This is a genomic window from Actinomadura sp. SCN-SB (assembly GCF_043906805.1).
Lineage (GTDB): Bacteria > Actinomycetota > Actinomycetes > Streptosporangiales > Streptosporangiaceae > Spirillospora.
In genome coordinates this window covers 1-55,694 of sequence record NZ_JBIMPP010000039.1, presented here as the reverse complement: position 1 = coordinate 55,694, position 55,694 = coordinate 1, and the positions used below count along the sequence as shown (strand labels likewise).

The 55,694-nt window shown below is 71.5% G+C and carries 52 protein-coding genes and 1 pseudogene (1 of these 53 running past the window's edge); 29 read left to right on the top strand and 24 right to left on the bottom strand.

What is annotated here, in order from left to right:
- Positions 1–346: the 5' portion of a sigma-70 family RNA polymerase sigma factor gene (locus ACGWYJ_RS23830; protein ID WP_285693506.1), read on the bottom strand. The gene continues 251 nt to the left of window position 1, outside the view; the window shows 346 of its 597 coding nt (coding positions 1–346); its start codon is at positions 344–346; its stop codon lies off the left edge, out of view.
- Between the two features lie 203 nt (positions 347–549).
- Positions 550–951, bottom strand: coding sequence for a DUF2267 domain-containing protein (locus ACGWYJ_RS23825; protein WP_395108522.1), 402 nt, complete (start codon positions 949–951; stop codon positions 550–552).
- 223 nt (positions 952–1,174) lie between these two features.
- Between ACGWYJ_RS23825 and ACGWYJ_RS23820 the strand changes: the two genes are divergently transcribed.
- The 3 genes from ACGWYJ_RS23820 (at position 1,175) to ACGWYJ_RS23810 (ending at position 4,481) form a co-directional block, all read left to right on the top strand.
- Positions 1,175–2,464: an ArsB/NhaD family transporter gene (locus ACGWYJ_RS23820; RefSeq protein WP_395108521.1), complete on the top strand. Its 1,290-nt coding sequence runs from the start codon at positions 1,175–1,177 to the stop codon at positions 2,462–2,464.
- 68 nt (positions 2,465–2,532) lie between these two features.
- On the top strand, positions 2,533–3,426 hold the full coding sequence (locus ACGWYJ_RS23815; protein WP_395108520.1) for a dioxygenase: 894 nt from the start codon (positions 2,533–2,535) through the stop codon (positions 3,424–3,426).
- The gene (locus tag ACGWYJ_RS23810; protein ID WP_395108519.1) at positions 3,423–4,481 is read left to right on the top strand and encodes a maleylacetate reductase; all 1,059 of its coding nucleotides are present in this window, start codon (positions 3,423–3,425) and stop codon (positions 4,479–4,481) included. Before ACGWYJ_RS23815 ends, ACGWYJ_RS23810 begins: the two co-directional genes overlap by 4 nt.
- An 18-nt stretch (positions 4,482–4,499) precedes the next feature.
- On the opposite strand, the gene ACGWYJ_RS23805 is transcribed toward ACGWYJ_RS23810, so the two are convergent.
- Complete coding sequence (locus ACGWYJ_RS23805; protein ID WP_395108518.1) at positions 4,500–5,156, bottom strand: GntR family transcriptional regulator; 657 nt, start codon at positions 5,154–5,156, stop codon at positions 4,500–4,502.
- Between the two features lie 219 nt (positions 5,157–5,375).
- The gene (locus ACGWYJ_RS23800) at positions 5,376–5,930 is read right to left on the bottom strand and encodes a DoxX family protein (RefSeq protein ID WP_395108517.1); all 555 of its coding nucleotides are present in this window, start codon (positions 5,928–5,930) and stop codon (positions 5,376–5,378) included.
- Between the two features lie 235 nt (positions 5,931–6,165).
- Here ACGWYJ_RS23800 and ACGWYJ_RS23795 point away from each other — a divergent pair, with 235 nt between their 5' ends.
- Entirely contained in the window at positions 6,166–7,155 is a 990-nt protein-coding gene (locus ACGWYJ_RS23795; protein WP_395108515.1) for a DUF3068 domain-containing protein, read from the top strand.
- Positions 7,156–7,206: 51 nt separating this feature from the next.
- Here ACGWYJ_RS23795 and ACGWYJ_RS23790 read toward each other — a convergent pair whose 3' ends face one another.
- Positions 7,207–8,643: an amidohydrolase family protein gene (locus ACGWYJ_RS23790; protein WP_395108514.1), complete on the bottom strand. Its 1,437-nt coding sequence runs from the start codon at positions 8,641–8,643 to the stop codon at positions 7,207–7,209.
- 254 nt (positions 8,644–8,897) lie between these two features.
- On the opposite strand from ACGWYJ_RS23790, the gene ACGWYJ_RS23785 reads away from it, so the two are divergent.
- From ACGWYJ_RS23785 to ACGWYJ_RS23765, 5 genes are read left to right on the top strand one after another with little or no spacing between them, the layout of a single operon-like run.
- On the top strand, positions 8,898–10,079 hold the full coding sequence (locus tag ACGWYJ_RS23785) for a CaiB/BaiF CoA transferase family protein (RefSeq protein WP_395108512.1): 1,182 nt from the start codon (positions 8,898–8,900) through the stop codon (positions 10,077–10,079).
- Entirely contained in the window at positions 10,072–10,887 is an 816-nt protein-coding gene (locus ACGWYJ_RS23780; protein ID WP_395108510.1) for a citryl-CoA lyase, read from the top strand. The genes ACGWYJ_RS23785 and ACGWYJ_RS23780 overlap by 8 nt, the downstream gene beginning before the upstream one ends.
- Positions 10,888–10,917: 30 nt before the next feature.
- Complete coding sequence (locus ACGWYJ_RS23775; RefSeq protein ID WP_395108508.1) at positions 10,918–11,781, top strand: extradiol ring-cleavage dioxygenase; 864 nt, start codon at positions 10,918–10,920, stop codon at positions 11,779–11,781.
- Positions 11,778–12,140 carry a hypothetical protein gene (locus ACGWYJ_RS23770; RefSeq protein ID WP_395108507.1) on the top strand — a complete coding sequence of 121 codons (363 nt, stop codon included), beginning with the start codon at positions 11,778–11,780 and terminating at the stop codon, positions 12,138–12,140. Before ACGWYJ_RS23775 ends, ACGWYJ_RS23770 begins: the two co-directional genes overlap by 4 nt.
- A gap of 3 nt (positions 12,141–12,143) precedes the next feature.
- On the top strand, positions 12,144–13,100 hold the full coding sequence (locus ACGWYJ_RS23765) for a zinc-binding alcohol dehydrogenase family protein (RefSeq protein ID WP_395108505.1): 957 nt from the start codon (positions 12,144–12,146) through the stop codon (positions 13,098–13,100).
- Between the two features lie 15 nt (positions 13,101–13,115).
- Here the strand turns inward: ACGWYJ_RS23765 and ACGWYJ_RS23760 are convergent, their stop codons facing one another.
- Positions 13,116–13,916, bottom strand: coding sequence for an IclR family transcriptional regulator C-terminal domain-containing protein (locus tag ACGWYJ_RS23760; protein WP_395108503.1), 801 nt, complete (start codon positions 13,914–13,916; stop codon positions 13,116–13,118).
- Positions 13,917–13,956: 40 nt separating this feature from the next.
- On the opposite strand from ACGWYJ_RS23760, the gene ACGWYJ_RS23755 reads away from it, so the two are divergent.
- The 3 genes from ACGWYJ_RS23755 to ACGWYJ_RS23745 all read left to right on the top strand — a co-directional run bounded on the left by ACGWYJ_RS23755 (position 13,957) and on the right by ACGWYJ_RS23745 (position 18,536).
- The gene (locus tag ACGWYJ_RS23755; RefSeq protein WP_395108502.1) at positions 13,957–14,190 is read left to right on the top strand and encodes a hypothetical protein; all 234 of its coding nucleotides are present in this window, start codon (positions 13,957–13,959) and stop codon (positions 14,188–14,190) included.
- A 158-nt stretch (positions 14,191–14,348) separates the two neighbouring features.
- Complete coding sequence (locus ACGWYJ_RS23750) at positions 14,349–15,185, top strand: peptidoglycan recognition family protein (protein WP_395108501.1); 837 nt, start codon at positions 14,349–14,351, stop codon at positions 15,183–15,185.
- A gap of 108 nt (positions 15,186–15,293) precedes the next feature.
- Positions 15,294–18,536 (top strand): ATP-binding protein, encoded by a 3,243-nt coding sequence (locus tag ACGWYJ_RS23745; protein WP_395108500.1) that lies wholly within the window; start codon positions 15,294–15,296, stop codon positions 18,534–18,536.
- A gap of 20 nt (positions 18,537–18,556) precedes the next feature.
- Here the strand turns inward: ACGWYJ_RS23745 and ACGWYJ_RS23740 are convergent, their stop codons facing one another.
- Both ACGWYJ_RS23740 and ACGWYJ_RS23735 read right to left on the bottom strand, forming a co-directional pair.
- Positions 18,557–19,402 carry an ABC transporter permease gene (locus tag ACGWYJ_RS23740; protein WP_395108499.1) on the bottom strand — a complete coding sequence of 282 codons (846 nt, stop codon included), beginning with the start codon at positions 19,400–19,402 and terminating at the stop codon, positions 18,557–18,559.
- Positions 19,399–20,427: an ATP-binding cassette domain-containing protein gene (locus tag ACGWYJ_RS23735; protein WP_395108497.1), complete on the bottom strand. Its 1,029-nt coding sequence runs from the start codon at positions 20,425–20,427 to the stop codon at positions 19,399–19,401. The genes ACGWYJ_RS23740 and ACGWYJ_RS23735 overlap by 4 nt, the downstream gene beginning before the upstream one ends.
- 544 nt (positions 20,428–20,971) lie before the next feature.
- Between ACGWYJ_RS23735 and ACGWYJ_RS23730 the strand changes: the two genes are divergently transcribed.
- Positions 20,972–23,920 (top strand): AAA domain-containing protein, encoded by a 2,949-nt coding sequence (locus tag ACGWYJ_RS23730; protein WP_395108495.1) that lies wholly within the window; start codon positions 20,972–20,974, stop codon positions 23,918–23,920.
- A 45-nt stretch (positions 23,921–23,965) separates the two neighbouring features.
- Here ACGWYJ_RS23730 and ACGWYJ_RS23725 read toward each other — a convergent pair whose 3' ends face one another.
- Positions 23,966–24,910, bottom strand: coding sequence for an NADP-dependent oxidoreductase (locus ACGWYJ_RS23725; protein ID WP_395108494.1), 945 nt, complete (start codon positions 24,908–24,910; stop codon positions 23,966–23,968).
- A gap of 22 nt (positions 24,911–24,932) precedes the next feature.
- Positions 24,933–25,766 carry a DUF1932 domain-containing protein gene (locus ACGWYJ_RS23720; protein ID WP_395108492.1) on the bottom strand — a complete coding sequence of 278 codons (834 nt, stop codon included), beginning with the start codon at positions 25,764–25,766 and terminating at the stop codon, positions 24,933–24,935.
- A 126-nt stretch (positions 25,767–25,892) separates the two neighbouring features.
- On the opposite strand from ACGWYJ_RS23720, the gene ACGWYJ_RS23715 reads away from it, so the two are divergent.
- Together ACGWYJ_RS23715 and ACGWYJ_RS23710 are read left to right on the top strand one after the other, a co-directional pair.
- Positions 25,893–26,570 (top strand): GntR family transcriptional regulator, encoded by a 678-nt coding sequence (locus tag ACGWYJ_RS23715; RefSeq protein ID WP_395108491.1) that lies wholly within the window; start codon positions 25,893–25,895, stop codon positions 26,568–26,570.
- A gap of 343 nt (positions 26,571–26,913) precedes the next feature.
- Positions 26,914–27,309 (top strand): STAS domain-containing protein, encoded by a 396-nt coding sequence (locus ACGWYJ_RS23710; RefSeq protein WP_395108490.1) that lies wholly within the window; start codon positions 26,914–26,916, stop codon positions 27,307–27,309.
- Positions 27,310–27,316: 7 nt separating this feature from the next.
- On the opposite strand, the gene ACGWYJ_RS23705 is transcribed toward ACGWYJ_RS23710, so the two are convergent.
- From ACGWYJ_RS23705 to ACGWYJ_RS23690, 4 genes are all read right to left on the bottom strand, one after another.
- Positions 27,317–28,420 (bottom strand): acetate/propionate family kinase, encoded by a 1,104-nt coding sequence (locus ACGWYJ_RS23705; protein ID WP_395108488.1) that lies wholly within the window; start codon positions 28,418–28,420, stop codon positions 27,317–27,319.
- Positions 28,420–30,807, bottom strand: a complete 2,388-nt coding sequence (locus tag ACGWYJ_RS23700; protein WP_395108551.1) for a phosphoketolase — start codon at positions 30,805–30,807, stop codon at positions 28,420–28,422. The genes ACGWYJ_RS23705 and ACGWYJ_RS23700 overlap by 1 nt, the downstream gene beginning before the upstream one ends.
- 69 nt (positions 30,808–30,876) lie before the next feature.
- On the bottom strand, positions 30,877–31,740 hold the full coding sequence (locus ACGWYJ_RS23695) for a metallophosphoesterase family protein (protein ID WP_395108487.1): 864 nt from the start codon (positions 31,738–31,740) through the stop codon (positions 30,877–30,879).
- Positions 31,741–31,806: 66 nt separating this feature from the next.
- Positions 31,807–32,154 carry a hypothetical protein gene (locus ACGWYJ_RS23690; protein ID WP_395108486.1) on the bottom strand — a complete coding sequence of 116 codons (348 nt, stop codon included), beginning with the start codon at positions 32,152–32,154 and terminating at the stop codon, positions 31,807–31,809.
- Between the two features lie 238 nt (positions 32,155–32,392).
- Here ACGWYJ_RS23690 and ACGWYJ_RS23685 point away from each other — a divergent pair, with 238 nt between their 5' ends.
- Both ACGWYJ_RS23685 and ACGWYJ_RS23680 read left to right on the top strand, forming a co-directional pair.
- The gene (locus ACGWYJ_RS23685; protein ID WP_395108485.1) at positions 32,393–33,436 is read left to right on the top strand and encodes an alpha/beta hydrolase; all 1,044 of its coding nucleotides are present in this window, start codon (positions 32,393–32,395) and stop codon (positions 33,434–33,436) included.
- Between the two features lie 112 nt (positions 33,437–33,548).
- Positions 33,549–34,829 (top strand): hypothetical protein, encoded by a 1,281-nt coding sequence (locus ACGWYJ_RS23680; protein ID WP_395108484.1) that lies wholly within the window; start codon positions 33,549–33,551, stop codon positions 34,827–34,829.
- Positions 34,830–34,841: 12 nt separating this feature from the next.
- Here ACGWYJ_RS23680 and ligA read toward each other — a convergent pair whose 3' ends face one another.
- On the bottom strand, positions 34,842–36,935 hold the full coding sequence (gene ligA, locus ACGWYJ_RS23675; RefSeq protein ID WP_395108483.1) for an NAD-dependent DNA ligase LigA: 2,094 nt from the start codon (positions 36,933–36,935) through the stop codon (positions 34,842–34,844).
- 114 nt (positions 36,936–37,049) lie between these two features.
- Here ligA and ACGWYJ_RS23670 point away from each other — a divergent pair, with 114 nt between their 5' ends.
- The gene (locus ACGWYJ_RS23670) at positions 37,050–38,642 is read left to right on the top strand and encodes a serine/threonine-protein kinase (protein WP_395108482.1); all 1,593 of its coding nucleotides are present in this window, start codon (positions 37,050–37,052) and stop codon (positions 38,640–38,642) included.
- Here ACGWYJ_RS23670 and ACGWYJ_RS23665 read toward each other — a convergent pair.
- From ACGWYJ_RS23665 to ssb, 4 genes are all read right to left on the bottom strand, one after another.
- The gene (locus ACGWYJ_RS23665; protein ID WP_395108481.1) at positions 38,639–39,586 is read right to left on the bottom strand and encodes an ATP-binding cassette domain-containing protein; all 948 of its coding nucleotides are present in this window, start codon (positions 39,584–39,586) and stop codon (positions 38,639–38,641) included. The two genes, ACGWYJ_RS23670 and ACGWYJ_RS23665, sit on opposite strands and share 4 nt — an antisense overlap.
- A gap of 70 nt (positions 39,587–39,656) precedes the next feature.
- Positions 39,657–39,836: a hypothetical protein gene (locus ACGWYJ_RS23660; protein ID WP_395108480.1), complete on the bottom strand. Its 180-nt coding sequence runs from the start codon at positions 39,834–39,836 to the stop codon at positions 39,657–39,659.
- The gene (locus ACGWYJ_RS23655; RefSeq protein ID WP_395108478.1) at positions 39,829–40,176 is read right to left on the bottom strand and encodes a hypothetical protein; all 348 of its coding nucleotides are present in this window, start codon (positions 40,174–40,176) and stop codon (positions 39,829–39,831) included. The genes ACGWYJ_RS23660 and ACGWYJ_RS23655 overlap by 8 nt, the downstream gene beginning before the upstream one ends.
- Positions 40,177–40,226: 50 nt before the next feature.
- Positions 40,227–40,709: a single-stranded DNA-binding protein gene (gene ssb, locus ACGWYJ_RS23650; protein ID WP_395108549.1), complete on the bottom strand. Its 483-nt coding sequence runs from the start codon at positions 40,707–40,709 to the stop codon at positions 40,227–40,229.
- Between the two features lie 153 nt (positions 40,710–40,862).
- Between ssb and ACGWYJ_RS23645 the strand changes: the two genes are divergently transcribed.
- The 5 genes from ACGWYJ_RS23645 (at position 40,863) to ACGWYJ_RS23625 (ending at position 45,237) form a co-directional block, all read left to right on the top strand.
- The gene (locus ACGWYJ_RS23645) at positions 40,863–41,948 is read left to right on the top strand and encodes a tyrosine-type recombinase/integrase (RefSeq protein ID WP_395108477.1); all 1,086 of its coding nucleotides are present in this window, start codon (positions 40,863–40,865) and stop codon (positions 41,946–41,948) included.
- 4 nt (positions 41,949–41,952) lie between these two features.
- Positions 41,953–42,276 carry a helix-turn-helix domain-containing protein gene (locus ACGWYJ_RS23640; protein ID WP_395108475.1) on the top strand — a complete coding sequence of 108 codons (324 nt, stop codon included), beginning with the start codon at positions 41,953–41,955 and terminating at the stop codon, positions 42,274–42,276.
- A gap of 501 nt (positions 42,277–42,777) precedes the next feature.
- Complete coding sequence (locus tag ACGWYJ_RS23635) at positions 42,778–43,488, top strand: hypothetical protein (RefSeq protein ID WP_395108474.1); 711 nt, start codon at positions 42,778–42,780, stop codon at positions 43,486–43,488.
- A gap of 184 nt (positions 43,489–43,672) precedes the next feature.
- On the top strand, positions 43,673–44,653 hold the full coding sequence (locus ACGWYJ_RS23630; RefSeq protein ID WP_395108472.1) for an IS30 family transposase: 981 nt from the start codon (positions 43,673–43,675) through the stop codon (positions 44,651–44,653).
- Positions 44,654–44,772: 119 nt separating this feature from the next.
- The gene (locus tag ACGWYJ_RS23625) at positions 44,773–45,237 is read left to right on the top strand and encodes a hypothetical protein (protein ID WP_395108470.1); all 465 of its coding nucleotides are present in this window, start codon (positions 44,773–44,775) and stop codon (positions 45,235–45,237) included.
- 20 nt (positions 45,238–45,257) lie between these two features.
- Here the strand turns inward: ACGWYJ_RS23625 and ACGWYJ_RS23620 are convergent, their stop codons facing one another.
- Positions 45,258–45,398, bottom strand: a complete 141-nt coding sequence (locus tag ACGWYJ_RS23620; RefSeq protein ID WP_395108469.1) for a hypothetical protein — start codon at positions 45,396–45,398, stop codon at positions 45,258–45,260.
- Positions 45,399–45,845: 447 nt separating this feature from the next.
- Here ACGWYJ_RS23620 and ACGWYJ_RS23615 point away from each other — a divergent pair, with 447 nt between their 5' ends.
- Positions 45,846–46,496, top strand: coding sequence for a hypothetical protein (locus ACGWYJ_RS23615; RefSeq protein ID WP_395108468.1), 651 nt, complete (start codon positions 45,846–45,848; stop codon positions 46,494–46,496).
- A 947-nt stretch (positions 46,497–47,443) separates the two neighbouring features.
- Here the strand turns inward: ACGWYJ_RS23615 and ACGWYJ_RS23610 are convergent.
- Both ACGWYJ_RS23610 and ACGWYJ_RS23605 read right to left on the bottom strand, forming a co-directional pair.
- Complete coding sequence (locus tag ACGWYJ_RS23610; protein ID WP_395108467.1) at positions 47,444–48,727, bottom strand: cytochrome P450; 1,284 nt, start codon at positions 48,725–48,727, stop codon at positions 47,444–47,446.
- 87 nt (positions 48,728–48,814) lie between these two features.
- A complete protein-coding gene (locus tag ACGWYJ_RS23605; protein ID WP_395108465.1) occupies positions 48,815–50,536 on the bottom strand; it encodes an SAM-dependent methyltransferase in 1,722 nt (573 codons plus the stop codon).
- A gap of 569 nt (positions 50,537–51,105) precedes the next feature.
- On the opposite strand from ACGWYJ_RS23605, the gene ACGWYJ_RS23600 reads away from it, so the two are divergent.
- From ACGWYJ_RS23600 to ACGWYJ_RS23585, 4 genes and pseudogenes are all read left to right on the top strand, one after another.
- The gene (locus ACGWYJ_RS23600) at positions 51,106–51,945 is read left to right on the top strand and encodes an SAM-dependent methyltransferase (RefSeq protein ID WP_395108463.1); all 840 of its coding nucleotides are present in this window, start codon (positions 51,106–51,108) and stop codon (positions 51,943–51,945) included.
- Positions 51,942–52,859, top strand: a complete 918-nt coding sequence (locus ACGWYJ_RS23595; RefSeq protein WP_395108462.1) for an SAM-dependent methyltransferase — start codon at positions 51,942–51,944, stop codon at positions 52,857–52,859. Before ACGWYJ_RS23600 ends, ACGWYJ_RS23595 begins: the two co-directional genes overlap by 4 nt.
- An 85-nt stretch (positions 52,860–52,944) precedes the next feature.
- A pseudogene (locus ACGWYJ_RS23590) lies at positions 52,945–53,091 on the top strand (ATP-binding protein); the annotation flags it as partial.
- 295 nt (positions 53,092–53,386) lie between these two features.
- A complete protein-coding gene (locus tag ACGWYJ_RS23585) occupies positions 53,387–54,181 on the top strand; it encodes an RNA ligase family protein (RefSeq protein ID WP_395108461.1) in 795 nt (264 codons plus the stop codon).
- 419 nt (positions 54,182–54,600) lie between these two features.
- Here ACGWYJ_RS23585 and ACGWYJ_RS23580 read toward each other — a convergent pair whose 3' ends face one another.
- Positions 54,601–54,747 carry a nucleotidyltransferase domain-containing protein gene (locus ACGWYJ_RS23580; protein WP_395108459.1) on the bottom strand — a complete coding sequence of 49 codons (147 nt, stop codon included), beginning with the start codon at positions 54,745–54,747 and terminating at the stop codon, positions 54,601–54,603.
- On the opposite strand from ACGWYJ_RS23580, the gene ACGWYJ_RS23575 reads away from it, so the two are divergent.
- Positions 54,710–54,847 carry a hypothetical protein gene (locus tag ACGWYJ_RS23575; protein ID WP_395108552.1) on the top strand — a complete coding sequence of 46 codons (138 nt, stop codon included), beginning with the start codon at positions 54,710–54,712 and terminating at the stop codon, positions 54,845–54,847. The genes ACGWYJ_RS23580 and ACGWYJ_RS23575 overlap by 38 nt on opposite strands.
- Positions 54,848–54,985: 138 nt before the next feature.
- On the opposite strand, the gene ACGWYJ_RS23570 is transcribed toward ACGWYJ_RS23575, so the two are convergent.
- Positions 54,986–55,624 carry an MOSC domain-containing protein gene (locus ACGWYJ_RS23570; RefSeq protein ID WP_395108458.1) on the bottom strand — a complete coding sequence of 213 codons (639 nt, stop codon included), beginning with the start codon at positions 55,622–55,624 and terminating at the stop codon, positions 54,986–54,988.
- Positions 55,625–55,694 lie beyond the last annotated feature (70 nt).

The window sequence follows — 55,694 nt, the reverse complement described above, 5'->3', positions numbered from 1 at the left end:
TCTCGGCGGACTTCAGCCCTCCGGGGGTGTGCGAGGCGGCCTCGGCGAGCTGCCAGTCCTCGACGGCGTCGGTGGCCGCCTGGGTGGGACGCCGCTGCCGCTTGCGGTACTCGTTGATGAAGGTGTTCGTCAGGATCCGGTACAGCCAGGCCCTGATGTTGGTGCCCTCCTCGAACCTGTCGAAGGAGTCGAACGCCCTGGCGTAGGTGTCCTGGACGAGATCCTCGGCGTCCGCGGGCCTGCGGGTCATCCGCAGCGCGGCGGCGTACATCTGGTCCAGGTAGGGCACGGCCTCGCGCTCGAATCGGATCCTGCGGCGCTCCGTGCCCGGATCGGTCATGGTCATCAGGGGCTCCGCTCCAGCGTCCGCGTGCGGGGGCGGCGGAGGTCGTGCGCGACCGCGTCCATGACGTCCCCCTCCGAGTCTGTTCCGGAATGGACCGTATGCCCGGCATTTCCGGCGTTTAACGATCAGCGGGTCCGGGCACGCCCGCCCTGGCCGGCGCGGCGTGTCGCCGGCCGACCGGGAGGGCGCCGTACGGCGGCCGGTCAGTCGGTGGACCCGGCCGCCACCAGCTGCCTGATGTCGGGCGACAGGCTGCTGTAGATCTTGTCCATGATCCCGCCCTCGGTCGCCTCGTCGGTGACCTCCAGGACGGCGCGGGCCAGGAAGGCGGCCTTGGGCTCGTCGGCGCCCGAGCGGGACGAGACCCGCTCGATGAAGTCGTGCCGGTCGAACCGCTCGCCGCTGCCGCGGCCCCCGTAGATCTCGGTGCGCCGCAGGTGCTCCCCGATCTCGACCGGGAGCTGCGCGGCGAGGTTGTCGGCGAGCCCCTCGGGGATGCGCTCCCCGAGCGTCTCCAGCGTGGCGCGGCACGCCCTCTCGGCGTCGCCCCGGCTGGGGAGGCGGGCGCGGTTCTGGACCTGTCCGATGAAGTCGTCGTGCTGCATGTGGGTCGTCCCCCCTTGCTCTCAATCCAGGCTCTTTCGGCCCCTGCCCGATAGGCGGCGGGCCTAACACCCGTGTCGCGCCAGGTGAGACGGGGCCTGAAGATCGCCAGGCCGAACCCCGGTGTGCCGGGAGGCCGCCGGAGACCGCTAGGGTGAGCCCCGGTGTGCCGGGAAGCCTGGTCGGCGATGTCGTGATCGTTCGAACCGACCGGGAGGCCGCCTCGTGGGTGCCGTCGCCGCCATCGTGATCTTCGTGGCCGCCTATGTCCTGATCGCCACCGAGCGGATCGACCGGACGAAGGTGGCGCTCGGCGGCGCGGCGCTGATGCTGCTCCTGCACGTCACCGACGCGGAGAAGGCGTTCTTCTCCGAGGAGACCGGGGTCGACTGGAACGTCGTCTTCCTGCTGCTGGGCATGATGGTGATCGTCTCGGTGCTGCGGCGGACCGGCGTGTTCGAGTACCTGGCGATCTGGGCGGCCAAGCGCGCCCGCGGCCGCCCGTACCGGCTCATGGTGATGCTGGTGCTGATCACGGCGGTGGCCTCGGCGCTGCTGGACAACGTCACCACGGTGCTGCTGGTCGCGCCGGTCACGTTCCTGGTCTGCGAGCGCCTGGCACTGGACGTGGTGCCGTACCTGATCGCCGAGGTGCTGGCGTCCAACATCGGCGGGGCCGCGACCCTGGTCGGCGACCCGCCCAACATCATCATCGCCAGCCGCGCCGGCCTGTCGTTCAACGACTTCCTGGTGCACATGGCCCCGCTGATCATTCTGCTGATGGCCGTGTTCTGCCTGCTGTGCCGGTGGATGTTCCGCGGCGCCTTCCGGTACGACGAGGCCAGGGTGGCGGAGGTGATGGCGCTGGAGGAGCGGGAGGCCATCACCGACCGGAGGCTGCTGATCCAGGGACTGGCCGTGCTCGCCCTCGTGGTGGCGGCGTTCGTGCTGCACCCCGTGCTGCACTACGAGCCGTCGGTCGTCGCGCTGCTGGGCGCGGGGCTGCTGATCGCGGCGACCAAGGTGACCACCGAGCAGGCCCTGGCCGAGGTGGAGTGGCCCACGCTGGTGTTCTTCGCGGGACTGTTCGTGATGGTCGGCGGGCTGGTGGCGACCGGCGTCATCGGCGAGGTCTCGCAGGCCGCCGCGCGGGCCACCGAGGGGCGTCTGGACCTGGCCGCCATGCTGCTGCTGTGGGGCTCCGCGGGTCTGTCGGCGATCGTGGACAACATCCCCTACGTCGCCACGATGAGCCCCATCGTGGCCGACCTCGTCCACTCCGCGGGCTCCTCGGGGGGCGACCCCACGGTGCTCTGGTGGGCGCTGGCGTTCGGCGCCGACCTGGGCGGCAACGCCACCGCGATCGGCGCCTCGGCCAACGTGGTCGTCCTGGGCATCGCCGCGCGCAACGGCACCCCCATCGGCTTCTGGACGTTCACCCGCTACGGCCTGGTGGTCACGGTCATCACGATCGCGCTCACCACGCCGTACCTGTGGTTGCGCTACCTCCTCTGATCGGGAGGGCCGCCCCCGCTGGCCACGCGCCGCGTCCTGGATCAGGATGAGGAGGGGCAGGAGGGCACATGGACTTCATCGAAGGGACCGCGACCGAGGCGGTGGCGCAGAGCTTCGCGGGCACCGCCGATCCGCGGCTGCGCCGCGTCCTGGGGTCGCTGGTGGAGCACCTGCACGGCTTCGTGCGGGACGTGGAGCCGACGATCGAGGAGTGGGAGGCCGCGATCGGCTTCCTCACGGCCGTGGGGCACATGAGCGACGACCAGCGGCAGGAGTTCATCCTGCTGTCGGACGTGCTGGGCGTCTCGATGCTCGTCGAGACGATCGAGGCGCGGAAGAGCGCGGCGCCCGCCCACCGCAGGGAGTGGGACGCGACGCCCTCGACCGTGCTGGGCCCCTTCCACGTGATCGCGTCACCCGAACGCGAGCACGGCGACCAGATCTTCCCGGCCGGGGGCAAGCGTCCCTGCGTGGTGAGGGGCCGCGTGCTGGGGCCGGACGGCACGCCCGTCGCCGGGGCCAAGGTGGACGTGTGGCAGTGCGACGAGAACGGCTACTACGACGTCCAGCTTCCCGAGGTGCCCAACGGCACGGGGCGCGGGCTGTTCACCGCGGACGCCGAAGGCCGGTTCTGGTTCCGCTCCGTCGTCCCGTCGCACTACCCCATCCCGACCGACGGGCCGGTGGGACGGCTGCTCAAGGCGTCCGGCCGCCATCCCTACCGTCCGGCGCACATCCACTTCATCCTGGAGGCGCCGGGGTTCGTCCCGCTGACCACGCACCTGTTCGTCGCCGACAGCGAGTACATCGACTCCGACGCGGTGTTCGCGGTGAACTCCAGCCTCATCACCGAGTTCGCGCGGGTGGACGACCCGTCCTCGGCCGCCGGCGTGGGGTTGCCGTCCCCGTACTGGAGCGCCGAGGCCGACTTCGTCCTCCGTCCCGCGCCGGAGCCCGCATGACGCGGGAGTTCGCCTACCAGGCGCTGCCGGTGAGGGTGGCGTTCGGGCCGGGGCGGTCCCGCGAGGTGGCCGCCGAACTGGACGCGCTCGGGCTGCGCCGCGTCCTGGTGCTGAGCACGCCCGGCCACAAGGACGTGGCGGGCGAGGTCTCCCGTGCGCTGGGCGGCCGTTCGGCGGGCCTGCACGCCGAGGCGGCGCAGCACGTCCCCGTGGACCTCGCGCGTGCCGCGGTGGCGGTGGCGCGCGAACGCGGCGCGGACGGGTGCGTGGCGGTCGGCGGCGGGTCCACCATCGGCCTGGCCAAGGCGATCGCGCTGGAGACGGGCCTGCCGATCGTCGCGGTGCCCACCACGTACGCGGGCTCGGAGATGACACCCGTCTGGGGGCTGACCGAGGACGGGCGCAAGCGCACCGGCCGTGACCCCCGCGTCCTGCCGCGCGCGGTCGTCTACGACCCGGACCTCACCTCCGGCCTGCCGGTGCCGCTGTCGGTGACCAGCGGCATGAACGCGATGGCGCACGCGGTGGAGGCCCTGTACGCGCCCGACACCAGCCCGATCGTCGAGCTGATGGCCACCGAGTGCGTCCGGGCGATGGCCGGGGCGCTGCCGCGCGTGGCCGCCCGGCCGTCCGATCCGGAGGCGCGCTCGGACGCCCTGTACGCCGCGTGGCTCGGCGGCTCCTGCCTCGGCGCGACGACGATGGGCCTGCACCACCGGCTGTGCCACGCGCTCGGCGGCACGTTCGGACTGCCGCACGCGGACACGCACTCGATCATGCTGCCGTACGTGCTGGCGTTCAACGCCGCCGCGGCGCCGGAGGCGGTGCGGTCCCTCGGCGCCGCGCTGGGCACCGCGGGGCCCGCGGGGGCGCTGCGGGAGATCGGGCTGCTCGCCGGAGGCCCGCGGTCGCTGGGCGACCTCGGCCTCGTCCCGGACGACCTCGACGCCGTCGCCGCGCAGGTGGCCGAGACGCCGTATGCCAACCTTCGGCCGGCCGGGCGCGCCGAGATCCGGGCGCTGCTGGACGACGCGTGGAGCGGCGCCCCGCTCTGACCGGCCCGCTCCCGGCCCTCAGGACGGCCGCTCCTCGGGGATGGGGTCGAACATGCCGCGCTCGCGGAACCGCTCCACCACCAGGTCGCCCAGCCGGCGCATCATGGTGGCGTACTCCTTCTCGGCCAGTTCGCCGTAGTCGCGCTGGATCGCGGTCACGATGGCGGCGGTGCCCTCCCGCGCCACCTCGGCGGCGCCGGGCACCATCTCGAAGAAGTTGCCGGGCACGATGTCGCTCATCTGCCGCAGCAGGGACCCCAGCCGGGGCGAGCCGGCCGCGTCGATGACCGTCTTGTGGAACTCCAGGGTGAGCCGGTGCAGCTCGGCCGGGTCCCGCTCGGTGGACAGCCGCTTCTGGATCGGCGCGAGCCGCTCCGCCACCGCCGCGCCCCGCCGCTCCACGGCACGCCGCACGCCGAAGCCGTAGAACATGCCGTACAGCTCGTACTGGTCGCGGACCGACAGCTCGTCGAGGGCGTTCACGAAGGCGCCGCGATGCGGGACGATCGTGACCCAGCCCTCCCGCTCCAGCGCGATCAGCGCCTCCCTGACCGGGATCCTGGAGACGCCCAGCGCCTCGGCCACCGCGTCCTGCGGCACCCGCTGCCCCTGCCGGAGCACGCCGTCGAAGACCAGCCTGCGGACGTAGAGGCGCACCTGCTCGCCACTGCTCATCCTGGAAAGGTTCTCACCCGGGAGCGGCACGTTCTGCGGAGCGCCGGGCAGGGAGCCGGGCCGGGCGGATCGCTCACGTTGCGAGATCGCTGTCACTTCCTCAGCTCACACGGGCACCGAGTGCTGCGGAACTCGCTAGATAAGATATCAGGATCACCCCCGGCGACCTTTCCAACCTGCGGAAAGACCGGATCCGGTAACCCGCCTGTCACCCTCCGGTCACGCCTGTTCGGTGGCCTCTCCGGTGGCCTCGCCCTCCCCGGCGCCGCCCGCCTTGACGCTCCCGGGACGCCAGCACGCGGCCAGCAGCAGCGCCGCTCCCCCGCCGCCCAGCACCACCGCGGTCAGCAGGCCCCAGGCCCCGTCGAGCTCCACCCCGGCCAGCTCGTCCAGGGAGATCCGGCCCGGCCCGAGCGCGGCCAGCGCGGCCGACACCACGATGATCATCAGAACGTACTCGTAGCCCTCGCCGGGCCGGAAGATGAAGAAGCCGTTGCGCAGGTGGTTGGCCACCAGCGCGACCGCCATGGTGCCGATCACCGCCGCCGCGGCCAGCGCGTTCAGCAGCCCGAGCAGGAGCAGCGCCCCCGCGCCCAGCTCGGTCACGGTGGCGACCGCGGCGTGCACGCGGCCCGGCCTGATCCCGATCGACTCGAACCAGCGCGCCGTCCCGGGCAGCCTCCCGCCGCCGAAGGCGTGGTTCCAGCCGTGCGCGATCATCGTCACCCCGAGCACGGCCCGGATCAGCACCGCGGCCAGGTCTGTCTCGATCATTCGGCCCTCTCCCGTCGCAGCCGCCCCGGACTCGCGCCCTCCGCCCCGGGGGCTGGCCGCCTGCGGCCACGGGTGCGACAGGGCACGCGGGTTATGGCGGAGATCACATGTTGCTTGTATAACAGATACAATCTGGCCGCCTCCGCAGGGGGCGGCCTCTCTGCCGATAGCCGGCAACCGGGCCGGGACCGCGGCATCCCCCCGCGCGGCCGCATCCGGGACCAAGGAGGCTACAGTGCGCTCTTTCATCGGTCTAGCACTCGTCGGGCTCGGCGTCTTCGCTATGGCCGTCGCCGGTTTCACGCGCTTCTACATCGCACCGCAGTTGGTGGCGGCGCCCCCGGACTACTACAAGGTCACCCGCTTGGAGGCGGCCAACGCGACCTACTTCGACCCCGGTAGCGTCACCACCCGCAGGGGCGCCACGCTCACCGCCACCAGCACGATCCGCGGCGACGCCGCCGCCTCCAAGCGGGCCCCGGACGACATCGTGGTCTGGGACGCCACCGCCGTGATCCAGGACGTGGCCAACAATGTCGACCTCAGCCTCTACCGGCAGCGGATCGCGTTCGACCGCAGGACGGGGCAGCTGAGCCGCTGCTGCGGCGTGCACGTCGACAACGACCGGAACGTCGCCATGGCGGGGCTCGGGCTGTTCTGGCCCCTGGACATCGAGCCCAAGGACTACCAGTACTTCGACACCTCGACCAAGCGCCCCTGGACGATGAAGTACAGCGGCACCGAGAACGTCGAGGGCGTGAAGACCTACAAGTTCGTGCAGACCATCCCGGCCACCAGGGTGCCCAGCCCCACGGACTCGGTGCCGGCGAGCCTGCTGGGCAGGTCCGGCACCGCCTCGGTCCCGGCGGACCGGTACCACCAGGCCACGGTCACCTACTGGATCGACGCCCGCAACGGGATCCCCGTCGACCAGCAGCAGCAGGTGCACGTGACGATGCGGCCCCGCGACGGCGGCCCCGGCGAGCTCCTGCTGCTCGACATGACGATGCGGCTCACGCCGAAGGACAAGGCGGAGCTGGTCGACTACGCCAACGGCAAGGCCACCGAGATCCTCCTGGTCGAGACGATCGCCCCGGTGGCGCTGCTGGCCGTCGGGGCGGTCCTGGTGGTCTCCGGGCTGCTGCTCGGCGGTGCCAGGCAGCCCCGGCACCGGCGCGGCGCCAGCGGAAGCGGAACCCAGCGCACCGTCCCCGCGGCCGGCTGACCCGTCCCTCGGGGGCGCCACACGGTGGCGCCCCCGAGGGGGACACCTCGCTCAGGCTCCGCCGCGCGTGGCGTCGCTGCGGTAGTCGGTGTAGGTGTACGGGTTGTCCAGGACCTTGGCCTCGGGGATGTCGGGGTTCATCCCCTTGTTCCACTCGTCCTCGCCCAGTTCGGAGCGCAGGTACTCGACCGTGCGCTCGACCTCGGCGCGGACGGCTCCGAGGTCGACGCCCAGCAGGCGGTGGTCGTGCTTGACCACGCGGCCGTTGACGATGACGGTGTGCACGTCGCCGCGCTGGGCCTGGAACACGACGTGGCCGTAGGGGTTGAGGAGCGGGAACGACACCGGCGAGGCGTCGTTCTTGATCAGGACCAGGTCGGCCTTCTTGCCGGGCTCCAGGCTGCCCAGGTCGTCCCGTCCCAGGGTGCGCGCGCCGCCGCGGGTGGCCCAGTCGACGACGTGCTCGGCGCGCAGGCTGCTGTGGGTGACGGTGTCCTTCTTGGAGTGCGCCTCCATGTGCTCGCGGGAGCGGTCGGCGCCCAGCGTGGTGCGCATCGCGGAGAACAGGTCGCCGCTCCACCACACGCTGGTGTCCATCGACAGCGACACCGGGATGTCGTGCGCGCGGATCGCCCAGGTGGGCGGGTAGCCCTGGCCGGCGCTCTGCTCGCTCTCGGTGGACACCGAGATGGACCCGCCGGTGGCGGCGATCTTGTGGTAGCTGTCGATCGACAGCGAGGCCGCGTGCACGTAGATCGTCTCGGGGGTCATGAACCCGTTGTCGAACATCAGCGCGATGCTGTCGTCGCTGGTGGCGCCCCACACGCCCGCGTGGGTGGTGACCGGGACGCCCAGGTCGCGGGCGACCTCGAAGGCGGGCTTCTCGGGGAAGGACGGGTCCCCGGTGACGTCGAAGGCCATCTGGAAGCCCAGCATGTCGCCGCCGATGAGCCGGCCGGCGAAGTCGCGGAACTCCTTGGTGCCGCTCCACTCGGCGGGCGGCTGCTGGATGTTGCCGTAGGCCAGCACGTACCGTCCGGGCACCGAGCGCAGCGCGTCCACGGCGGCCTCGGCGTGGTCGAGCGTCTGCAGGCCGTGCGACCAGTCGACGACCGTGGTGACGCCCGCGTCGAGGGCCTCGATGGCGGCGAGCACGTTGCCGGCGTGGATGTCCTCGGGACGGAACTTCTTGCCGTGCTCCAGGTAGTACCAGACGAAGTACTGGGTGAGGGTCCAGTCGGCGCCGTAGCCGCGCATGGCGGTCTGCCACATGTGCCGGTGGGTGTCGATCATGCCCGGCAGCACGATGCCGCCGGTGGCGTCGATCTCCACGGTGCCGTCCGGGACCTCCAGGTTCGGGCCGACGGCCGCGACGGTCTCGCCGTCCACCAGGACATCGGCCCCGGACAGGACCTCGCGCCCCTCGGTCATGGGCAGCACGGTCCCGCCGCGCAGGACCACCGGCCGGCCGGCCTCGAACTCGCTCATCGTGGACCCTCCTCGTCAGATCCTCGAGATGTGACCGCCGGGAGCAGGGGCGGACCACTGTCCGCTACACGGTCGAACAGGTTAAACGTCACTCTCGCGACCGGTAGCTGAACTGTCAACCGTCCGGCGCGGACCGAATTGGACGCGAACACCGCCACGGCGCACGTCATGATCGGGTTGACGTCGCGGGCCGCTGACGTGCCACAATCTGATTACGGACGATTGTCCGTGCAACGGACGAACGAAGGAGCCGGATGACGGACAACGGGCCCCGCGGCGGGGGGCCGCTGTCAGGCGTGCTGGTGGCGGACTTCTCCAGGATCCTGGCCGGGCCGTACGCCACGATGCTGCTGGCCGACATGGGCGCGGACGTGGTGAAGGTGGAGGGCCCCAAGGGCGACGACACCCGCACCTGGATGCCGCCGGTACGCGGCGAGGTGTCCACGTACTACCTGGGCATCAACCGCGGCAAGCGGTCGATCGCGCTGGACCTGCGCCGGGAGGAGGACGCCGCGGCGGCGCGCGAGCTGGCCCGCCGCGCCGACGTGCTGATCGAGAACTTCAAGCCGGGCGGGCTGGCCAAGTACGGTCTCGACTACGAGACCGTGCGCTCCGCCAACCCGGGCATCGTCTACAGCTCGATCACCGGGTTCGGCTCGGGGCCCGGGCGCGACGTGCCCGGCTACGACCTGATGGTGCAGGCCATCTCCGGGCTGATGAGCCTGACCGGCGACCCGGACGGGCCGCCGTACCGGGCCGGGATCTCGGTGTTCGACGTGATGGCGGGCAACCACGCGGTGATCGGGATCCTGGCGGCGCTGCGCCACCGCGACGCCACCGGCGAGGGCCAGCTGGTCGAGGTGAACCTCCTGTCCTCCGCGCTGACCGGGCTGGTCAACCACAGCTCCGCCTATGTCGCGGGCGGCACCGTCCCGTACCGGATGGGCAACGCGCACCCCAGCGTGTTCCCGTACGAGCCGCTGCCCACCGCCGACAACGACCTGATCGTCACCGCCGCCAACGACGGCCAGTTCCGGCGGCTCTGCGAGGTGCTCGGCATCCCGGACGTCCCCGACGACCCGCGGTTCGCGCGCAACGCCGACCGGACGGCCAACCGGGACGAGCTGTACCCGATCCTGGTCGAGCGGCTGCGCACGCGCGGCGCGGTGGAGTGGTTCGACCTGCTGGTCGAGGCGGGCGTGCCGTGCGGCCCGATCAACACCATCGACGGCGGGTTCGCGATGGCCGAGCGGTTCGGCCTCGACCCGATCGTCGAGGTCGGCGAGGGCGAGCGCGCGGTGCCCACCACCCGCCATCCGATCCGTTTCTCGGCGACGCCCGCGCGTTACTCCCTGCCTCCGCCGGAACTGGACGAGCATGGGGCGGAACTGCGTGAATGGCTGTCGAAGCCGGCGGAGGAAGGCGACCGTGACTGAGTACCCCACCGCGCTGGGCGCGTCCACCCGGGAGAAGATCACGCTGCTGGGCCACGACCTGGCCGAGGACGTCATGGGCGAGGTCGGGTTCGGCGAGCTGGCGTTCTGGCTGGCCGCGCAGCGCAGGCCGAGCCGGGGCGAGACGCGGGTGTTCGAGGCGGTGCTGGCGGCGCTCGCCGACCACGGCTTCACCCCGACCGCGATCGTCACCCGGCTGACCTACCTGTCGGCGCCCGACTCGGTGCAGGGGGCACTGGCCGCGGGGCTGCTCGGCGGCGGGTCGAGGTTCCTGGGCGTCACCGAGGACACCGGCCGCTTCCTGCACGACGTGCTGGAGTCCCTGGACGGCCTGACGCCCGAGGACGACGCCGGCTGGGACGCGGTCGCGCTGCGGATCGTCCGGCGGTACCGCGCGGAGGGCCGGTTCGTCCCCGGACTCGGCCACCACGTCCACAAGGACGGCGACCCGCGCACGCCCAGGCTGATGCGGATCGCCACCGAGGAAGGGCTGTTCGGGCCGCACCTGTCGCTGTTCGCCGCGATCGGCCGCGTCCACCCCCAGGTGCTCGGCAGGACGCTGCCGCTGAACGGCGCGGGGGTCTGCGGCGCCGCGCTGGCCGACCTGGGCCTGCCGCTGGAGCTGCTGCGCGGGTTCGCGCTGCTGGCCCGCACCGCCGGGCTGATCGGGCAGCTGGCCGAGGAGCTGCGCCGCCCGGTCGGCAACGACATCTTCCTGTCCGTCGACCTCAACAACCGGTCCGTGCCGCCCGAGCCGTACCCGGCGAACGGCACGGACGCCCCCCACTGAGCCCGCCCACCCCGAAAGGCAGGGAGCCCGATGGCCCGAGTCGTCGCGGTGATCGCTTCAACGCACCATCCGTTCTACTACCGCGCCAGCACCTCGACCGGGGAGGACCGGCCGCCGTTCGCCGACGAGTGGGTCCGCAAGGTCGAGGCGTTCCGGGAGACCCTGACCAGGGCGAACCCGGACGTGCTGGTGATGGTCGGCTCCGACCACTTCCACCAGCTGTGGCTGGACAACATGCCGCAGTTCCTGGTCGGCAAGGCGCCGATGTACGACGCCAACTGGTACAACGAGGAACGCGAGTTCGGGCTGCCGCGCCTGGTCTGCAAGGGCCAGGAGGACCTGTCGGCGTACATCCTGCGCGAGGGCCTGGACGCCGGGTTCGACCTCGCCTTCTCCAACGAGCTGCGGATCGACCACTCGATCACGTGCCCGATCATCACGCTGCGCCCGCAGAACGACCTGCCGATCGTGCCGGTCTACACCAACATCTTCGCCCCGCCGCTGCCGCAGCCCAAGCGGTTCGTGGAGCTCGGCCGGACGATCCGGCAGTTGGTGGAGTCCTGGCCGTCGGACAAGCGGGTCGCGATCATCGGGACCGGGCATCTGTCGCTGGAGCTGGGCGGCCCCCGGCAGTTCGGCCCGCACGGCCCCGACCCCGAGTTCGACCGCCGCGCCGTGGAATGGATCTCCACGGGCGACATCGAGGGCTGCCTGTCGGAGGTGACGCTCGACAGCCTCCACGCGCCGGGCAACGCCACCCACGGCTTCATGGACTTCATGCTGATGATGGGCGTGGCGGGCGACGGCCGGAAGGCCGACTACGTCGACACCTACGATTTGTTCCACACCATGGAGGCATACTTCACCTGGTACCCCAACGGAGGTGGACGGTGAGCAAGTACCTGCTGAACAAGTTCCTGTACACCGTCGACCGCGACCCCGACCTGGTCGAGCGGTACCGGGAGGACCCGCGCGGCACCGTCGAGTGGTGGGAGTCGGAGTACGCCAACCGCATCCTCAACTGCCATGGCGGCGAGCGCAGCACGTGGCTGGCCTTCGAGGAGAACGAACGGGCCGCGCTCGCCTCGCACGACTACCCCGCGCTGTTCGACCTGGGCGCGCACCCGTTCCTGACGCTCACGCTGTTCATCGCCATGTTCGAGCGGGACTACGACGAGCCGCTGGGGTTCCAGCTCGAGTACGCCCGGCGGCTGTCCGACCGGAAGCTGCCCTACCCCGACATCGCCACCTGAGCCATGCGAGCCGCCGAGATCCACGCATGCGGGCTGCCGCCACGGGTGGCCGCCGACCGCGAAGCGCCCGCGCCGGGCACGGGCGCGGCGCTGGTCGAGGTGCTCGCCGCGCCCATCACACCGCTCGACCTGCTGTGCGCGACCGGGCGGTCGTACTTCGGTCGCCCGGAGACCCCGTACGTGCCGGGCGTCCAGGGCGTCGGGACGCGCGGCGGGCGGCTCGTCTGGTTCCCGACGAGCGCGGGGATGGCGCCGGGTGACGGCAGCATGGCCGAGGCGGTCGCGGTGCCCGAAGAGGACCTGGTCGAGCTGCCCGAAGAGGCCGACCCCGTCGCGGTCGCCGCGCTCGGGCTGTCGGCGGTCGCCGCGTACATGGCGCTGACCTGGCGCGGCGAGTTCGCCGCCGGGGAACGGGTGGTGGTGCTCGGCGCTGGCGGCGGCGTCGGGCAGGCCGCCGTCCAGCTCGCCCGGACGCTGGGGGCGGGGCGCGTGGTCGCGGCGGCGCGCTCGGCGACGGCGCGGGAACGCGCGGAACGGGCGGGGGCCGACGCCGTCGTGCCGCTCGACACCGACGACGTCGCCGAGCTGGCGGCCCGGTTCACCGACGCGGCGGACGGCCCGGTCGACCTGGTCCTGGACCCGCTGTTCGGCGTCCCCGCCGCGGCGGCGGCCAGGGCGCTGCGCCCGTACGGGAGGCTGGTGAACCTCGGCGGCTCGGCGGGCGAGACCTCCCCGATCGACTCGGGGACGCTGCGGAGCAAGTCGCTGCGGATCCTCGGCTACACCAACAACGAGCTGTCCCGCGAGCAGCGCGCCATGGCCATCACCCAGATCGCCGAGCGCGCCGCGGCGGGAACGCTGTCGGTGGCGCACGAGACCGTCCCGCTGGAGGAGGCCCCGGAGGCGTGGGAGCGCCAGCGCAAGGGCGACACCGAGGGCCGGATCGTCCTGCGCCCCTGAACCCCTGGGGGCCGGTCAGGACGCCGTGACCTGCGGGACGGTCTCCAGGCGCGCGAAGTCGGCGCTGATCTCGCCGGCGGTGTGCAGCAGCAGCGGCAGGTACTCCTCCACCAGCTTCTCCGTGGGGGTCTCCGCCGCGTGGGTGTTGACGTTGATGCCCGCGATGACCCGGCCGGACCCGTCCCGCAGCGGCGCGGCGACCGAGCGGATGCCGCGCGCCAGCTGCTGGTCGGTGAGCGCCCAGCCGCGCGCCCGCACCTCCCGCAGCTCGGCGTCGCGTTCCTCCTTGGTCGGCGTGACGTGCGGCTCCAGGCCGGAGCGGCTCGGCTCGGCCAGGATCCGGTCCACCTCGTCCGGCGGCAGCGCGGCGAGCTGCACCTTGCCCAGCGAGGTCTGGAGCGCCGGGAAGCGGGTCCCGATCTGCACCCGCAGCGCCACAATCTTGGGCACGGCGACCCGGGCCACGTACACGATGTCGGACCCGTCGAGCTGGGCGATGGAGCAGGACTCGTTGGTCTTGGCGACCAGCCGTTCCATGTGCGGGCGGGCGACGTCCCACAGGCCCTTCGAGGACACGTAGGCCACGCCGAGCTCCAGCACGCGGGGGGTCAGCTCGAACCCGCCGGAGGAGGAGCGCACGTAGCCGAGCTCCTCCAGCGTGAGCAGGATCCGCCGCGCGGTCGGCCTGGCCAGGCCGGTCTCGGTGGCGACCTGGGTCAGCGTCATCGACGGCCGGTGCGGCTGGAAGGCGGTGATGACCTTCAGCCCACGGGCCAGCGCCTCGATGAAGTCGGGTCCGGCGCCTTCCCGCGGCATGGGTTCCACTCCTCACGTGGGGTTCCCCTGCACCTTACTCGTGATTGTCCGCTCAGCGGACAACCGACCGGAGATAACGGGACCGGAGCGACCGGGCGCGCTGCCGCGCCGGGGGTACACGCTGAAGGTCTTCGAGCCCGAGGCGTACCCGGACACCTACTGCGACTTCCCGGTGGCCCGCCGCTCGCTCACCGGGCGCCGCCGACCCGGGTCACCGGGCGACGGGACGCGGGTCGGCGGGGGCGCGGCGGCGCCGGGGCGCCGCGCTGCGTGACCGGGGTGCGTTCCGGGCGCATACGCCCTCACCTGGGCCGCTTGGCGATCGGGCGCCGCGTCTTTTACCGTCCTGATAGCCGGCCGCCTCCTGATGGCCCGCGACGAGGAGACGCATGCACGCTCACGACCTGGCCCATCCCGCCTCCGGGTGGGCACTTGGCTGAGTCGTCCGGGGCGCGGACCCCGGCGCTCCACGATGACGGCGACTTCTTCCCCAGCGACCTGGAGGGAAGGGATCGCGGCGGGAACGGGCAGGGGCGCGGCGGCAGGCATCGCGGTTCCGGTCCGGGCGATGCCGAGCTGTCCCGGCGCTCGGTCCTGACGGGCGGGGCCGTCCTGGTGGCGGGCACGGGGTTCGTCGTGGCCGGCGCCCTGGACCTCCTGCCGGCCGGCGGGCCGGAGAAGAGCGCCGACGGGGCCACCAGGACCGCGAACTCGTGGATCCTGGGGACCGCGGAATGGGGCGCGCGGGCGCCGCAGCGCAAGGTGAGGGTGCGGTCCGGCCCTCCCCGGTACATCGTCGTCCACCACACCTCCACCAGGAACGTGGAGGACTACTCGCTCGCCCGTGCGCAACGGCTCGCGCAGGGGATCCAGAAGTTCCACATGGACCGGCGGGGCTGGGGCGACACCGGCCAGCACTTCACCATCAGCCGTGGCGGCCACATCCTCGAAGGGCGGCACGGCAGCTACGCGGCCGCCCGCGCCGGGGACATGGTCGTGGGCACGCACGTCCGGGGCGCCAACGACTACACGGTCGGCATCGAATGCGAGGGGACCTATAACGCGTTCCTGCCGCCCCGCCCGCTGTTGCAGTCCCTGGTGCGGATGTGCGCGTGGCTGTGCGTCCAGTACGACCTCAACCCGCGCAAGGCGATCGTCCCGCACCGGAGGTTCAACGACACCGACTGCTGCGGGGACCGGTTCGCCCCGACGCTTCCGCGGCTGCGCGAGGAGGTCGCCAAGGTCGTCCCCCAGAGGCTGCTCGGCTGAGCGAACCGGCGAAGTACGGCATGTCGGTGGCACGCGCTAGCGTCGTACGCGTCGGCGTACGCCCTGGGGACCGGGCGCGGGCCGCGGACGCGGAGGAGACGGCAGGCGATGTCAGCGGCGCTGATCGGGCGGGAGCATCCCGCCGCGGTGCTGGACGCCGAGATCGACCGGACGGCCACCAGCCACGGCGGTCTCGTGCTGGTCGCCGGCGAGGCCGGGATCGGCAAGACGGCCCTGGTGACCAGTGCCGCGCGGCGCGCCCGTGAGCACGGCGTCATGGTGCTGGGCGGCTCCTGCTGGGACTCGGCCGCCGCCCCGGGCCTGTGGCCGTGGACGCAGGTGATGCGGGCGCTGCGCCGTGCGGCCGGCCCGGCGGAATGGGCGGAGCTGCTGGAGGTGGCGGGCTCGGAGGTCGCGGCGCTGCTGGGCGAGGAGCGCGGCGAGGGCGCCGACGGCTTCCGGCTGTACGACGCGGTGACCACGGCGCTGGTGGCCGCGTCCCAGCGGCGCCCGGTGGTCGTGGTGCTGGACGACCTGCACTGGGCGGACGCGGCCTCGGTCCGGCTGCTGGAGTTCGCCGCGCGGCACACCTGGTTCGAGCGGCTGCTGCTGGTCGGGACGTACCGCGACGTCGAGGTCGAGGGCGGCTGGGCGGAGGGCGGCGGGCTTGAGGACGGCCGGCCGGAGGGCGGCTGCCTGGAAGACGGCGAGGTGGCAGGCGGCCACCCGCTGCGCCCGGCGCTGACGGCGCTGGCCGCCAAGGCGACGACGGTGACGCTGACCGGCCTGGAGCGCGACGAGGTCGGCCGGCTGATACACCGCACCGTGGGACGCGAGCCCGATCCCGATCTGGTCGCGGAGGTGCACCGGCGCACCGGCGGCAACCCGTTCTTCGTGGAGCAGACGGCCCGGCTCTGGCACGGCGGCGGCAGCGTCACCGCGATCGCGCCGGGCGTGCGCGACGCGGTCCGGCACCGGCTGTCCCTGCTGGCTCCCCCGGTGGTGCGGCTGCTGACCGCCGCGGCCGTGCTGGGACGCGAGTTCCACCGCGGGGTGCTGGCGGCGACCGCGGACATGCCCGTCCCGCATGCCGACCGGCTGCTCGACCAGGCGGTGGCCGCCCGGCTGGTCGTCGCGCTGGGCGAGGAACGGTTCGGCTTCGCCCACGACCTGGTCAGGGAGACGCTGTACGGCTCGCTCGGCGAGAAGGAGGCGCGCGAGGCGCACGCCGAGGTGGTCCGGGCGCTCGACCGCTCCCCCTCCCTGGCCGACCACGTCCTGCCCGCCGAGGCGGCCCGGCACGCCCGCCTCGCCGGCGACGGCATCGACCCGCTGCACGCGGTGCGACTGCTGCGGGCCGCCGCCGCGCACGCCTCGTCCCGGCTGTCGCTGGACGAGGCGGCCTCCCATCTCCGCCACGCCCTGGAGCGCGTCCCGCCCGACCGGCCGCGCGAGCGCGCCCTGCTGGCCGTCGCGCTCGGGCAGGCGCTGCACCACGACCCCGACCCGCAGCCCGCCTGGGACGCCTTCGACCTCGCCGCCGACCTGGCGCTCTCCCTGGACGACGACGAGCTGCTGGCCCGGGTGGCGCTGTCCTTCCACCGCCATGAGCACGCGAAGGCGCGCGCCGGGCGGCGCGCCGGGCTGCTGGAGGAGGCGCACCGCCGCCTGATCGGCGACCGCCCGGCCGTGGCCGGGCCGTCCGTGCTCCTGACGATGGCGCAGGAACTGGCCGCCGCGCTGGCCGGGCTGGCGCGCGAGGGCGGTGACGAGGACGCGCTGGCCTTCGGGCTGTGGGCGCGGCACGACACCCTGCTCGGTCTGGGCACCGCGCCCGAACGCGAGGAGCTGACCAGGGAACTGGCCGATCTCGCGCTGCGCACGGGCGACCGCGGGTCCGCCGCGTACGCGACCTCGTTCGGCTGGGTCGCGCTGCTGGAGCAGGGCGACCCGCGCTACCTCGACCGCTACCGCGAGTTCATGGACCTGACCCGCGACGACGACACGACGGTGTGGGGCGTGGCCTCCCAGGTCGACACGGCCATCATCTGCACGACGCAGGGGCGCTTCGCGGAGGCCGAGTCCCTCATCGCGACCGTGACGCGGGACGGGGAGTGCGTGCCCGGCCAGGGATTCGGGTTCATGGCCCTGCACCTGAGCTGGGCGCTGGCCCTGCTGCGCGGCCGGTTCGAGGAGGTCGACGCGCTGCGGTCGCCGCTGCGCGAGACCGGGCACCCGTACGCGGACCTGCTGGAGGGCGTCGCCGCCGTGCAGCGCGGCGACATCGCGGCGGCCCGGCGGTACCTGGCCGAGGTCGACGACACGGGCGTCTCGTTCCCGCGCGAGGTCGAGGCGCTGTGGCTGCGGTTCCTGGCCCAGACCGCCGCCGCGTCCGGCGACCCGGGGCTGTGCGAACGCGCCCGCGCCGCCCTCCTCCCCCACCGGGACCTGTGGGGGGTGTGCCTGTGGGGCTGCGAGGTCAGCGGGCCCATGAGCCTGTGGCTCGGCCTGCTCGACCAGGCCGAGGGGCGCTGGGACGACGCGGCGGCCAGGTTCACCGAGGCGTACCGGTCGGCCGACCGGCTGCTGGCGCGTCCCTGGTCGGCCGAGGCGCGCCTGCGCCTCGCCGAGACGCTGGCGGCCCGTGGCGGCGCCGGTGACGCCGACGCCGCCACGGCACTGCTGGCCGAGGTCGCCGGCGAGGCGTCCCGCCTGGGGATGCCCCACCTGCTCGACCGCGCCCGCCGGGCGCCGGCCGCGCTGGACGGCCCGGCGCCGCGGCCCATGTCCGTGGACGCCCGGCCCGGCGGCGTCTTCCGCCGCGACGGCACGGTGTGGACGCTGACGTTCGGCGGGCGGACCGTCCACATGCCCGACGCCAAGGGGCTGCGCGACCTGCACCGGCTGCTGGGCAGTCCCGGGACGCCGATCGCCGCCGTGGCGCTGCTGTCCCCCGAGGGCGGCGAGGCGGTGACGGCGGCGAGGCGGATGGGCGGCGACGCCGTGCTCGACGACGAGGCCAAGGCCCGCTACGAGCGGCGGCTCCGCCTGCTCGACGAGGAGATCGGCGGCGCGGTCGCGCTGGGCGACGACGACCGCGCCGCCGCGTACGACCGCGAACGCGCCGCCCTGCTGGAGGAGCTGCGCGCCGCCGCCGGGCTGGCCGGGCGCACCCGCCGCCTGGGCGACGAGGCCGAGCGCGCCCGCAAGACCGTCACCGCCCGGATCCGCGACACCCTCCGCAAGCTCGACCAGGCCCACCCCGCCCTGGCCGGGCACCTGCGGTCCGCCGTCTCCACGGGCACGACCTGCGTCTACTCGCCCGAGACCCCCACGTCCTGGACCCTGTGAACCCGGCCTTGGGCGCGGGGTCACTTGCGGTTGTAGAGCCACATCGTGAGGGAGCCGAACACCGCGATGAGGGCGGCGGCCCACAGGGTCACCCAGACCAGCTCGTCGCCCACGTCCCCCTGCATCAGACCGCGGACGACGGCGACCAGGTGGGTGATCGGGTTGACGTCCACGAACGCCTGGAGCCAGCCGGGCATGGTCTCGGGGCGGACCAGGATGTTGCTGAGGAAGGTCAGCGGGAACAGCACCATCATGCTGGCGCCCATGACCGCCTTCTCCGTGCGCATCAGCAGGCCGAACATCGTCCAGACCCAGGAGAAGGCGAACGAGAAGGCCACCAGCACCGCGATCCCCGCGATCACCCCGGCCGGGCCGCCGCCGGGACGGAAGCCGAGGATCAGGCCCAGCGTGAGGATCACCAGCGACGCGGCGGTGTAGCGGAACATGTCGCCCAGCAGGTAGCCGATCATCGGCGCGGGACGCCACATCGGGATGCTGCGGAACCGGTCGAACACACCCTTCTCGATGTCGACGTTGACCGACACCCCGGTGTACATCGTGGTCATGACCACGCTCATCACCATGATGCCCGGCAGCAGGAACTGCAGGTACTCGGTGACCGAGCCGGCCAGCGCCCCGCCGAACAGATAGGTGAACATCAGCGTCATGATGATCGGGAAGGCGGTGACGTCGAACAGCTGCTCGGGCACGTGCTTGATCTTCAGCATGGCGCGCCAGCCGAACGTCATCGACGCCGACCACGCGCTCGGCCGCCGCGGCCGCGCCCCCGGCGCCAGCACCGCGCCGATGACCTCCGGGGACGGGACGTAGACGCCGGGCGCCTCCTGAGTCGTCGCGGTGCTCACGCCGCAACCTCCTTCGTCTGCTTCCGCTCTCCGCCGTTCGCGGAACCGTTCTCGGCCGGGTGGCCGGTGAGGGTGAGGAACACCTCGTCCAGGCTGGGCTGGCCGAGGGAGAAGTCGTCCACGGTGATGCCCGCCGCGGCGAGCTCGGCCAGCGCACGCGACGCCTGCTCCGCGGCGCCGCGCTCGGTGCTCTCGCGTTCGAGGCGCGCGGTCAGCGCGACCGGGTCGGCCTCCGCCTCGACCGGGGTGTCGAGCGTGCGGGCCAGCAGCAGCCGCGCCTCCTCGCGCTGCCCGGCGTCGCGCAGCCGCAGATGCACCGAGCCCGCGCCCACCGACGACTTCAGCTCGCCGGGGGTGCCCTCCGCGATGACCTTGCCGTGGTCGATGACCGCGATCCGCCCGGCGAGCCGGTCGGCCTCCTCCAGGTACTGGGTGGTCAGCAGCACCGTGGTGCCCTGCGCGACCACCACCCGGACGATGTCCCAGACCTGGTTGCGGCTGCGCGGGTCGAGCCCGGTGGTGGGCTCGTCCAGGAACAGCAGGTCCGGGGTGTTGAGAATGCTGGCGGCGATGTCGATGCGCCTGCGCATGCCGCCCGAGTAGTTCTTCACCTGTCGTCCGGCGGCGTCGGTCAGCCCGAACGCCTCCAGCAGCAGGGCCGAGCGCTCGCGCGCCTCCTTCTTCCGGTAGCCGATCAGCCGGCCCAGCAGCACCAGGTTCTCGGTGCCGGTCAGGTCCTCGTCCACCGAGGCGTACTGGCCGGTCAGGCTGACCCGGGAACGCACGGCGTCGGCCTCGCGCCGCACGTCGTGCCCGAACACCCGGGCCTCTCCCCCGTCGGGGCGCAGCAGGGTGGACAGCACCCGGACGGCCGTGGTCTTGCCCGCCCCGTTCGGCCCCAGCAACCCGTACACCGAGCCCCGGGGAACGGCGAGGTCGATGCCGTCCAGCGCCCGCGTCTCGCCGAACGTCTTGACCAGGCCCGAGGTCTCGATCGCCAGTTCGCTTTCCTGCGTATCGCTCATCTCGTCCTTCTTTCTCCCTTGCGTCAACAGACTCGCGGCGGCCCGAAGACTCATCGGTCCAAGGCGAAGAAACCACCCGGCCCCAGGCCCCAGACCCACCAGCCGAGCCATGCGGCCGATCGCCTGCTCCAACGACGCCGAGGAGCAGCGGTCGCACACGGGGTGACGACGGCGACCGCCGTCTCCGAACGACCGCACGACGACATCCCCCTCCGTCGCCTCCGCCCCTCACCCCAGAGGCGCGAGATCACACAACGCCCCCGCTAGATCAGATCTAGCGGCTCGGCGAGGCGCCCACCGATGCTTCACAGGGACAGAGCGCCTGTAATGCCCTACTCCGGTCACACCGGTTAAATGCACTCCAAGGCCGGTCCATACGCGCTATGTGCCGATCACCTGACATGCGGTTGCGTGGTCGGTAAATTACGGTTGACCCGGTCGGTCGAGGGGAGCACGGGTGGTCGAAGGGCGGGGCAGGCCGGGTGCGGTCGCCGATCTTCTTCGCGCTGTTCGCGCCGAAATACGGGCCGGGCTCCACGATGATATGCGCAGCTCCGAAAAGGTCACACTGTCGGAGGGACGGCAGATCGGCTCCACCGGAGAAAACCGCGAATACCTCTTCTCATGTCAACGATGGAACGAATCGTTCGGCGCCAAAGACCTGTTGATCCGGCGCTTCCGGGCCACCGGCCCTTGGGCGCCCGCCGACGTCCAGCGGATGCCCGACGGCAAGGTGCGGGTGCTCACCAGCGCGGACCTGGGTCCTGCGCCCGCGAGTGCGCAGCTGGTCGAGGACGAGACCGGCGGCCTCGAAGCCCTGGCCGAAAGGCTGGAGCAGGCCGGCGGCGAGGACTCGCCCATCAACCCCACGACCGCCGGCTGGGTCCTCGGTCTGGGACGGCCCCGCACCGGCAGGGCCGGGGACGTCGAACGGCTCGTCGGCGGATACCGTGATCACGAGCTCAACCCACGGCAGCGTCAGGCCGTCGAGCAGGCGCTGGGCAGCGACGTCACCTTCATCTGGGGCCCGCCGGGAACCGGCAAGACGAAGGTCGTGTCCTGCGTCGTCGAGGGTTGCTACCGGCAGGGGCTGCGAGTGCTCTTCGTCGCGCCCACGCACGTCGCGGTCGACCAGGCCGTGGAGCGGATGTGCGATTCACTGGCCGGCGAGGAGGGGTTCGACGCGGGACTCCTCCAGCGGGCCGGGAAGATCGCCCTTCCCTCGCTGGCGGCCAAGTACGGGCAGCAGGTGAGTCCCGAGCTCATCGAGCGACGACTGGCCACAGCGATCGACGCGCAGATCACCCGGCTCACCGGTGAGCTGGACCCACTCCGCACGGGCATCGCCCGGCACGAGCAGGCCCTGGCCGCCACCGCCGAGATGAACCGGTTGCACCAACTGCTCCTCAACATCGACCGTGCCGCAGGCATGGAGGACAACGCGGCACAGGTCACCGGCAAGCAAGTCCAGTACGTGCGCCGCGAGATCGACCGGATCGGCACTCCGTCCGGGATCTTCGCCCAACGTAAGCAGGCCAAGCTCCAAGCCCTCTACACCCAACTCGCACACCACGAACACGTTTTCCAAACGCACCGGCAGAACCACGCGGCGGCGCTACGCGACCGTGAACGCTTCACCGCCGAGTACGCGGAGGCGCGGGCCACCGTGTCCCGTCTCATGGAGGAGGTACGGCCTCTTCCTCCTCTGGAGCGGCTGCGGGCCGAGGCCGACGACCTCCAGCGAGAGCTGAACCGCCTCACCGAGGAGAGGCAGAAACTCTCCGACGCGGTTCGCAGCCGGTGCCGGATCATGGCGACGACCGTCTCCAAGGCCGTTCAGTCCCGGAGGCTGATGGACGCCATCGACGTCGTGGTCATCGATGAGGCCGGGATGGTGAACCTGCCCTCCGCGTGGTGCGCGGCGGGCCTGGCCGGCAGGCGCGTCGTCATCGCGGGCGACTTCCGGCAGTTGCCGGCCGTGACCCGCGGCTCGAAGGACCGCAAAGCCTCGGCACAGGAGCGGGAGCATTCGCGTACCTGGATGGACCGCGACGCCTTTCACGCCGCCGGGCTGGTGAGCCCCACCGGCGAAGCCGTGCGGAACGACTCGAGAATGGTCGCGCTCAACGAGCAGTACCGGATGCGCCAGGCCATCTGCACGCTGGTCAACGAGGTCGCCTACCGCGACGCCCCGCTGCTCACCCGCCGGAGGGACACCAGCAGCCTGCCCCCTTCACCTCTGATCGAGAGCCCGCTCGTGCTGGTGGACACCTCCAGCCGGGTCGTGCCCGGCACGGGTTCGGAGGCGCACCTGTCCAACGCGGTGCACGAAGCGGTGATCCATGAGCTGATCAGGGGACTCCAGTACGACACGGTCCTGCCCGCCCGTAAATGGACCGACCTGCCCGAGGGGGAACGCCCCACGGACCGCCTCGCGGTCATCTCCCCGTACAAGAGACAGAAGAACGCGCTCAACGCGAGCCTCGCCTACCGCTTCGGCGCGCAGTACGAAGGTCTGGTCGATACCGTCCATCGGTTCCAGGGCAGCGAGCGGCCGCTCATCATCATCGACACGGTCACCGGTGCGGGGCCCAGGCCCGGATGGTTCTACGACGGCGTCGGGCCGTCGTCGGACACCTGCCGACTGCTCAACGTCGCGCTGAGCCGGGCCAGGGATCACCTGGTCGTGGTCGCCAACGTCCAGTACATGCAGCGTGCCCTGCGCCCCGACAGCGAAGCGGTCAGGATGCTGCACCATCTCTGGCGGCACGCGCAACGCATCCCGGTCGATGAGCTCGTGCCGGTTCGCAGCGCGGCCGACCTCGGGGTTCTGGACGAGGAGGAACTGGCACGACCGGCGTTCTTCCCCGCCGACGAAGTGCAGCGCGCGGTCGAATGGGACATCGCACGCGCACGCAAGAGCATCGACATCTACTGCGCGTTTCTCAACGGTCAGGCCGTGCGGTACTGGCTCCGCCGGCTGAAGCCCCGCATCGCCGACGGTGTCCGCGTGACCGTGCACACCCGCGACCACGCGGGGACGCCACAGGCGGACCTCGTCCGCGAACTCCAGGCGGCCGGTTGCCAGGTCGCGGCCCGCGAACGCATGCACGAGAAGGTGCTGATCCTGGACGACACCGTGTTGTGGCACGGCTCCCTCAACCTTCTCGCGCATAGCGGCTCCACCGACCTGATGATGCGCATCACCGACCCGTCGTCATGCGAACGGGTCCGTCACATCGTGGAGCGGGCGCGTATGGACCGTCCCGCCCGCACACCGGTGCGGCGGTCCCCTGGAACACCTGCCTCCTCCGGCGAGGTCCGCCCTGGGACGGTGGTCGGAGAACGGCTCTATCTGGCCGTTCCCTTCGAGGAGAAGGACGAGGCCAAGCGGTCGGTGCGGGCTCGCTGGGACCCTGACCGGAAACTCTGGCACGTTGACGCCGGCACGCCGAGGGAGCGCGTGCGGCGTTGGCTCCCCGGTGACGACTGATGGTGATCGTCGCGCACGGGCGGCCGGGCCTGGCCGGACGTGCCGCTAGAACTCGATGACGAGGCGGCCTCGGACGCCGCCTTGTTCGAAGCGGCGGTGGGCTTCGGGGGCCTGCTCGGGTTTGTAGGTGGCGGCCACGCGGAGGGTGAGGACGCCGGATTCGGCCTGGTGGCGGAGCCGGTCGAGCTTGGCGTGGTCGCGGAGGTAGTCGGTCACCATGACGGGGTGGTAGGTGATGCCGCGTTCGGCGTCGGCGTGGAAACCGCGGACCGTGGACACCCGGCCGCCGTCGCGGACGGCCGGGACGACCAGATCGTTCTGGACGGCGCAGTCCGCCACCGCGTCCACGCCGTCCGGCACGGCCTCGCGGATGCGGGCGGCGACGTCGTCGCCGCGGTCGACCACCTCGTCGGCGCCCAGGTCGCGGACGAGGTCGCGGTCCTTGGGGGCGGCGTCACCGATCACTCGCAGGCCGTCGGCCTTCGCGAGCTGCATCACGAAGCCGCCGAGCTGGCCGGCGGCGCCGGTGACGGCGAGGGTGGCGCCGGGTTCGAGGTCGAGCAGGTCCAGCATCCGGCGGGCGGTCAGCCCGTTCATCGGCAGGGTGCAGGCCGCGGCGTGGTCGGCGCCGACGGGCGCGCGGACGACCTGCTCGGCGGGCACGACCAGGCTCTCGGCGTACCCGCCGGGGTGCGGGCCGTAGGGGAACACGATGGCCACCACGCGGTCGCCCAGGCTCAGGTCGGTCTCGACGCCTTCGCCGATCTCGTCCAGCGTGCCGGCCGCGTCCCAGCCGAGGACGTAGGGAGGCTCGCCGCCCAGCGCCCGGGGGACCGCCCCTTGCCGCGTCGCCACGTCGGAGGGGTTGATGTCGGCCGCGTGAACGCGGATCCGCATCTGGCCGGGGCCGGCGTGCCTCTCGGGGAGATCGACGACCTGGAGCACCTCGGGGCCGCCCGCCTGGTGGAATCCGACCGCACGTACCGCCATGACGTCTCCTCGCTTCGCGGTTTCAGTGATCGACTCTAGAAGGATCCGTCGTCCCGGAGCCAGCCGGATTCCGGCTTGCGGCAAGGCGGCGGAGGAGATCGCGGGACGCGGCGGCGATCAGGGGCGGGACGTCCAGCTCGGCGAGCATGTCGGTGGCGGCGGCCATCTCGTCGGCGCGGCGGACGGCGTGCCGGTGCGTGCCGGACACCAGCCGGTCGACGGTGGGCTCCCCCGCCGCGGTGAGCTCGGCGACGATGTTCTCGCGCAGCCACGGCTCGCAGCCCGCCGCCTTCGCGGCCTCCAGCGCCTCCACGACGGCGGCGGCCAGGCCCTTGAAGAACACGCTGCGCAGCAGCTTGCGGGCCGCGGCGGCGCCGGGCTCGCCGGGCAGCACCTCGACGGAGGCGCCCAGGGGGTTGAGCAGCCGCGCCACATCGTCCGCGGCCTCGCCGCAGGCCAGCATCGGGGTACGCAGGCCACGGCCCGGAACCGGCGCCATGATGGCCACGTCGGCGAAGCGGATGCCGCGTTCGCGGGCGGCGGCGTGCAGCTTCTGTTTCAGGCCGGGCGAGCCGGTGTTCAGGTCGGCCCAGACGGCGCCGTCGCCGACGCCCGCGGCGCCCGCGTCCAGGGCGGCGGCCGCGTCGTGCGCGCTGTTGACGCTCAGCACGAGCGCGGCGCCGTCGGCCGCCTCGGCCTCGCCGCCGGTGCCGGTGATACCGTCCGGGGCGGGCACCACGGGGTCGTAGCCCCGGACCACGGCCCCGGCCGCGGCCAGGTCCCGGGCGATCGCGCCGCCCGCCTCGCCCAGGCCCAGCACGGCGATCGTGAGCGTCCGCCCGTTCGCTGCCGGCATCCGGTCCCTCCTGTCCCTTCACGGGCCGATGACAGGCCATGATGGACGGGAACGGGGTCCCGCCGGACGTTACACTATGACAGCTACAAAATTGGCGACAATATCGATGCCGATCAGGGAGAGGCTGTGGCGGCAGGCGTGCGTGACGGCCGCGAGCAGGGCGGCTCGGTGGTGGCCGGGATCCGGGAGGCCATTCTCAGCGGCGAGTTCGTGCCGAACCAGCGCCTGGTCGAGGCCGACCTGTCGGAGCAGTTCGCCGCCAGCAGGGCCAGCGTCCGCGCGGCGTTGCTGGAGCTGGCCAACGAGGGCCTGATCGAGCGGGTGCAGAACCGTGGCGCCCGGGTTCGCGCGGTCTCGCTCGAAGAGGCCATCGAGATCTCCGAGGTCCGGATGGTGATCGAGGGCCTGTGCGCCGCCAAGGCCGCCGAGCGGGTCACCGCGGAGGAGGAGGCCGAGCTGCGCGAGATCGGGGAGAGCATGCGCACGGCCGTGAGGTCCGGCGACGTGCTGGGCTACTCGCGGCTGAACGAGCGGCTGCACGCGAGGATCCGCGCGCTCAGCGGGCAGCGGACCGCGGCCGACTTCCTGGAGCGGCTGCGCGCGCAGAACGTCCGGCACCAGTTCAAGCTGGCGATGCACCCGGGCAGGCCGCAGGTGTCGCTCCCGCAGCACCTGGCGATCATCGACGCGATCTGCGCGCACGACCCCAAGGCCGCCGAGCGGGCGGCGCGCGACCATCTGCGCAGCGTGATCGAGGCGCTGCCCGAGGTGGACAGGACGAGGCCGCACGGCCGGGTCCACTGACCGGGCCGGTCGCCGTTGAAGGCCGGTTGTGGACGCCGGCCGGACGGGCCGGAAGTGGCCGCCCGTGCCGTCGACGTGCGATTCCTCGGCGAACGGCCCCCACCGGCCGCCGTTTCCTCACACGGAGGAAACGTCCGAGGGTCCACCATGGCAGGGTGACGTCTCCGGCGGGCCACCACGCGGTGGTACCTATGAAGGCGTGACAGCTCCTGTCAGGGAGGGGCCCATTCGGGAGGCCATCTCCTACCGGGACCGGAGGCCCGCGGGAGCCTATGTTGAGGACGGCGGTCAGAACCGGCGGCCGGAGCGGCTCGCACTGGGGCAGGAAAGGGGAGGTCGGCGGATGGAGAAGCGGCTCGGGCTGTCGAGTCAGCGGCTTCCCGGAACGACTCTGATCTCGATCGAGGGCGACCTCGACGTCGGCGCCGCCGGCCAGTTCGACGCCTACGTGCGGCAGGCGCGCGGGGAGCCGGGCGACCATCTCGTCATCGACCTGACCGAGGTGCGGTTCCTCGACAGCGCGGGGCTCCGGGTGCTGCTGCACACCAACACCTACGCCACCCGGCACGGCGGCTCCGTGCGGCTGGCGGGGCCGCGCCGGACGGTCGAGAGGGTGGTGCGGCTCGCCAAGATCGACCAGCACATCCCGGTGCACGCCACGACCGCGGACGCCCTGCGCGCCGCGCTCACCGGCGAGCCGCCCGAGCAGCCCCCGACCCAGGACAGCGCCACCGCCTGACGTACGGTCAGGACGCGCCGAGCGCCGCGCGCACCCCGGCGGCGATCTCCAGGTCCTCCCGCGCCTGGACGACCACGGTGCGGACGGCGGCTCCCCGCGCGGTGATCTCGGCGTCGCCCGAGCTCGCGGCGTTGGCCTCCGGATCGACGGCGGCGCCGAGGAAGGCCAGGTCGCCGGCCAGACGGCGGCGTACCTCCGGGTCGTGCTCGCCGACCCCGCCGGTGAACACCAGCACGTCCAGGCCGCCGAGCGCGGCGGCCATCCCGGCGGCGCAGGCCCGCAGCCGGTGGTGGAAGACGTCCAGTGCGGCCAGGGCCGTGCCATCGCCCCGCTCGGCACGCTCCCTGATCCGCCGCATGTCGCCCGTCCCCGCCAGCCCGCGCAGGCCCGAGCGGTGCTCCAGCGCGTCGTTGACCTCCACGGCGGACAGGCCGTGCCGCTGGAGCCACAAGGGGATGCCCGGGTCGATGCTGCCGGGACGGGTCGCCATCACCAGCCCTTCGAGCGGGGTGAAGCCCATGGTGGTGTCGACCGACCGCCCACCGGCGACGGCGGCCAGTGACGCGCCCGCGCCCAGGTGGCACATCACGATGCGCGCACCGGCGGGGTCGATGCCGAGCAGTTCCCCGGTGCGGCGCAGGGCGTAGGCGTACGACAGGCCGTGAAAGCCGTAGCGGCGCAGCGCGAACCGTTCCCGCCACTCCTCCGGGAGCGCGTAGGTGGACGCGGCGTCGGGCAGGGTCGCGTGGAAGGCCGTGTCGAAGCAGGCGACCACGGGCGTGTCCGGGAGAGCGCGGCGGATCTCGCCGAGGGCGTACAGCGACAGCGGCTGGTGCAGCGGCGCCAGCCCGATCAGCTCGTGCAGCCGCCCGGTGACCGCGTCGTCGATGAGCGTGGGCTCGACGAAGTCACGGCCGCCGTGCACGAACCGCAGCCCGACCGCGTCGGGCTCGGGCATCCGCGCCACCGCGGCGGCGACCTGCTCGGCCTCGCGCTCGCCCGGCTCGCTGGCGACCTCGCTGTGCGCGGCCACGGTCCCGTCGGCTTCCAGGACGCTCAGCTTCAGGCTGCTGGACCCCGGGTTGACCGTCAGCACGCGTCGCACGGCCATCACGACGCCCCCTGGTACGGCCACACCCAGTCGCGGACCTCGGGTGCGTCCTCGCCGTGCTCGCGGGTGTAGGCGCGGCACTCCAGCCGCCGGTCGGCCATGCGCTGCCGGATGTGCGCCACCCGCCCGCCCAGCGACGGGACGCGGTCGATCACGTCCATCACGAGGTGGTAGCGGTCCAGGTCGTTCAGCATCACCATGTCGAACGGCGTGGTGGTGGTGCCCTCCTCCTTGTAGCCGCGCACATGCAGGTTGGGGTGCCCGGCACGGCGGTAGGTCAGCCGGTGGATCAGGTACGGGTAGCCGTGGAAGGCGAAGATGACCGGCTTGTCGACGGTGAACAGCGCGTCGAACTCGGCGTCGCTGAGCCCGTGCGGATGCTCCGACTCCGGTTGCAGCCGCATCAGATCGACCACGTTCACCACCCGTACGCGCAGGTCGGGGAAGTTCTGGCGGAGCAGGTCCGCGGCGGCCAGCGTCTCCAGGGTCGGCACGTCCCCGGCGCAGGCCAGCACCACGTCCGGGTCGCCGCCGCCCTCGACGCTGGCCCACTCCCAGATCCCGATGCCGCGGACGTTGTGCGCGATCGCCTCGTCCATCGGCAGCCAGTTGGGCGAGGGCTGCTTGCCCGCGACGACGACGTTGACGTAGTCGCGCGAGCGCAGGCAGTGGTCGACCACCGACACCAGCGTGTTGGCGTCCGGCGGCAGGTACACCCGGATGATCTCGGGTTTCTTGTTCATCACCACGTCCAGGAACCCCGGGTCCTGGTGGGTGAAGCCGTTGTGGTCCTGCCGCCACACGTGCGAGGACAGCAGGTAGTTCAGCGAGGCGATGGGACGCCGCCACGGCAGCCGCCGGGTCACCTTCAGCCACTTGGCGTGCTGGTTGAACATCGCGTCGACGATGTGGATGAACGCCTCGTAGCTGTTGAACAGCCCGTGCCGCCCGGTCAGCAGGTAGCCCTCCAGCCAGCCCTGGCACAGATGCTCGCTGAGCACCTCCATCACCCGGCCCCGCGGCCCCTGGTGCTCGTCGGTGTCGTAGCGTTCCCCCGTGAACACCCGGTCGGTGACCTCGAACACCGCGCCGAGCCGGTTGGAGGCGGTCTCGTCCGGGCCCATGATCCGGAAGTTGCCCGGGTTCGCCGTCACCACGTCACGCAGGTAGCGGCCCAGCACCCGGGTCGGCTCGGCCACCTCGGCGCCCGGCCGGTCCGCCGGGACGGCGTAGGAGCGGAAATCCGGCAGGATCAGCGGGCTCAGCAGCTCACCGCCGTTGGCGTGCGGGTTGGCGCTCATCCGCCGCCGCCCGGACGGCGCGCAGGCGCGCAGGTCCGGCACGGGACGGCCATCGCCGTCGAACAGCTCCTCCGGCCGGTAGGACCGCATCCACGACTCCAGCTCCGCCAGATGGGAGGGGTTGTCGCGTACGGCGGCCAGCGGCACCTGGTGCGACCGCCACGTGCCCTCCACCGGAAGCCCGTCGACCTCCTTCGGGCCCGTCCACCCCTTGGGCGTACGCAACACGATCATCGGCCAGCGGCGCCGGGTGGCGTCGCCTCCCTGCCGGGCCGCGGCCTGGATTCCGGCGATCTCGTCCAGCGCCTGATCGAGCGCGGTGGCCATCTTGCGGTGCATCGCCGCGGGCAGGTCGCCGTCCGGTCCGGGGACCTCGTCGGCCCCGCCCACCAGGATGGGACGGAAGCCGTAGCCCTCCAGGAGCATCGACAGCTCCTCCTCGCCGATACGGGCCGGCACCGACGGGTTGGCGATCTTGTAACCGTTCAGGTGCAGGATCGGCAGCACCGCGCCGTCCCGCACCGGGTCCAGGAACTTGCCCGAATGCCAGCTCGCCGCCAGCGGCCCGGTCTCGGCCTCGCCGTCGCCCACGATGCACGCCACCACCAGATCCGGGTTGTCGAACGCGGCGCCGTACGCGTGCGCGAGCGAGTACCCCAGCTCACCGCCCTCGTGGATCGAGCCGGGCGTCTCCGGCGCCACATGCGAGGGGACGCCGCCCGGGAAGGAGAACTGCCGGAACAGGCGGCGCATCCCGTCCGCGTCCTGCGACACGTTCGGGTACACCTCGCTGTAGGTGCCCTCCAGCCAGGCGTTGGCCACCGCCGCCGGCCCGCCGTGACCCGGCCCCATGATGTAGATCATGTCCAGGTCGCGCGCCTTGATCACCCGGTTCAGATGGGCGTAGCAGAAGTTCAGGCCGGGCGTGGTCCCCCAATGCCCCAGCAGCCGCGGCTTGATGTGCTCGGGCCGCAGCTCCTCCCGCAACAGCGGATTGTCCAGCAGGTAGATCTGACCCACCGACAGGTAGTTCGCCGCCCGCCAGTAGGCGTCGATGCTCGCCGCCTCCTGCTCGCTCAGCAGCACGCCTTCGTCCACGGCCCCTCCTGCCCCGCGTCGATTCCATCGAGCCTTTCCCGCGGCCGGGGGCGCCAATCATGAACGCGGTATGCGCAGGATGCGCTCCTCCTGGGGAGGCAGGATGCGGTGCGGCCCCGATGGACGCTCCCCGCGCCTTCGCCACTCGCGCGGGTAGCCCACGGACACCTCCTCGAAGCGCACCCCGTCGCTCCACAGCGTCCTGGGGATGTGCAGGTGCCCGTACACGACGGTCACCGCGCCGAACCGCACATGCCAGTCCGCGGTGCGCTCGGTGCCGCACCATTGCGCGAACTCCGGGTGCCACAGGATGCGCGTCGGTTCCCGTACGAGCGGCCAGTGGTTGATCAGGACGGTACGGGTGCCGGGTGCCAGCTCCGCCATGCGGCGTTCGGTGTAGGCGATCCGCGCGTCGCACCAGGCGTCACGGGACGGGTACGGGTCGGGATGCAGCAGCACCTCGTCCGTGCACACCACGCCCGCGTCGTAGGCGACCTTCAGCGCCTCCTCCTTGGTGGAGGCTCCCTCGGGACGGAACGTGTAGTCGTACAGGACGAAGAGCGGCGCGATGGTCACCGGGCCGTCCGCCCCGTGCCCGTCCCATACGGCGTAGGGGTCTTCGGGGGTGAGCACGCCGAGGCCCCTGCACATCTCCACCAGCCGCCGGTACCGCGCCTCCCCGCGTTCTTGAACGGGGTCGTCCTTGGGCGTCCACAGCTCGTGGTTGCCCGGTGCCCAGATCACCTTGGCGTACCGACGGGCCAGGGTGCTCAGCGCCCATTCGATGTCGGCGAAGTGCTCGGCCACGTCACCGGCGACGATGAGCCAGTCCCCGTCCGACTCCGGGCGCAGGCTCTCGATGAACGCCCGGTTGTCGGGGAAGCCGACGTGGATGTCGCTGATGGCGTGGAGGGCGCTCATTCACCCGATCCTACGGTCGCGGCCCTCGATCGGGGATGCCGCGAGACCACCGGAGGGCGGCCCGGGTCAGTGCCGGCCGCCCGTCCTGGTGATGATCCACTCCGTCGTGCTCTCCACCCTCGCGATGCGGCGTTCCAGCTTGGTCCGGTTGCTCCGGGTGCCCGCGCGCGCCGCCGCCCGCGCGCCGACCGCCCGCCGTGGCCGCGACACCCGCGTGGCGGGCGTCCCCGGCCAGGGCGTCCTGCCCTCGGCCGCGGCGTTCGCGAGCTCGGCCAGCCGCATGCCGGCCCCGGCCAGTTCCCGCAGCGCGCGCCCCTCGGCCTGGGCGTCCGGCGTCTCCAGAACGCGGGCGTACAGCGCCTCCACCTCGGCCATCTGCGCGCCCAGCCGCAGCAATGCCCGATCCCCGGTCATGAGACACCCCTCGCCGGCCTAACGACCATGACCGCCTTTCTCTTTCGATTCCCCCGAAAGCCCGGTCATGCGCCTTTCGCCCACATCTCCATGGTGAGCGACGAAGTGCCCAATGCGCACCGTGTTTTCGGGAAGGCCGGCTCGGGTTCTGGGCCTGTCGTCCGCGCCCTCCTGGGGCGATCATAAGTCGAGGATCCCCGGCCGGCGCCGCCGGGACGGCGCCGAGACAGGAGCGGCCATGAGCATCCCGACCTCGCCCTCTCCCGACACCGCCACCGGCCCCGGCGGGCCCTTGCGGCCGCCGCCGTTCGACCCCGAGTGCGCCGCCTTCCTGGAGGAGTTCGCGGACGTGCTCTCGCCGTCCCTCACCCCGGACGGGATTCCGGAACTGCGCGAGAACAGCGTCGTGGCGCCGCCCACCGACGACGATCTGCGCCGGGACGGGGCGTTCGAGATCGAGGAGCGGACCGTGCCGGGCCCGGAGGGCGCGCCGGACGTGGGGCTGCTGATCTGCCGTCCGGCCGGGGCGCGGGAGCCGCTGGCGACCGTCTACTACACCCACGGCGGCGGCATGATCATCGGAGACAACCGCACCGGCGTGAGCGAGCCGCTGGACTGGTCGCAGGAGCTGGGCGGGCTCGCGGTGGTGTCGGTGGAGTACCGGCTCGCCCCCGAGCACCCGCATCCGGCGCCGATCGAGGACTGTTACGCGGGCCTGGTGTGGACGGCCGAGCACGCCGCCGAGCTGGGCCTGGACCCCGGCCGGATCATCCTGGCCGGTCAGAGCGCGGGGGGCGGACTGGCCGCCGCGCTCGCGCTGCTCGCGCGCGACCGGGGCGGTCCGGCACTGGCCGGGCAGGTGCTGCTGTGCCCGATGCTGGACGACCGCAACGACAGCCCCTCCAGCCACCAGATGGCCGGGCTGGGCGTCTGGGACCGCACGTCCAACCGCACCGGCTGGTCGGCGCTGCTGGGCGACGCGGCGGGCGGGCCGGGGGTGTCCCCGTACGCCGCCCCGGCGCGCGCCGAGGACCTGTCGGGGCTGCCGCCGGCGTTCATCGACGTGGGCTCGGCGGAGACGTTCCGGGACGAGGACGTCGCCTACGCGTGCGGGATCTGGCAGGCGGGCGGCCAGGCCGAGCTGCATGTATGGCCGGGCGGCTTCCACGGGTTCGACATGTTCGCCCCGCACACCGCGATCTCGCGGGACGCGCGCGAGGCCCGCCTCCGGTGGCTGCGCCGGCTGCTGCGAACGGGCACCGGGCCCGACACCGAAGCCTGACTATTTACTCGAACCGCTTTTACCAGCAGATGCGTACCACTTGGTGTTTTGTGGTGGTACTTCCAGAGTTCCACGCATTGCCATGGGTATGGCACAGCCGGGGGTGAGTGCAGTGGAACCAGGACACAGGCTCATCGGCCGCTACCGGCTGGACCGCCGGCTGGACGGCGGTGAGCCCGGTGAGGTCTGGCGCGCGTGGGACGAGTCCCTGCACCGCCCGGTCGCCGTGCGCCTGCCGTGCCCCGAGCGGGCGGACGGCGCCGGCCCGGACGCCCATGCGGGCGCCGGGTCGCGGGGCCTGCCGCGCGAGCGGCTGGTGCGGGCCGTGCGGGTCACCCATCCCGCGTTCGTGACGATCTACGACTGCGACCCGGCCGGGGAGTTGGACGGCGGCCCGGTCGCCTTCGTGGTGACCGCGCTGCCGAACGGGGAGAGCCTGGCCGCGCGGCTGGAGCGCGGCCCGCTGCCGGTGGCCGAGGCGCTGGACTGCTGTGCCCAGGTCGCCGCGGCCCTGGAGGCGGCGCACGGGGCCGGGATGGCGCACGGCGCGCTGCGCACCGACAAGATCTTCCTCACCCTGGACGGCGTGCGGATCGTCGATCTGGGCGTCGGTCCCGAGGGGGACGACGAGGCGAAGGCCGCGGACATGGCCGCCTTCGGGTCGATCCTCCTGGCCGCCCTGGGCGCGGAGTCGCCCGGCGATCTGCCCGGGATGCCGGAGGAGATCAGGGACCTCTGCGCGCGGTGCCTCGAAGCCGGCTCCGCCGACCGTCCGACCGCGTCCCAGGCCGCCGAGACCCTGGCCGGGGCGGCGGCAGCGGCCGGTGACGAGCCGGACGCTCCCGGCGACACCCTCGTCCACGAGGCCCCCGGGCCGCCGCCCCTGTCGCCGGTGGCGGAGGACGAGCGGACGCCGGTCCGGGCGCCGGCGGGATCACGGGAGGCCGGTCCCGTCCTCCGGGTGGCGGTGTCGGTGACGGTGCTGGCGGCGGCGCTGGCGGTGATCCTGATGCTGGCCGACCGCGGGACGATGAGCGGCGCCTTCGAGGGCGGGAAGCCCGCGCGCACGCCCTCACCGGCCTCGTCCCCCGCCACGCCCGCGCCCGGCGCGAGGTCCCCGGTGCCCGAGCCCGCGGTGTACGACACGCTGGGCCGGCTGCAGCCGATCGTCGACGGCGGCCGGGCGTCCGGCGCGATCCGCCCGGACGTGGCGGTCGACCTCAACAACGCGATCGTCAACCTGCGCAACGACCTGGCCGCGGGCAGGACCGCCGAGGCGTCGGCCCAGCTCCGGCGGCTGCGCGAGAAGATCGACACCCGGCTGCGCGAGCGCGCCCTGGACGCGCGGGTCGCCGCCCGCATGGACGAGGTGCTGGCGGCCGTCGCGCCCTGACCGGCGTCCCGGCTAGAGGTGGTCGGCGACCCGCTCGGCGAACTCCTCCGGGGTGACGATCTCGATGCCCAGCCCCTCGGCCTTGGCGCGCTTCGACCCCGCCTTCTCCCCCGCCACCACCAGGGACGTCTTCGACGACACCGAGGAGGAGGCGCGTCCCCCGGCCCGTTCGATCAGCTCGTTGACCTGGTTACGGGTCAGCTCGGCCAGCGGCCCCGACATCGAGCCGGTCACCACCACCGACATCCCGGCCAGCGGGCCGCCCTCCGCCCGGCCGCCGTCCTCCTGGCCGTCGTCTTCGGGCGGGGCCGCCGCCGCGGGCCCGGTGGCGCCGGGCTCGGTCATGTTCACCCCGGCCGCGACCAGCTTGTCGATCAGCGGTCCCAGCTCGGCGATCTCGGCCACCAGCACCGGGGCCTTCTCCGGGCCGATCCCCTCCACCTGCTGGAACGCCTCGGCGTCGGCGGCGCGGATGGCGTCCATGGTGGCGAAGTGCCGGGCGATCCGCCGCGACATCGAGCGTCCCGTGCCCCGCACGCCCAGCGCGCAGAACACCCTGCTGAGCGGCCTGGTCTTGGCGATGGCGATGGCGTAGAGCAGGTTGTCGGTGCTGACCTCGCCCATCCGCTCCAGTTCCAGCAGCCGGTCGCGGTCCAGCGTGAACAGGTCGGCGAAGTCGGTGATCATGCCCGCGGCCACGAGCTGGTCGATCCGGTTCTCGCCCAGGCCCTCGATGTCGAGCTGGTCGCGTCCCACCGCGTACCGGACGGAGGCGATGGCGTGGCAGGCGCGGCCCTTGGCGCACCGCCAGCGCTTCTGCGAGTCGTCGATCCCGCCGCCGCAGCGCGGGCAGGCGTCCGGGACGGGGATCTCGGTCTCCTCGCCGGTGCGCAGGTGCGCCACCGGGGCCTCGACCCTGGGGATCACGTCGCCCGCCTTGTAGACGGTGACATGGTCACCGATCTTCAGGTCGCGGCGGGCGATGTCACCGGCGTTGTGCAGGGTGGCGTAGGTGATCGTGGAGCCGTCCACCACCACGGGCTCCAGCACCGCGCGCGGCGCGATGATCCCGGTGCGGCCCACGTTCCACTCCACCCCGACCAGCCGGGTGATCTTCTCCACGGCGGGCAGCTTGTAGGCGACGGCCCAGCGCGGCGCCCGCGAGGAGGTGCCCGCGTCGGCCTGGTCGGCGGCCAGATCCGCCTTGATGACGATCCCGTCGATGCCGAACTCCAGCGTGGCGCGCGCCCCGGCGATCCGCTCGACCTGCTGGTGGACCTCCGCCAGCTCGGTGCACGTCACCCCGGGCACGGGGGTGTCCGCGGTGGTGTGCGCGCCCCACTCCGCGATCAGGCCCATGATCTGGCTGTGCGGCAGCTCGCCCAGCCGCGCGGCCAGTCCGGGGTCGGTGCCCTCCAGCGGCAGCGCCCCGTACGCGAAGAAGGTCATCTCCACCTCGTAGTCGCGGTAGAGGGTGCGCAGGGATCCCGCGGCGGCGCTGCGCGGATTGGCGAACGCGGGGTGGCCCGCGCCGGTGCGGGCGGCGTTGGCGTTCTCGAACTGGGCGCGGGTCATCAGCACCTCGCCCCGCAGCTCCACCGTGACCGGCTCGGCGAGCCGCGCCGGCAGCCCGGTGATCAGGCTGATCCCGTGCGAGACGTCCTCGCCGGCGGCGCCGTCGCCCCGGGTGACCAGCCGGACCAGGCGGCCGTCGCGGTAGCGGGCGGAGATCGCCAGCCCGTCCAGCTTGGGCTCCACGCACCACACCGCGACCGGCCGGCCGATCCGGCGCTCCAGGCCGGCCGCCCAGTTCTCCAGGCCCTCGGCGGAGAAGACGTTGTCCAGGCTCAGCATCGGGACCGCGTGCGGCACGTCCCCGATCACCGCTCCCCCGGCGACCTTGCCGGTCGGGGAGTCGGGCAGGACGTGCCCGGGGTTCGCGGCCTCGTAGGCGGCGATGCCCCTGACCAGGCGGTCGTAGGCGTCGTCGTCCAGCGGGGAGTCGCCCTCGCCGTAGTAGGCGGCCGCCGCCTCCACGGCGGTCCGCACGGCCTCGGCGTAGGCCGCCTGATCGGCGATCTGGGTACGGGCTGGCGTCTCGGTCATGCACTAATGATCCCCTGTGCCACCGACAAAACGGACAGACCGGCGTCCGGGACCCGGGGCCGGAAAGTCATCAACCGGTCACCTCGCGTGCCCGGAGTGCCGTAGATTGCCCTCATGATCACTCCGCGGCCGCTGCGGGCGAACGACCCGGGCGAGGTGGGCGGCTTCCGGATCGAGGGCCGGATCGGCGAGGGCGGCCAGGGCGTGGTGTACCGGGGCGCCGGGCCGTCCGGCGAGCCGGTGGCGGTGAAGATCCTGCACCGCCCGGCGGACGAGGATCCCAAGGGCCTGCGGCTGTTCCGGCGCGAGCTGCGGGCGGTGCGGCGGGTGGCGCCGTTCTGCACCGCGCGGATCCTCGCGGCCGACCCGGCGGCCGACCCGCCGTACGTGGTGAGCGAGTACATCGACGGGCCGTCGCTGCGGGACGCGGTGCGCCGCGGCGGCCCGCTGGACGGCCCGGAGCTGGAGCGGCTGGCGATCGGGACGGCGACGGCGCTGGCGGCGATCCACGAGGCCGGGGTCGTGCACCGTGACCTCAAGCCCGGGAACGTGCTGCTGGCGCCGGACGGCCCGCGCGTCATCGACTTCGGGATCGCGCGCCCGCCGGACGCCACGGTCGCCACGGCCACCGGCGCCCTGGGCACGCCCGGGTACATGGCCCCCGAGCAGCTCGGCGGCGCCCCCGCAGGGCCCTGGATGGACCTGTTCGCGTGGGGCTGCACGATCGCGTACGCGGCCAACGGCAGGCCGCCGTTCGGCAAGGGCCCGCTGCCCGCCGTGGTCAAGCGCACGCTGCACGACGAGCCCGACCTCGGCGCGCTCACCGGCACGCTGCGCGAGCTGGTCGCGTCGTGCCTGGACAAGGACCACACCGCTCGCCCGACGGCCCGACGGCTCCTGCGGTCGCTGCTCGGCGAGGACGACCGGACGCCCGCGCCCGACCTCCTGCGGGCGGGGTCGCTGGCCGCCGGGGACGCCGCGTGGGACGGCGTGGTCCGGGCCGGGGCCGCCGGGCCGTCCAGGACGCGCCTGGTCGTCGGCGCGTCAGCGGCGGCGGCGGTGCTGACCGTGGCGGCGGTGGCCGTGGTCTGGTGGCCGCCGGGCGGGTCCCGGGAGGCCGAGCGCCCCCGCGCGTCCGCGTCGGCCGCCGCCGGACGGAGCGCCGTACCGTCCTCCACGCCGTCCACCACACCTCCGACGTCCCCGGACGCGACCGGGCGGGCGATGCGGTCCTCCCCCGCGCTCGGCCTCGAGATCTGGCAGGACGGCAAGCGCGGGTCCTTCCGCTACGCCGACGCCAAGAAGTCGCGGATCGAGTCGGCGCTGCGGCGGGGCCCGTTCGAGGTGCGCGTCGCGGGCACGCCCGGCATCACCCGGATCTGCTTCGGCCTGGACGACTCCATCTTCACGTTCGAGAACGGCGCCAAGGCCCGCCGCTGCCGCGACGGCGGGCCCGGCATCGATCCGGGCTCGGGTCCCGGTAGCGGCGGCTTCGGCCTGGCGCGTCCCCAGGGCAGCGTCTCGGTCGGGTACCGGATCCTGCCCGCGGCGGGGGGCCGTGAACGGGTGGAGCTGAACGCGACGCTGAGCCCCGGCTCGGGTGAGGACGGGGGCGGCTTCACCATGACCGTGTTCACCGACAAGGACGGTGACGGCCGCTACGACAAGGGCGAGTACGAGTACGTCTCCCTCCTCGCGCCGTCCTAGCCCGTGGCCATGTCCCGCTCCTCCTCTTCCTGAGCCTTCGCGGGGAGCTCGTCCTTGTAGTGGCGCAGGAACAGCTCCTCCAGCGTCGGGGGCCGGCTGGTCAGGCTGCGCACTCCCGTCTCGCTGAGCCGCCGCAGCACCGCGTCCAGCTTGCTGGTGTCGACCTCGCAGCGCACCCGGTTGCCGTCCACCACGAGGTCGTGCACGCCGGGCAGGGACGACAGCCCGTTGGGCGGGGCGGCCAGCTCGGCGTCGATGGACGTGCGGGTCAGGTGGCGCAGCTCGTCCAGCGTCCCGGACTCGACCGCGACCCCGTTGCGGATGATGGTCACCCGGTCGCACAGCGCCTCGACCTCGGAGAGGATGTGGCTGGACAGCAGGACGGTGCGCCCGCTCTGCCGCTCCTCCCTGATGCACTCCTGGAAGACCTCCTCCATGAGCGGGTCGAGCCCGGAGGTGGGCTCGTCGAGGATCAGCAGCTCGGCGTCGGACGCCAGCGCGGCGACCAGGCCGACCTTCTGCCGGTTGCCCTTGGAGTAGGCGCGGCCCTTCTTCTTCGGGTCGAGCTCGAAGCGTTCGAGCAGGTCGGCGCGGCGGCGCGGGTTCAGCCCGCCGCGCATGCGGCCGAGCAGGTCGATGACCTCTCCGCCGGAGAGGTTCGGCCACAGCGTGACGTCGCCGGGGACGTAGGCGAGCCGCCGGTGCAGCTCGGTGGCGTCCCGCCAGGGGTCGCCGCCGAGCAGCGTGGCGGTGCCCGCGTCGGCGCGCAGCAGGCCCAGCAGGACGCGGATCGTGGTGGACTTGCCCGCGCCGTTCGGGCCGAGGAAGCCGTGCACCTCGCCGGTGCGGACGGTCAGGTCGAGGCCGTCGAGCGCGCGGGTCCGGCCGAAGGTCTTGACCAGCCCGGTGGCGGAGATGGGGATGTCAGCGGTCGTTGAGGCCATGGTGACGACACCTTGGATCGGGGGGTTGTGTGGTCCGGCGGCACGCGACCGCCACCGCCGGCCCCCCGGATCAGTGCTCGGGAGCCCGGCGGCCCTGCCGCGTGCCATGAAGCGTGCTGAGGCGAGCGGTGAGGCGGGTCGTCCGGGTCATCGCGGGCGGGTCGGAGTCCGCCTTGCGCGCCGCCGCGTAGGAGGTCGAGATGCGGCCCGCGATGCGGGTGCGCCCTCCGCGCCCGGCCGCGCTAGGCATGGCCGCCACCGTCCCGGGCGGGACGCCCTTCGAGTTCGTCGAACGCCTCCATCGCGTGCTCGACCAGTTCGGGGCTGAGGATGTCGTCGACGAACACCTCGACGAGGGCCCTGGCCAGCCGCGGGTAGCCCTCCGGGGAGAGGACGTCGACGCCCAGCACCCGGGACAGGTGCTCGTGCAGGGCGATGACGCCGAAGCTCATCGAGGCCATCGCGACCGCGTACGCGTGCAGGTCCGTGGTGGCGGGCTTGAGGATCCCGGGAGGCGGCGACTCCATCATCTCCCTGGTCATCGCCACCGCGTCGTCGAACAGCCGGGCCGCGCCGGGCGACCCCTCCACCAGGGCGCGCGGCTCACGGCGCGGTGTTGCGACCAGGGGCGGCGGGTGGGTCAGAACGGCGGATCCGGCGAGAACCCGTTCCCGGCGTCCTGGCCGGTCGGGGCGCCGCCGTGCTGCCAGGGGTCACCGTCCGGCCCGCGGCCATGGCCGAACCCGCCGCTGTTGTCGTTGGGGGTGTCGGCGCGGTGCGGGGCGTGCTGGCGGGTGGCCTTGACGACCTTGGCGGTGGCGTAGCGCAGGGACGGACCGACCTCGTCCACGTCGATCTCGTACGAGGTGCGCTTGTTGCCCTCGCGGTTCTCGTAGTCGCGCTGGCGCAGGCGGCCGGTGACGATGACGCGGGTGCCGCGGGTCAGGGTCTCGGTGACGTGCTCGGCCAGGTTCCGCCATGCCGAGCAGCGCAGGAACAGCGTGTCGCCGTCCTTCCACTCGCCGGACTGCCGGTCGAACATCCTCGGGGTGGAGGCCACGGTGAACGCGGTGACGGCCACGCCGGTTGTCTCAACTGCCGCGGGTTGCTGTTGGAGGAACAGCCGCTGTCCAGGTAGGCGAGCAGGCCAGCTTGGGTTCGTGAGGCGTCTGGCTGATTTCGACGTTCCATCGAGATTCCCGACAGGTCGCTGGTATCTATGAGTGGCTGTCGGGATCGGTGAGCCGGTGGAGGCTCTTGATGGAACGAGGCGTTCGTGGCGCTGGCGGTGGTGCGGTCGTTGGGGACCGCGCAGCAGCTTCGGTCTGCTCAGGAACTGGAGGACTTCGAGCAGGAGTTGGTCGATCAGTTCGCGTTGGCTTCGGCAGGAGCGGGAATCACCGACCGGCACATCACCGAAGAACGGTCGGTGATCTTCCAGTTCTTGCGGTTCTCCGGCCGTCCGGTCTGGGAGGCGACGCCGGAGGTTGCGGACCGGTTCCTGACCCAACAGCGCAGAGAACTGGGATTGGCCCGCTCGACGGTGGTGCGCAAAGCGCAGACCCTCGCCCAGTTCTACGACTTTCTGATCTTCCGCTATCAAGGTGATGTTCACGCGCTCACCGGTCATGTGCTGGTGCAGCCGATCGATGAGTACAACCGGCCGGTTGACCCCAGCGCTCAGATCATCCGGGTGCCGCCGCGCGAGGATGAGATCGATCGGCTGTTCACGGCTTGGCGCGAAGCGCTGCCCCAGGCCCGTAAGTTCCTGCCAGCGGCGCGGGACTACATGGCCGCTTCGCTGTGGCGCCGGGTCGGGCTGCGGATCGGCGAGACGGTGCGTTTGGACATCCGGGACTGGCGGCCGGACCTGGGCGAGTATGGCAAGCTGCATGTCCGATTCGGCAAGGGCAGCCGCGGCAAGGGTCCCAAGACCCGGCTGGCCCCGGCGATCGAGTCTGTCGACGCGCTCATGCAGTGGTGGCTGGCCGACATCCGGCACCAGTTCGGCGACGACTGGGACGATCCGGATGCGCCGATGCTCCCCAGCGAGCGACGGGACCGGATGACCGGTCGCTGCCTGCGGGCCGGCGACGACGCGCTGCGCTCGGGTCTCAAGGTGGTCGTCGGTCAGTACCTCCCGGCCTGGCGGGGACGGCTCACGCCGCATGTGCTGAGACATTTCTGTGCCTCCTCTCTTTATTCACGGGGAATGGATTTGAAAGCGATCCAGGAGTTGCTCGGCCATTCATGGCTGTCGACCACAACCCGTTACATCCATGTTCACGACAACCACATCGAGAACGCATGGGCGCAGGCCAACGACCGGGTGGCGGCCCGGTTGGCCACAGACGGAAGGTGAACCGATGCGCTGGAACCTGCGGATGAAAGCAGCCGAGCAAGGCATCTGGAAATCGACCGAGATGCGGCGGCGGCTGGCTGATGCCGGACTGGAGATCAGCGCCGGGAAAATGTCGGCGCTGTGGACCGGGACCCCGACCACGATCCGGTTGGACGACCTGGACGTGATCTGCTTCGTGCTGGAGTGCGCGCCCACCGACCTGCTCATCTGCGAACCGGACCAGGTCAAGACCCGCAAGCCGCGCAAGAGCGAGGAGTCTGCCACCGGCACGGGTGGTGCATCGATCACACCGCGGCTGGGGCGCAACCGGACGCTGCCGCCAGCGTGACCACTTCTGCGTGCAGTGCCGCACCAGGCCGGTCGCCACCCCTCGGCATGACCACTGCTACGACTGCCTGCCCGGTGATCCCCGTATCCCTCCTCCATGCCGCAAGTACGGCTCGGAGCGCGACTTCTACTCCGCCGGTTTGTGTCGACGCTGTCACCGGTTCGCCCCGCAGGTCGTGGACTCTTGCCTGGACTGTCTGGGCTGGGGAGCAACTCGACACACCAGCTTCAGGTGCGAGGCCTGCCGAAGCTGGCGCCGGCGCGTCTCCAAGGGAGAGGACCAGTGCGTCATCTGCCGGGATCGGCGCGAGCTCAACGGCGAGGGCCTGTGCCGGCTGTGTCGTCGTCAGACGGTCATGCTCCGCACGACCCGCCGCGGTGTCACCGCGGCCGAGGCCAACCAGCACGGCCAGCAGCTGTTCATCGTCGGCACCTTCCGCCAAAGGCGACCCCGGCCGGCGCCGCGCATGGCCCGCATCAGCTGGGCTTCGCGCTGCCGGCATTGGAGGCGTGGGCGGCGGCCGGTCACACTTCGCTGCGGGAGATCTCCCGAGCCGACGTCCTGGCCGTCCTGCCCGGCGAGGGCACCCCGCGCGCGACCATCGGGCAGGGGCTGCGCTCGATCTTCACCGTCCTCAAGGGCCGCAAGGTCATCTTCACCAACCCGATATCCCACGTCCGCACTGGCAGGGCCGAGGAGCGGCAACCGCTGCCCTTGGACGAGGCCACGGAGCTTCTTCGGCTGCGTCAGGCCCTGGACTCCACCGAGCCAGCGCGGGCGGCGATGGCCGCATTGGTCGCCTTCCACGGCCTGCGCAACCAGCAGCTGCGCGAACTCCTGCTTGCCGACGCCGATGGCGTCAGGCTCCGCATCGGTGACCGGACCGTCCTGCTGGCCGACCCGGTGCGGCAGCGGCTGACCCGCTGGCTGGACCACCGGGCCGCCCGTTGGCCGGCGACCCTGAACGCGCACCTGTTCGTCAACGCCTACACCGCCGTGCGCATCGGCAAGGTCAGCCACTTCTACGTCATCGAGACGGTCGGGATGCCACCTCACCGCATACGCGAAGACCGCATCCTCGATGAAGCCCACGCCACCGGCGGCGACGTCCGACGGCTCTGCGATCTGTTCGGCCTGTCCATCAAAGGCGCCGAACGCTACACCTCCACCCTTGAGACCCCTGACCTCGTCCAACTCAAAACGACACCGTGAGCCACTGGACGCTACGGTTGGTCGGTGATCAATGCACAGGGCCTTCAACTGGGGGTGGAAGCCGCACGCCTCCTGGCCCAGCTCGGTCCTGCCCTCAACCGGTCGTAGCAATTGATCTTGCGGTGGTGTAGTCCTGCTCGGCGGGTTGATCGCCGGGGGAGTTGCCGTGGGGGCGGTGCGTCAAATGCTGACATTGCAGGACCGGGAGGAGATTTCCCGGGGAATCGCCGAGGGACTGGAGGGTAAGGCCATCGCGGAACGGATCGGACGCTGCCCAAGCATCGTGTCTCGCGAGATCGCCCGGCACGGCGGGCGGGACCGATACCGGGCCGCGCGGGCCGACCGGACGGCGCAGCGGGCGCGGCAGCGGGCCAAGACACGCAAGATCGACGGCGACGCCTACCTGCGGCTGGTGGTGGTCGAACTGCTCAAGCAGGGCTGGTCGCCGCAGCAGGTGGCCGGGCGGTTGCCGCTGGACCACCCCGGCGACCAGCATGTACGCGTGTCCCACGAGGCGATCTACGGCTGGATCTACGCACTGCCCAAGGGTGAACTGGCCCGCCAGTGCCTGACGTTGCGCTCAGGCCGCATCCGCCGCAAGCCGGCGTACGGTCGCGCCCCCAGGGCGCCGCGGATCCGCGGGATCCGGTGGATCGAGGAGCGGCCCGCCGACGCCATCGACCGGCAGGTTCCCGGGCACTGGGAGGGGGACCTGGTTGTTGGCAAGGACGGCAAGACCGCGGTGGCCACGCTGGTGGAGCGGGTGTCGCGGTTCGTGGTGCTGGTGCCGCTGGCCGGGCGGGACGCCACCACCGTGTCCGAGGCCGTCATCGACCAGGTCCGCGGGCTGCCGGACGTGGTGCGCCGGTCGCTGACCTGGGACTGCGGGCCGGAGATGGCCGAACATGCCGCGATCACCCTCAAGGCCCGCCTGCCGGTGTACTTCGCCCATCCGCACTCGCCGTGGGAGCGCGGCACCAACGAGAACACCAACCGCTGGCTGCGGGAGTATTTCCCCAAAGGCACCACGATCACAGGCGACCCGGACTATCTGCAGGCCGTCGCCGACGAGCTCAACAACCGGCCCCGCGCTATCTTCGGGTTCAAGAAGCCCAAAGAAGTGTTCGCCGAGCTACTGACCAGCGGAGTTGCTTCCACCGATTGAGGGCAGGGGTTGCTGTGAGATCGAGCCCGGGTTAAAAGGACGAGTTCGCGCGCATCGAGCACGAGCACGGCTTCGAGTTCGCCGACGATCACCGCGGCTTCCTGGCAACCGGACTGCCGGTGAGACAGCCGTGGGAAGAGGGTCAGACATGGGAACATCCCTGGCCGGACTGGCGCCATGGCGACCCGGAAAGACTGCGGGAACACCTCAACTGGCCGGTCGACTGCCTGCTGGCGGACGTCCAGCGCGGGCACTGGCGGCGCGAATGGGGTGAGCGGCCAACAGATCCCGAGGAGGCCGTGGAGTCCGCTCGGCAGAAGCTGGCCCAAGCGCCCACAATGGTCCCGGTCTATGCGCACCGCTTCCTGCCTGCAGGACACGGAGCATTCGGCCATCCCGTGCTGTCGATGCGCGGCTGGGACACCATCTACTACGGCACCGACCTGCTCGACTACATCCGCCAGGAGTTCGAGTTCGAGACACCACGGCTGGAACAGGCCGTCGACTGGACCCCACAAGCCACGGTTCCGTTTTGGCGCGACTACCTTGCCGACACAGGGCCCTCTCCCGCCTCCGGTTCGTGAACCCACGCGGGTGGAGACCCTCATGAGCAGCACCCCACCCGCGGGTTCAAACGGACACAGGCTTCAGCAATCGCGAACTCACGGGGGACTCCGGTGAAGCGCAGGTCGGGGTCGGCGGTCAGGTTGCCGACCACGGTGATCGGGGTGTCTCCCACGGACATGACTGATCTCCTTCGGACCAAAACGGGGATGGGCAGGGTCAGGCGGCGGCCACGTCGGGGCCGGCGCTCAGGGATCGGGTGATGGCCTGCTCCAGGCAGGTCTTGTGCACTGGGCGGCCGGACGGGTCGCGCAGGTGCGTGGTCCGGCCGCATTCGGTGCAGGGGTCGGGGCGGCGGCCGTTCCGGGACGGGCCGCACTGCGGGCACCGGTCGGGGTGCCGGGGCCGCTGACCGGGAGGGCGACGGGCAGCACAGCGCGCAACCCTTGCGTTGGAAGGTGACGGGCCGGGTCTAGCTAGTTCAACAGGACCCGGCCTCGATCTCGTTGCGGCAGGAAGAGTGAACGCCTGCTGGCCGCAGCGGTGTCGGATAGGTTCGGCAGCGGTACCGCGCGGATTTTGAGCGACGCGCGCAGGGTGTCCCGGGGGGAGTAGTAGGAGGTTTCTCGTGATCCCACGCATCGATTTCCAGGTCGATCCGTCGTTCCCCGACGGTGTGCCTATGGGACTGCCGCCGGAGGATGAGATCAGCGAGGAGGGCTACGGGTTCTTTCGTGGCGTGTGGGACATCAGCGGCGCCAGCCACGATGACGCCCTCGCCGTGATCGCGGAGGAGCGGCACTTGGCCAACCTGGTGGACCAGGTGACCGCGACGGCGGAAGAGTTCGAAGCCGTCGCCACCGCGATTGAGGACGGGGCGCCCGGTGCTCTGCCGTCCGGTTTCGCGGCCAGGTACGGTGACGGCGAGATCCTGGAAATCGTCGGGGACGGTGACAGGGACGAGGGCGTCCTGGACGGTTTGGAGATCGGAGTGGCGGGGCTGTCCTACGCGCTCTCGTCTGTCGGCTGCTTTCCTGCGGCGAGCTGCCGAAGCCATTCATCGGACGACACGTGGTCAGAGCGACCGGTCGTCTTCTTTGCGGCAGAACGCCCAACCGTCCACTGGCTTACGCCGATGGTCCGTGACAGCGGCTGCGGTTTCGGCGACGGAAGCGGTCACGGCGAACTGTTGCTCGTGGAAGCGCCGTCCATCAGCAATTTCATGGACCTGGCGAACCGGATCGTCACGACCGCCGAACGCCAGTCCTTTAACCGCTGACCAGCGCTGCCAGCACCGCGGCGGCACAGGGCGCGGGATTTTAGGTCGCGTCGGTCCGCTCGATCGGACTGTGATTAATCATGCGACAGACCTCCGGTTTGCGGTGCGGGGCATGGTCGGTGTGTTTTCGGTGGGTGCCGTGGCTGCTTCGGCGCACGTCTTGTGGCAGGGGCGCCCGTCGTCGTCGCGGAGGAAGGCGCCCCGGCCGCAGTGCGCGCACGGCAGGCGGGTGCCGCCGCCCCAGTGCCGTCTGTCGCGCCAGTTCAGCGAGCCGGGGGCAGTCACGCGGCGCCTCTTCCGCCGACCGGTTGGGCGGTGAGGCGGTCCAACAGCAGGGCAAGCGCAGCCGTTCCCTGTTGGGGGACGGCACCGTTGCCCAAGGCACGGAGTTGGGCGTTGCGTGCGGTGGCCGGGGTGAACCTGGCGCCTCGTTTTCGGGCGGTCTCGGCGTAAGCGCTCCAGATGGCCGGGTCGGTGACATGGCCTGGTGGCAAGCTGGGTGTTCCACTGATCGATCAGCGCATTGAGTTCCTCCAGCGACGCGACTTTCGGGACGGGGACCAGGTGGTTGCGGCGGAACCGGCCGACCTCGCCTCTCATGCCCGCCGGCCAGGCACTCTGAAGGCGTGCACGTGCCCTTCAATGCCTTCTGCCCGCAGGAGCGGAAGATGCGGTGCACCGCCTTGCCCGAATACGACATCCGGAGCACGAGCAGGTGGCACTTGGTCGCCTTCCCGGCCAACTCCACGAACACATCACCGAAGTCCACCTCGGCCTCGGCGCCCGGCCGATGCGTCTAGGGGATCGGCACTTCCGCCAGCTCCCGTCCAGCGGCGAATCTCTGGACGGCGGGTCCGCGACATAGTTGCAGCTTGAACGGATTCAGCCGGGACTTCCGTGAACGATCGGGCATTGCGGTGTTACGTCGCCTCGACCCGTGATTAGGTTCATCGGGTCACGGGCGGCGTCCACGCGACCGGGTACCGGGCTGGGCGGCGGATCACCGACAAGTCGAACCGCCAGTCGAGCTCGCCGACCGGGACGGCAAGCCTGAGCCCCGGCAGGCGGCTGGTAAGAACCTCGAAGGCGACCTGCAGCTCCACGCGTCCCAAATGCGCGCCGATGCACATGTGCGGGCCGGACCCGAACGCCAGATGCGGGTTCGGGTTGCGGGCCAGATCGACTCGCTCAGGGTCATCGAAAGCCTTGGGGTCGCGTCCAGCCGAGTCCGGGGAGGGAATGACGATCTCGTGTTCGCGGACCAGGACGCCGCCGAGTTCGACGTCACGTGTGGCTCGGCGCGGCTGAGTCGCTCCCAACACGCTGTTGGGTACGGACCGCAGCACTTCTTCGACCGCTGTGGGGATCAGCTCGGGTTCGGCGCACAACCGCGAGTACAGGGTGTGGCCGTCCTCGTCGGTCGTGGTGAGGAGGCGGTGGACGCCGGACACCAGAGCACCCGCCGTGGTCTCCCACCCGCCGACGACCAGGCTCACCGCCAAGAGTCCGGCCTCCGCCAGGTCGACACCACTGGCGACGGCGTTGGTCGCGATGAGCGACAGGAGGTCTTCGCCCGGATTTTCGGCTCGCGCGGGCAGCAGCCCGGCCGCATACCCGACCATCGCCTCCATCGCGGCCGGGGCCTGGGCCTGGTGCTCGGGGTCGACGGACACGACCGCCTCCGACCAGGCCCGGAACTGTGGGTAGTCGGCGGGAGGGAGGTCGAACTGCCGGGCGATCACGGCCAGCGTGTAACGGGTGGCCCATCCTTCGGCCAGGTCACCGGGTTCCCCGGCGCCGATCATCTCGTCCAGCAGCTCTACGGCCAGGTCCTTGATGGCGGCGCGGGAGCGCGCGACCATCCTGGGTGTGAAGCCGGCGGAGACGAGCCCGCGGACACGGCGGTGGTGTTCGCCGTCCAACGCGATGATGATCGGTGCCGCCTTCAGGAACGGCCGAACACCATCGGCGGCGGCGCGGGAGAAGGTGTCGTCGTCACGGTAGACGCGCAGGGCCTCGGCATGGCCGGTAACCAGCCACGCCTCTGTGTCGGGTTGCCCCGGTGGAAGCATGACTTTCGACACCGGCCCGGCGTCCTGGAGCGCACGGTGCACTTCGGGCAGGTCAAGCGGGTCGGCGGGCGCCTCGAAGGGGAAATGAGGGCAGCCGACGGCACCCGGCCCGGAGCCGGTGGGATGTGAATGAGATGAGGACACCTCGTCGCCTTTCATCGGGACGGGTTCCTCCGCTGCGATCCACAAGATCGCAGCAGCGCGGGCCTCTGTCAACCGCCATGCCGTGCCCGGGCGGCACACCGATCACCGCTTGGTGGCCACTACGCTGTTCTGCCGCCAAGGTCCCGCAGTCTTGGGCGCCCCTGGCTCGGGCCAGAAGTTGAAGCTGTCCGTCACCCCTGGCGGCAGCACTTCGAGCCCATCGGGCACCACCTCGAGGACTTGCTGCGCCGTGCGCATGTGCACCACCCGTTCAGCGTGGTCGTTGCCGAGGAAAACCTCCACCAGGTGCCGCTCGACCTCCGGTGACATCCCCTCGGGCGTCGGAGCGGTCACCGCGAACAGCGAGCCCGGACCGGCCTGCTCCATCAGCACCGAGTACAGGGCGCGAAGGTCGTGGTTCGTCGGGAGGGTGTTGAGTTCGTGCCGGTCGATAAGAACGATCGGGTCGCGTTCACTGACCGGCTTGTGGAGTTGTATCAGGTTGCGGATGGCGGGCTGGGCGAGGATTCGCTGGGGGTGCAGCAACGTCCCGTGAATGAACTCCACACCCTCAACGCTGATGAGCTGCTGTCGGGAGTACTCGACCAGCGCCTGATCGTAGGCCGTGTACACCACCTGGGCGCCGGGATTGGCCAAGTGCGCGGACGTGTGCAGGCTGTACCACGCTGGTGGCAGCGCCCCTAGCTCAACGAAACGGGTGATGCCTCGGGTGATCGTGGCGTGACGGGCCAACCGGTTGCCGAACTCCATGTTCTCCGCCTCCAAGCGGGACAGCTCTCGTTCGAGGGAGAGCACCGTCAAGCAGGCTGCGCGGTCGTGGAAGGTCGTGTATGCGGTGGCCGGATTGGAGTCCAGCAGCGCGACACACATCCGGGCGACGGAGAGGTCGGCCGGGTTCGCGCCGGAATCAGCGACGGCCCTGTCACCGGCGGGCAGCGCAGGCGACTCGGGCTCCAGCAGTGCATGGTCTGCGCGGGCGATCCGCTCGGTCAAATCCCGGATGGCCCGCCCAGGCCGGGTGCCGGGGTGGGCGGCGTTGAGACGGCGCTGGTATCTGTCGAACAAAGCGATCGCTTCGCCGCCGCGTTGCTGGCGGTACAGCGCGGTCATCAGCAATCCGCGTAAATGTTCCCTTTGCCAATACCGCTCGACCAGTTGCCCGAGTTCCACGACGACCTGGTCGTGCTGGCCCAGTTTCAGTTGTACCTCGGCGCGCTTCTCGGTGCCGCGGATTCGCTCGGCGTCAAGGGTGCGGATGAGTTCAGCCATTTCCGGGGTCGTGGGAAGTCCTCGCAGCGCGGTCAGCGGCCAGCGGGACAACGTCCGCTCCCACAGCGGCACCGCGGCGTACGGGTCGGAGTGGGACCGCTGGACGCATATCCTCGCCATGGCCCTGTACGTCCATAGATCGACATAATCGCCGGGCTGCGCCCGGAACTCGTAGGTTCCGGTCCTGCGGTCCCCCACGATGCGGTCACCGAGGACGCTGCGGAGCCGGTGCACAGCCTGGTGCAGGGCGCCACGGTCGTTGCTGGGTTGGGCGTCCCACACAAGCGACAGGAGCCGTTCAGCGGGAATTGGTCCAGTCACGTCCCCTTCGCTCACCAGGGCCAAGAGCACCGCCCTTGGGAGTGGCCCCAGCGAGTGAAGGCTTCCGCCGTCTCTGGCGTATGCGCCGTTGAGTACCGTGATCTGCACCGCACCTCCCGTGACGTTCCAACAGTACCGGCGGTAATGCGACGGTAAGGCGAGTGCGAGGCGGTATCGGATCCTCGGAAATTGAAGGTGACCGGTTACGGTCATCGCGTTCTCCCAGGCAATGGTGTGACCTGTGATGACGCGTAAAAGCCAACTCGACCTGCAATTGCAGTGAGCGGCCTGTAAGTGGCCTGTGAGCGGACGGTGAGAGACGCTTCCGGCCTCGGTTTACGCTCCGTGATGACGCAGCGCGTCAGGAGGCGGTGGGTGGAGACGTCCCTGTTGGCGAATGTTCCTCCGCTGCGCCCCGCCGCAGTCTGTCGCGCGCCGAGGTGACCTTTGGTGCGACTTCGATGTCGACACTGGAATGATCACCCCTCCGGGGCTTGCCCAGAGGGAGACGCGGGAGGTGCACGTGGTAGCGGCAAGCAGGCATTGTCGCGTATCTCGTCGAGATCGGGCCGCACCTCGGACCACGAAACAGCCGGTGGCATTGTTCGCGCAGGCGCCGGGAAGCGCTTGAACGTCCCCGTACCAGACCGCACCACCGCGAACGAACACCACACCCGAACGCGGCCGACGTTCACGCGATCGAGCACGTCACCGGCCACAGCGACGCCTCACTCGGCGTGCCCGTGGCCGGTGCCCACCAACGATCCCCTTGGACATCCTCCATGACCACAGACCATTCCGCCGATGCCCCGCCCGGCCCCGAAGGTGACCGAATCGTCCCTCACGGGATCGATGTCGAGACTCCGCACAAGGCGCGGGTCTATGACTACCTGCTGGGCGGCAAGGACAACTTCGAACCCGACCGGGCCCTGGCCGAACGGCTCCTCCACAAGGAACCGCGGCTACGCGAGGGAGCCAGGGCCAACCGCCGGTTCCTGATGCGCGCCGTCCGGATGATGGCTGAGCGGGGGATCCGTCAGTTCCTGGACTTGGGAGCCGGGCTGCCTACCCGCCCTAACATTCACGAGGTCGTCCAGGAGGTCGCGCCCGAATGCCGGGTGGTGTACGTCGACAACGACCCCATGGTGCTCGTGCACGCCCGTGCCCTGCTGACCGGCAGCCCCGAAGGGAAGACCACCTACGTTGACGCCGATCTGCGCGACCTCGGCGCGATCGTCGAGAAGGCGGCCGAGACGCTGGCCTTCACCGAGCCGATCGGTGTGACGGCGGTCGCCAGCCTGCATTTTTTGACCGACGAGCAGCTCGCGGCCGTGCTGCCGGCACTGCGCGAGCCGCTGGCCCCTGGTAGTGCCTTGGCCATCAGCCACGTTGTGACCGGCCTGGCATCGGTCATGGACGACTACCGTGCCAGCGTCGGCAGCGGCTACCCGCGTACCCCCGAGCACATCGAGGCGCTGTTCGACGGCTGGTCTCTGCTTCCGCCGGGGCTGGTCGAGCCCGACGCATGGCGGCCCGGCCCCGAGATCGCGCAGATCACCGAACGGGCGTCCATGGCCGACATGGTGCTGTGCGGCGTCGCCGTCCTGCAGGAACAGCGATGACCACGGACACTCGCACGGCCCCGCTCCCGCCAGACTTCGACCCGTTCACGCCGTCCTACTCGCGGGTGTGGCCCTACCTGCTGGAACAGAGCAAGGACGCCTACCAGGCGGACCGCGATTTCGCTGGTGCGCTGTGGGAGAACATCCCGGGGATGCTGCGGGTCGCCTGGGGCCGGCAGCTTGGCCGGTGCGCCCTGGCCCACCACCTCGCCCGCTCAGGCATCACACAGATCATCGTGGCCGGCACCGACCTGCCCTGCACCGAGGCGGAGATCCACCAGATCGCCGCGAGCGCCAACCCGGCGGCGCGCATCGTGTACACCGACCACGACGCACTCGCGGTCACCTACGCCCAAGCTCTGTTCGGCGGGCTCTGGAAGTATCCGGCTGTGCAGGTCGCGCCGGGCGATGCCGACGGGCTGCTGGAGGCCGCCGCCGAGCATGTGGATCTGGGTGAGCGGATTGCGGTGCTGTTCGCCACTTCGCTGGACCTGCTTGACGACACCACCGCCGCCAGGATGCTGCGCCGCATCACCGCCCGTGCCGCGGACGGCAGCGCTGTCGGGATCGTGCACCTGGGCGCCCGCGACCGTGCGGCGGCCAGGCTGCTGCCCGCCCTGGCCGCCGAGCATGGTGCCGCCGTCCCGCGTCTGCGCGGCCCCGCCGAGCTCGCGGCGCTGCTTGCGCCCGGCATGCGAGTGGTACGGCCCGGGATCTTCGACGTCATGGCCTGGCTGGACAGCGCCGCCTTCCCGGACCCTCTCGGCCACGCACCCCAGCCGGACGGGTTGAGGGTGTGGTGTGCCCTAGCACGCACACCACGCAGCCCGTTCAAGGGATCGGCGCGACGTGTTCTCAGGCGCCTGACCGGTGGGCACGCCCCGCGCCTGGCCCTGCCGGGCAGTACCCCGTAAGGGGCGTGCTCACCGCGGGCCCGAGGGAAATGACCCCGGTGGTGAGCTTGAGTTCTCAGGTTCGGGCACCGAAGCTACGGGCAGGAGCGGCTGGGCCAAGACCTTCACCGACCCACGCCTATGCGCCGCTATCGTCGACCGGCTCACCTTCGGCGGCACCATCATCGAAACCGGCACCGACTCCTACCGCCTCGCCCAGACCCGCGCCCGAGCCGAACACGCCGCTGGCTGACCACCGGCCACATCAGCAAGCCCTCGCCAAGGCGAGCTTCCCTCGGGAGAAGCCTCTGAACTGGGTGTTTGAAAATAAGTTGATCTCCAGATGGGCGTCGGAGAAGCTGCCCGCCAGAGTGTCTCGGCCGGGCAGCAGGGCGTCCGGGGGCGGAACGGAGGTCAAGCCGTGTGGTATCCAAAAATCCCGCAACGGTTCAACGACGGGCCATTGCCCGGCGGGAACTGGGTAGCCGAGGAGAAGGGGCACGGCGCCCATCTCGCGTTGGTCAGCAATGGCCGGGCGGCGCGGGCTCTTGGACGAGGATCGGCTTGAGGCGTTCTTCGGGGTGACGCGTCTGTGGCCAGTACTGGCGACAGCGGCCCGGGCGGCCGGACAGGACGTGATCTTATATGGGGAACTGGCCGGCGGAGGCTATCCGCACCCGCAGGTAACGCCGGTCGAGGACATCGGCCCAGTACAGACCGGCGTATGGTACAGCCCTGACCTGGTATGGCTGGCGTTCGACGGCGCCGTCGGCACATCGCCAGGACCTCGTTGGATGAGCCGTGCCGAGCCGGCGGAACTGGTGGCCAGTGTCGGCTTGGAGTGCGTGCCGTTGGTGGCGCAAGGCCCTCGGCAAAAGCTGGGAGAGCTGACGGTCGACTTCCCGACGCTGGTGCCCGGCGCGCTGGGTCTTCCCGAACCGCCCGGTAACCGCGCCGAAGGCTACGTCCTCAAGCCCGCCGGATCCTGGGATACGAGCGAACGGGGACCACGGCCGGTCCTGAAGGTCAAGCACCCCGACTTCGCCGAGGATGCCCGCTACACCGGCGCCCGGCCGTTCGTGCCACCGCCCGGCGGAGTGACGGGAGTCCCCGCCTGGCTGCTGGCCACTGCGGTCGAGCGGCTCACCCCGCCACGAGTGGACGCGGCCCGCAGCAAACTCGGCCCAGCCGCCGACACCGCCGAGTTGGTCGCCGAGGTGGTGGCCGACCTGCTCGCCGACCTCGATGACGACCTGGGCGCCCTACCCGAACCCGACCGCCAACGCCTGGCCGCCGCGCTCACGCCTGCAGCCCGCACGCTTGCCACACTTCAAGACCGCTGAACCAGCCCTACTCGACCGACGCACTACCCCACAGCGATGTGAACAAGTTCTTGGGCGGCTTGAGCTCGGCGAACGAGGTCCCCGCAGATCAACCGCTCCCTCGGCAAGGGCGGGACCGCACCGCGGAGCCACCCTTCACCCATGCATCTTTATGACATCGTCACCAGATCTCATCGACATCACCGCCCTGGCTCCCTGGCAGCCATCGCTCAAACCAGCGAACAAACGTTGCTGCTCCTGACGGCCACAACCAGCGGACAGCGGACTCTGGATGCCTTCCCCGGTGGTGGCCTCGGTGCCGGCCCTGCGAAGAGCCAGACGCGTGTAGAGGTACAGCGCCTGGGGTTGCATTCTCCAGTTCAACACGCAAGTTCGTTCATGCCAGGGGTGCGAGCCGAAGCAATGCGGCAGGGCTCGGCTCAGCCAGCGCCAACCCTGCAAGACATCGCCAACATGGGCTGATCCCAGCGCAGCTCTACCACGTCAATGTGACCGTGGTCGCGGACGTGATGACCGACGGCGAGCTCGATGGCGTGTCCGCCGGCGATCCACCACTGGCATGGCATCGCCGAGAACAGCGAAGGAACCCGCGCCGGCGTCGCAGGCTTTCAGCGTCCGCACGGCGCGACGATCGACCTCATCGGCTCACTTTTTCTCTCGATCTGAAGAATGCGTTGTTCGGCCGACGGCTGAGTCGTGTCCGGAGCTTCGAGCTTGCCGAGGCCGGCTGGGTCTGGTTCTCCCCTATTGATCTTGGCCAGGCCCCGGGGTGGTCGAGCATGGCGATGTGGCCTTCGGCGGCGGTCAGCGTCCCTCCACGCGCTTGCGGACGGTTTTCAGGACGTCCCGGGGCAGCGCTTCGGCAACGAGCAGGTCGGGCAGCAGGTCGGCCTCGCGGGTCAGCGCGCGGAAGGTGTGGGCGACGGTCACCTCGTGCTGGGGTCGATGGAGGATCTCCACGGAAACACCGGGATGGATCTCGCCCGCCTCGATCACGCGTAAGTAGGCGCCGGGCCTGACGGCCTCGGTGAACTGCTTGATCCAGCCGGATCGCTCCAACCACCCCTGGAAGGTCGAACATGGAATCCGGGGTCCGGCCACCTCCAGGATCACCGTCGGGCCCACGCGCCACCGCTCGCCGATGAGGGCGCCGTTCACGTCCACGCCGGTCGTCGTGAGGTTCTCCCCGAAGACCCCGCTGGGTAGTGCCATCCCGAGTTCGGCCTCCCACATATCGAGATCCTCGCGTGCATACGCGTACACGGCCTGATCAGGGCCCCCGTGATGCTTGACGTCATAAACCCGGTCCCCGGCGAGCCCCACCGATCCGGTGCCCTTGGCGCCCGGGGCGGTCACCATGACCGTCCCGTCCACGGGACGCTTGTCGATCCCTGTCAGCCGCGTGTCCTTCCAAGGATTGGGACGCGGCACACCGACATTCACCGAAAGAAGTTTCACGACAACAACCTCGCCGGCCGGCGGCCGCTCTCTGCGAGCCCACGCCGGTGGGCCC

What these genes read in the sequence shown, in the direction of transcription:
- ACGWYJ_RS23825 (WP_395108522.1), bottom strand. Translation starts at nt 951, where the DNA reads ATGCAGCACGACGACTTCATCGGACAGGTCCAGAACCGCGCCCGCCTC.
- ACGWYJ_RS23815 (WP_395108520.1), top strand. Translation starts at nt 2,533, where the DNA reads ATGGACTTCATCGAAGGGACCGCGACCGAGGCGGTGGCGCAGAGCTTC.
- ACGWYJ_RS23810 (WP_395108519.1), top strand. Translation starts at nt 3,423, where the DNA reads ATGACGCGGGAGTTCGCCTACCAGGCGCTGCCGGTGAGGGTGGCGTTC.
- ACGWYJ_RS23805 (WP_395108518.1), bottom strand. Translation starts at nt 5,156, where the DNA reads ATGAGCAGTGGCGAGCAGGTGCGCCTCTACGTCCGCAGGCTGGTCTTC.
- ACGWYJ_RS23800 (WP_395108517.1), bottom strand. Translation starts at nt 5,930, where the DNA reads ATGATCGAGACAGACCTGGCCGCGGTGCTGATCCGGGCCGTGCTCGGG.
- ACGWYJ_RS23790 (WP_395108514.1), bottom strand. Translation starts at nt 8,643, where the DNA reads ATGAGCGAGTTCGAGGCCGGCCGGCCGGTGGTCCTGCGCGGCGGGACC.
- ACGWYJ_RS23785 (WP_395108512.1), top strand. Translation starts at nt 8,898, where the DNA reads ATGACGGACAACGGGCCCCGCGGCGGGGGGCCGCTGTCAGGCGTGCTG.
- ACGWYJ_RS23775 (WP_395108508.1), top strand. Translation starts at nt 10,918, where the DNA reads ATGGCCCGAGTCGTCGCGGTGATCGCTTCAACGCACCATCCGTTCTAC.
- ACGWYJ_RS23765 (WP_395108505.1), top strand. Translation starts at nt 12,144, where the DNA reads ATGCGAGCCGCCGAGATCCACGCATGCGGGCTGCCGCCACGGGTGGCC.
- ACGWYJ_RS23760 (WP_395108503.1), bottom strand. Translation starts at nt 13,916, where the DNA reads ATGCCGCGGGAAGGCGCCGGACCCGACTTCATCGAGGCGCTGGCCCGT.
- ACGWYJ_RS23745 (WP_395108500.1), top strand. Translation starts at nt 15,294, where the DNA reads ATGTCAGCGGCGCTGATCGGGCGGGAGCATCCCGCCGCGGTGCTGGAC.
- ACGWYJ_RS23735 (WP_395108497.1), bottom strand. Translation starts at nt 20,427, where the DNA reads ATGAGCGATACGCAGGAAAGCGAACTGGCGATCGAGACCTCGGGCCTG.
- ACGWYJ_RS23730 (WP_395108495.1), top strand. Translation starts at nt 20,972, where the DNA reads ATGCGCAGCTCCGAAAAGGTCACACTGTCGGAGGGACGGCAGATCGGC.
- ACGWYJ_RS23725 (WP_395108494.1), bottom strand. Translation starts at nt 24,910, where the DNA reads ATGGCGGTACGTGCGGTCGGATTCCACCAGGCGGGCGGCCCCGAGGTG.
- ACGWYJ_RS23720 (WP_395108492.1), bottom strand. Translation starts at nt 25,766, where the DNA reads ATGCCGGCAGCGAACGGGCGGACGCTCACGATCGCCGTGCTGGGCCTG.
- ACGWYJ_RS23710 (WP_395108490.1), top strand. Translation starts at nt 26,914, where the DNA reads ATGGAGAAGCGGCTCGGGCTGTCGAGTCAGCGGCTTCCCGGAACGACT.
- ACGWYJ_RS23705 (WP_395108488.1), bottom strand. Translation starts at nt 28,420, where the DNA reads ATGGCCGTGCGACGCGTGCTGACGGTCAACCCGGGGTCCAGCAGCCTG.
- ACGWYJ_RS23695 (WP_395108487.1), bottom strand. Translation starts at nt 31,740, where the DNA reads ATGAGCGCCCTCCACGCCATCAGCGACATCCACGTCGGCTTCCCCGAC.
- ACGWYJ_RS23690 (WP_395108486.1), bottom strand. Translation starts at nt 32,154, where the DNA reads ATGACCGGGGATCGGGCATTGCTGCGGCTGGGCGCGCAGATGGCCGAG.
- ACGWYJ_RS23685 (WP_395108485.1), top strand. Translation starts at nt 32,393, where the DNA reads ATGAGCATCCCGACCTCGCCCTCTCCCGACACCGCCACCGGCCCCGGC.
- ligA (WP_395108483.1), bottom strand. Translation starts at nt 36,935, where the DNA reads ATGACCGAGACGCCAGCCCGTACCCAGATCGCCGATCAGGCGGCCTAC.
- ACGWYJ_RS23670 (WP_395108482.1), top strand. Translation starts at nt 37,050, where the DNA reads ATGATCACTCCGCGGCCGCTGCGGGCGAACGACCCGGGCGAGGTGGGC.
- ACGWYJ_RS23665 (WP_395108481.1), bottom strand. Translation starts at nt 39,586, where the DNA reads ATGGCCTCAACGACCGCTGACATCCCCATCTCCGCCACCGGGCTGGTC.
- ACGWYJ_RS23660 (WP_395108480.1), bottom strand. Translation starts at nt 39,836, where the DNA reads ATGCCTAGCGCGGCCGGGCGCGGAGGGCGCACCCGCATCGCGGGCCGC.
- ACGWYJ_RS23640 (WP_395108475.1), top strand. Translation starts at nt 41,953, where the DNA reads ATGCGCTGGAACCTGCGGATGAAAGCAGCCGAGCAAGGCATCTGGAAA.
- ACGWYJ_RS23630 (WP_395108472.1), top strand. Translation starts at nt 43,673, where the DNA reads ATGCTGACATTGCAGGACCGGGAGGAGATTTCCCGGGGAATCGCCGAG.
- ACGWYJ_RS23620 (WP_395108469.1), bottom strand. Translation starts at nt 45,398, where the DNA reads ATGTCCGTGGGAGACACCCCGATCACCGTGGTCGGCAACCTGACCGCC.
- ACGWYJ_RS23610 (WP_395108467.1), bottom strand. Translation starts at nt 48,727, where the DNA reads ATGAAAGGCGACGAGGTGTCCTCATCTCATTCACATCCCACCGGCTCC.
- ACGWYJ_RS23605 (WP_395108465.1), bottom strand. Translation starts at nt 50,536, where the DNA reads ATGACCGTAACCGGTCACCTTCAATTTCCGAGGATCCGATACCGCCTC.
- ACGWYJ_RS23600 (WP_395108463.1), top strand. Translation starts at nt 51,106, where the DNA reads ATGACCACAGACCATTCCGCCGATGCCCCGCCCGGCCCCGAAGGTGAC.
- ACGWYJ_RS23595 (WP_395108462.1), top strand. Translation starts at nt 51,942, where the DNA reads ATGACCACGGACACTCGCACGGCCCCGCTCCCGCCAGACTTCGACCCG.
- ACGWYJ_RS23575 (WP_395108552.1), top strand. Translation starts at nt 54,710, where the DNA reads ATGGCGTGTCCGCCGGCGATCCACCACTGGCATGGCATCGCCGAGAAC.
- ACGWYJ_RS23580 (WP_395108459.1), bottom strand. Translation starts at nt 54,747, where the DNA reads ATGCCATGCCAGTGGTGGATCGCCGGCGGACACGCCATCGAGCTCGCC.